The organism is Erwinia sp. V71, assembly GCF_965644245.1.
Lineage (GTDB): Bacteria > Pseudomonadota > Gammaproteobacteria > Enterobacterales > Enterobacteriaceae > Erwinia.
The window spans coordinates 1-40,666 of sequence record NZ_CBFFRK010000028.1; the positions used below are offsets into that span (position 1 = coordinate 1).

Genomic DNA, 40,666 nt, shown 5'->3' on the forward strand with positions numbered 1-40,666 from the left:
TATCGGTAGTTAACCCTTCCTCCTACACTCTCCACAATCATGTCCGAGCGTTGCACTTATTATCTGAATTCGCGAATTACACAACGGCTTTTTCTGACATTTTCATTACTCTCTGGTTCGTTGATCGTGATGGTAGTGGCCGCAGTTATGGTCACAAGTGGCTTCCAGTCGCGTTTTCAGTATGTGCAGGAAAACACTATCCCCTCATTAACTGATATCGGCAAAATGGTCGACAGCAGCAACATGCTGGTGATCTGGATGTATCGGCATCAGAGTGCCAAAGATCCGCGCAGGCAGGATGAGGTGGAGAAAGAGATCAATAAAGAAATTAATCACATCAAAGAACTTAATCAATATTATCTGGATAACAGAGTGTCTGATGAAGAGGATCGCGAGATAAGCAACAAAGCCGCGACGATACTCAGAGAGATTGACGCGAAGCTGCCCGTGTTTCTGGCGGGGTCGCGCGCGCAAAACGATGTCATCGCGCTGGGCGCATTGCAGGGGAGTACCGGGGTTGGCGAGGCCGCACGCCAGCTGATCGCGGTTTATCACCAGCAGCTGCAGCTGAATGTCAAAATGGGCAGCATGCTAAGAGACCAAAACAGCAGCATTTACAGTCTGACACTCTGGGGTCTGATTGGTGGCTCGGTGGTGATCATCCTCATCCTCGGTTTCTTCACTCTGCGCACGATACTGGCGATCCGCAATTACCTTAATGGCATGCGACAGGTTATGGAACGTGCCAGCCAGCATCTGGACCTGACACTGCGCGCGGATGATTCGCGCAATGATGAAATTGGACTGACAGCGAAAGCGTTCAATCAGCTGGTGGATAATATCGCGTCATCACTGACCGCCGTTGAGGCTTCAGCACAATCAGTCAGTTCCGCATCGTCGCAGATCTCGGTAGGCAACGAAGATTTATCCTCGCGGACAGAAGAGCAGGCAGCATCGCTGGAGCAGACCGCAGCAAGTATGGCGCAACTGACGGAAACGGTGCGCCAGACGGCGGAAAATACCCAGCTGGCCAGTCAGCTGGCGAAAAATGCTCAGGATATTTCGGATGACAGCGTGACCAGAGTCAACAACATGCTGGCGACCATGTCTGACATTCGCAACAGCTCATCGAAGATCAACGATATCATTGCGTTGATTGAAGGCATCGCTTTCCAGACCAATATTCTCGCCCTGAATGCGGCGGTGGAAGCGGCACGTGCCGGTGAACAGGGTCGGGGATTTGCGGTGGTGGCAGGAGAAGTCCGCAGCCTTGCACAGCGATCCTCCACCTCGGCGCGGGAAATCAAGGAACTGATCGAGGCGTCAATAAGCTACGTTGAAGCGGGATCAACCCTGGCTGAGGGCGTAGGGGAGAACATGGCGCAGATGAAGGACGCCGTACGTCAGGTGACACAAATCGTCGATGAAATCTCGGTTGCTGCTCAGGAACAGTCGCTTGGCATTGGTCAGGTTCATCAGGCGGTCAATCAGATGGATGATGTCACCCAGCAAAACGCAGCACTGGTAGAGGAGGCCTCTGCCGCATCACGTTCATTGATGGAGCAGGCCACAACACTGAATCAGTTAGTGGCGGCATTTTCTCTCGGCCAGGCTGATCGTCAGAAAACATTCAGCCCTGCCAGTCTGCCTTCGTTCAGTCAGAGGAAACCGGTGACGGCACTCGCCGTCGGCACGGACAATGACTGGCAGAGTTTTTGATACTCTCTGCTGAGTGTGGCTGCGGAGTCCTTGCAGGCGAAGGACTCCGTTGCCTGACGATGGCGCGACAGTGTTGTTCTGCCGCTCCACGCCGCTGCCGACTGTGACGACCAGCCGTCAGCAGGCAACGGTTTAATAATAATCGCCGTGGCGGTAGTCCCAGCTGGTGAAGATATCGGACATCATCGACATAATTTTGTCGACGTCCAGACCCTTACGGATCAGCACCGGGCATGGCGTGACTTTACGTTCGCCTTTCTGCTCTGGCACCAGTGTGCCGTCGGCATCCACCATCGAAACCATCACCCCCTGCTCGTAACGGGTTTTATTGCTGTCATTTGGCTGAATGGATTTCACATAGTCATTGGCGCCAATAATCAGGTCTGCGCGCTCTTCAATGCGACCACCAATTCCTTCGACCAGGCCACGGTTACCTTTGCCTGACGGGTTGGCGGAGCTGGCGAAGGAGAATTTACCGTGGTTTTCCCACAGTTCTTTTGCCAGTTTTTCACCCGGGATACCGAATTTAATCACGAAACAGCTGGTCTGGCGGCCATCCATCATCAGCTCTTTGGAACCGTCGTCCGGGATACGCGCCAGTGCTTCTTCTTTCCACGGCAGGATACAACCGAGCAGCACATCGGCGTCCCAGTGCTGCTGATACAGCTGCTCAATTTCCGGATTCAGCTGCGCCAGCTCTTTCAGCTGTTCCAGCGAGCCGCACAGCACCACGCCTGGCTTATTGCGGTTACGTTGTTTAGCTTCGAATTTGCGCTCCAGACCGGCTTTGTCGGAAGTCATAATGATGTAGCCCACTTTGGTCGGGCAGACGATCATGCCGCCATCGTTCTTCAGGATCTCGACCGCTTCCGGCTGTAAGCCACCATTCCACTGCACTTTTTTGCTGCTCATAACCTGTACCTCTGATTCGGGAGTGAGACATCTGGCGCGTATCAGCGCCCTCTGTGTTGAATTCATACTGGCACAGTTTTGATGCGCAACAAGCGGGGGACGGGATTGTTTCATTTTGGCAACAATCGGTGCGAGAGTATCCCTGCAAAGTCTGTCACTACAGGTTGCGGGTGATGCGGGGCGGTCAGACGGGTAACGCGAGGCCTTCCGCTTGTAATGCTGCGATCACCGCCGGGCGTTGCGCAACACGTAAGAACCAGCTTTCCAGCGCGCTCAGCTGGCTGATATCCAGCTGCACGGCTCTGGCCCAGCGGGTGACGACAAACAGATAAGCATCGGCAATGCTGAAGCGCAGTCCCATCAGCCACTGTTTCTCGCGCAGCTGCTCATCGACATAGCGAAAGCGCGCTTCCAGCTGCGCGCGCAGCTGCATCTGATATGCCGCAGGCGTGTCAGGCTGAAACAGCGGGTTAAACCCTTTATGCAGTTCAGTGGCGATATAATTCAGCCACTCCAGCGTATGGTAACGCGTCAGGCTGCCGGCAGGGGCCAGCAACATACGGTCAGCTTTACTGTCTGCCAGGTAATGCATAATCACCGCGGCTTCGGTCAGCACGCTGCCATCATCGAGTTGCAGCGCGGGCACCTTACCTTTGCTGTTAATCAGCAGATAGTCCTCGCCGCGCTCAGTCTGTTTGCTGCGCAAATCGACATTGACCAGTGTGAAATCCAGCCCGCATTCACGCAGCACAATATGCGCCGCGAGTGAGCAGGCACCGGGCTTACCGAACAGTTTCATTGCGTAATCCTTTGGCAGAGAAAGGGGATGAAATTAGCTTAGTGCCGAATGAGGAAGTTGTCTGTGCTGGAAGGTGTGATCGCTGGTGTTTCCTGCGTAGTGCCTTATTTCTGCCTTGCTAATATTTTGCATTCGACAGGTACAGGAGTGAATACCTGTACCTGCTGATTAAGACAGTAAGTGTTAGGGAAGGTGCGATTAATTCGATGGGAACCATTTTTTCGTCCTGTCATCGTATGGTAAATGAACAAAGAACCGCCCAAAACACTGAAAACGATAGATGAACGGCAATCATTGTAGTCATGAACAGAACTTTGAATGATTAAATCGCACCTTCCTTAACGTTGTAAGTTGAATGGCGTGCACCACGGATAACGTGGTTCACGCTCATGTTCTTCAGGAGATGCTCAGGTGAGCAGGCAGACGGGTTGTGCAGGAGAATCGTCGCGGGTCGAGTGAAAGCAGGTCACGCCATGGCGTGAAAGTCACATCCGTTTCCTGCCTTAAATCTCAACTTTCTCTTTGTATTCACACAGGTCTTCAATCAGGCAGGAGCCACAACGCGGTTTACGCGCCACGCAGGTATAGCGGCCATGCAGAATCAGCCAGTGGTGGCAGTCAACTTTGAACTCGGCGGGCACCACTTTAAGCAGCTTCTCTTCCACCTGTTCAACATTTTTACCCGGCGCAAAATTGGTGCGGTTGCTGACGCGGAAAATATGGGTATCCACCGCAATGGTGGGCCAGCCAAAGGCGGTATTCAGCACCACATTGGCAGTTTTGCGTCCCACACCCGGCAGGGCTTCCAGCGCCGCACGATCTTCCGGCACTTCACCGTTATGCTGTTCCAGCAGAATGCGGCAGGTCTTAATCACATTTTCCGCTTTGCTGTTAAACAGGCCGATGGTTTTGATGTACTCCTTTACGCCATCCACTCCCAGCTCCAGCATTGCTGCGGGGGTATTGGCGACCGGATAGAGTTTCGCGGTGGCTTTATTGACGCTGACATCGGTCGCCTGTGCGGACAGCAATACGGCGATCAGCAGCTCAAACGGGCTGCTGAACATCAGCTCAGTAGTGGGATGTGGATTGTTATCGCGCAGCCGGATCAGAATCTGCTCGCGTTTATCTTTATTCACAGCGCTTTCCCGGTATGGCCGTCAGGTACATCCCGCTGCTGTTGCGCAGCACGGGCAGCGGCACGCTCTTTTAGTTTCTTGTCGATAACATAGCGACCGGCTACCAGCATGCCCAGGCCAATAAACGCGCCAGGCGGCAGCATGGCCAGCAGCATCGGTGAATCAAAGTGCACCACTTCAATACGCAGCACTTTGGCCCAGGACCCCAGCAGCTGATCCGCGCCGTCGAAGATGGTGCCATTGCCAATCACTTCACGGATACAGCCCAGCACAAACATCGCACAGGTTGCGCCCATGCCGGTGGCAAAACCATCCAGTGCGGAGAGGGGAATGCTGCTTTTCGACGCTACCGCTTCGGCACGGCCGACCACAATACAGTTGGTGACAATCAGCGGGATAAAGATCCCCAGCGACTGGTACAGACCGTAGGCATAGGCGTTGATCAGCATCTCCACGCAGCTCACTACCGCGGCGATAATCAGGACATAAACCGGAATACGGATATCCTGCCGCGTCCAGTGGCGCGACAGCGAGATAGCACTGTTAGTAATGGTCAGTACCATGGTGGTCGCCAGACCCAGGCCAAGGGCGTTAGTGGCGGTGGAGGTCACCGCCAGCACCGGGCACAGACCCAGCAGCTGCACCAGTGACGAGTTATTTTTCCACAGGCCATTCACTAACAGCGTTTTGGCTTCACTCATTCGAACCTCCACATTCAGGCAGCGATGCAAGCTGATTTTTCAGCGTGGCGACATATAGCGTAGTGCGTTTTACCGCGTTAACCACGGCGCGCGGGGTAATGGTGGCGCCGGTAAACTGGTCGAAATCCCCGCCATCTTTTTTCACCGCGAAATGGCTGTCGTTCGGGCCGCTGATCTGCCTGCCATTAAAACTATTGATCCAGTCAGAGATACGCAGCTCAATTTTATCGCCGAGCCCCGGGGTTTCATGATGCTCGACCACGCGTGTCCCGTAAACTTTGCCATTGAAATCGGCGCCGACCAGCAGCTGAATCTCACCAGAATAGCCGTCCGGTGCGGTACTCTCAATAGCGGCTGCTACTGGCTGATCTTTCATACGTGCCAGATAGAGGTGGTGCGGCTTATTGTTGCCCAGCGCCTTATCAGTGACAACGTAACATTCCTGCTGAATGTGGTTATCATAAATTTCTGTCGGCACTACCTGATCGAGCAGCAGCTTCTGCTGCAATGCCGTCTGGTGGGCAATTGTTGGTTTGGTCACCGCGTTAATCACTGCGGTAACGCCAGTGGTGACCACCGCAAACAGCGCCAGGCTGACACTGTTCTTCCTGATGGAATCCAGCATGCTCACAGTGTTACTCCTTACGATGGCCGTAGACGCGCGGCTTGGTGTAGTAGTCGATCAGCGGCACGGTAATATTCGCCAGCAGGACGGCAAAGGCGACGCCATCCGGGTAGCCGCCAAAACTGCGGATCAGCCACACCAGCAGACCAATCAGCACGCCAAACAGCAGACGGCCTTTATTGGTGGTGGAGGCGGTCACCGGATCGGTGGCAATAAAGAACGCGCCCAGCATGGTCGCACCGGAGAACAGGTGCACCAGTGGTGATGCCAGTGTTTCCGGTGAAAACAGCCAGCCAAGCGTGGCACAAAACGCCAGCGACAGCAGAAAACTGACCGGAATATGCCAGCGGATGCTGTTGGTCCACAACAGGAACAGGCCGCCCAGCAGGAAACCGATATTGATCCACTGCCAGCCGAGTCCGGCAATTACGCCACTGTAAATCGGCTGTGCCAGCAGCTGTTCGGCGCTGTGACCGGCGCGCAGACCGGTTTTGAAATTATCCAGTGGCGTTGCCTGGCTGACGCCATCAATGCCGATCTGTAACTGCTGCATGGTATCGCCCGCCAGCGTGTGGTGGGTAAAGATCATGCTGAGTGTGTCCATCAAGCCTGGGGTGACTGACTGCAGTGGCGCGGGTGGCAGCCAGCTGGTCATCTGCACCGGGAAGGAGATCAGCAGCACCACATAACCAATCATCGCCGGGTTAAACGGATTATGTCCCAGCCCGCCATAAAGCTGTTTGGCGATGACGACGGCAAAGACGGTGCCGATAACGATCATCCACCACGGTGACAGGGGCGGAATACTAATGCCGAGCAGCAGGGCGGTCAGCAGTGCTGAGTTGTCCGCCAGATTCGCCATCACCGGCTGGTTACGCAGTTTCAGAATCAGGGCTTCTGTTGCCCAGGCAACAACGGCGGCCAGCGCCACCTGAATCAGATTCCCACAGCCAAACCAGTACCACTGGGCAGCCATGCCCGGAATCGCTGCCAGCAGAACCAGCAGCATAATCGTGCCGGTACTGCGGCGGTTGTGGGTGTAGGGCGAACTTGCAATACGAAAAGCCATTTATTCCTCTTGCACCGAATGCTGCTGCGCGGCTTTGCGCGCTTTTACGCGGGCGATGGCGGCCGCCACCGCCGCTTTACGGGGATCGTCAGTTTCACTGTTGCTGTCAGTATTTGCTTCCTGCGCCGCCGGTGGCTCAGACTGAGCGGCTTCTGCGGCCTGCGCGGCTTTCTTCGCTTTTGCACGGGCGATAGCGGCAGCAACAGCGGCTTTACGCGGGTCCGTTTCTTCGCTCACAGGCGGGGTGCTTTCTTCACTGCTGGCTGCATGTGTTTCAGACTGAGCGGCTTCTGCGGCCTGTGCGGCATTCTTCGCTTTCGCACGGGCGATGGCTGCGGCGACAGCGGCTTTACGCGGATCGGCTTCTTCGCTCACTGGCGGAGTGCTTCCTTCGCTGCTGGTCGCCGGTGGCTCAGACTGAGCGGCTTCTGCGGCCTGCGCGGCTTTCTTCGCTTTTGCACGGGCGATAGCCGCAGCAAGAGCGGCTTTACGCGGATCGGTTTCTTCGCTCACTGGTGGGGCACTTTCTTCACTGCTGGCTGAAGGTGGCTCAGACTGAGCGGCTTCTGCTGCCTGCGCCGCTTTCTTCGCTTTCGCACGGGCGATAGCTGCGGCGACAGCGGCTTTACGCGGATCGGCTTCTTCGCTCACTGGCGGTGTGTTTTCTTCGCTGCAGGTCGCCGGTGGTTCAGGCGGTGCTGCCTCGACAGACTGAGCGGCTTTTTTGGCCTTCGCACGGGCGATAGCCGCAGCAACAGCCGCTTTACGTGGATCGGACTCTTCGCTGGCGTCAGCCGGTTTTTCTGCGGTTAGCGCTGGCGTATCCTGTGCTGCTTTTTTCGCTTTCGCACGGGCAATGGCGGCTTCGACTGCAGCTTTGCGTGGATCGTCAGTCTGGTTACTGGCTGGTGCGGTTGCCGCCTGTTCTTCTGCCTGGCGTGCATGCGCTTCAGCTTTACGAGCCTCACGTTCTGCAGCTGCCGTCGCTAATGCAGACTCATCAACCACCGTTGTCTGTTTCGCTTTCACCCGCGCCAGTGCTGCGCTGATTTCACTCTGGTCGCTGGCGCTGACCCGACGTTTCGCCTGCTCATGACGCTGCTCGCGTGCCAGTTTTTCCCGCTCAAGGCGTTCTTTACGTGCTTCGAAACGCGCTTTTGCCTCGGCAGTGCGTTTGGCTTCCTGGTCAATGGCGCGCAGCTCAGCCTTTTCCTGGCGATAGTATTGCACCAGCGGAATATTGCTCGGGCAAACATAGGCACAGGCGCCGCACTCAATGCAGTCATCGATAAAGTGCGCGCGCGCTTTCTCGTGATCGCCGCCCTGACTGTACCAGTACAACTGCTGTGGCAGCAGACTGGCTGGGCAGGCATCGGCACAGGCGCTGCAGCGAATACAGGATTGTTCCGGCTCGTTGTTACCCATTTCGCTGGCGGAAGGGGCAAGAATACAGTTGGAGATTTTCACCACCGGCACATCCAGCGACGGCAGGGTAAAGCCCATCAGCGGACCGCCCATCACCACCATCTGTGCGGCAGTCGGGGCAAAACCGGCATAGCGCAGCAGATGGCTGACTGGCGTACCAAGACGGCCCCAGACATTGCACGGGCGGGCGACGGATTCACCAGTCAGCGTCACCACGCGTTCGGTAATCGGCTCGCCATCCACAATCGCGCGTTTCACGGCAAAGGCGGTGCCGACGTTCTGCATCAGCACACCGATATCGGATGAGCGCCCGCCGTGCGGCACTTCTTTGCCGGTCAGAATTTTGGTCAGCTGCTTTGCGCCGCCGGAAGGGTATTTGGTCGGGATCACGCGCAGCTGCAAATCACGGCTGTCGCCCAGCGCCTGTTTCAGCGCCGCGATGGCTTCCGGCTTATTGTCCTCAATGCCGATCAGCACCCGTTCTGCCTGTAACACCCAGGCGAGAATACGTGAACCTTCCAGCACTTCGGCCGCGCAGTCCTGCATCAGACGGTCATCGGCAGTGATATAGGGTTCACACTCCGCGGCGTTGATAATCAGCGTATTGACGCCCTGCAGGCCACCACGCAGTTTGGTGCCCGTCGGGAAACCCGCGCCGCCCAGACCGGCAACGCCTGCCTGATGAATACGGTTGACCACGTCTTCACGCGTCAGCTGGCGATAATCGCTGACGGTTTCACGCTCAATCCAGCGGTCTTCACCATCGGGGATGATAAACACGCACATTTCCGCCAGTCCTGACGGGTGCGCGGTAATATGCGGCGCAATTCGCTCGACCGTCCCGGAGGTTGGCGCGTGTACCGGCAGCATACGGCCACGACCAAAGGTCAGCGGCTGGCCGCGCAGCACTTTATCGCCAGGTGCAACGCAGAGTTCACCTTCGCTGCCAATATGTTGTTTCAGCGGAATAATAAACTGGCTCGGCAACGGGATCTGGCACAGCGGTGTGCCATTCGACTGGGTCTTCATCTCCGGCGGATGAATGCCGCCATCGAAGTCCCAGATACGATCTTTCTTGAGGAAATTAAACAGATTACGCATGGCTATCCACAGGAATACGCTCTTCATAAACAACATGCACCGGAATGGTATTCAAATCCCATTTCCAGTTAGCCGTCGTTGTGGCAACCGGGCGCATTTCAATACAGTCGGTCGGGCAGGGCGCGACGCACAGGTCGCAGCCCGTACACACATCGCTCAGTACAGTATGCATGGCGCGTGTCGCGCCGACGATGGCGTCGACCGGGCAGGCCTGAATGCACTTGGTACAGCCGATGCAGTTTTCTTCGTCGATCCAGGCGACGGTACGCACCGGGGCCTGCACTTCTTCGCCACCGTCCAGCGGCTGCGGTTCGACGTTTAACAACGCCGCCAGCTTCAGCATGGTTTGCTCACCGCCTGGCGCGCATTTATTAATCGCTTCACCGTTATTGCCGACCGCTTCAGCATACGGGCGGCAGCCTGGGTAGCCGCACTGGCCACACTGGCTCTGCGGCAGAATCTCATCGATTTGTTCGACGATCGGGTCCGCTTCGACTTTAAAGCGGCGTGCGGCGTAACCGAGAATGGCGCCAAACGCCAGTCCCAGTGCACTTACAGCAATAATTGCGATCCAGATTGCAGACATCAGAACTTAACCAACCCCGAGAAGCCCATAAATGCCAGCGCCATCAGTCCCGCGGTAATCAGCGCGATGGAGGAACCCTTAAACGGCGCAGGCACATTGGCCAGCACCAGCCGTTCACGCATACCGGCGAACAGCACCATCACCAGGGTGAAACCAACTGAGGCGCTGAAACCGTACATCCCCGCCTGCAGGAAGGTATGATTCAGGTTAACGCTTAACAGCGGCACCCCAAGCACGGCGCAGTTGGTGGTAATCAGCGGCAGAAAGATACCCAGCAGGCGATATAGTGATGGGCTGGTTTTGCGTACCACCATCTCGGTGAACTGTACGGTGACGGCGATCACCAGGATATAGGAGAGGGTGCGCAGATAGACGAGGTCGAGTGGCAGCAGAATAAGGTGATTCACCAGCCACGCGCAGATCGAAGCCAGGGTGATAACGAATGTGGTGGCGAGTCCCATGCCAATTGCCGTTTCCAGTTTTTTGGAAACGCCCATAAAAGGACAGAGGCCGAGAAACTTCACTAATACGAAGTTATTCACCAGCACTGTGCTGACAAAAAGTAGCAGGTATTCGGTCATTTGTTACGCCCGGGGGATCAATAAAAGCCGCTCATTATCGGTGATAAGCGGCCTCAGCTCAATATCCATAGTCTGAAGCGGGTTTACGATCGCACTCAGGATTAAATTATTGACGATTTTCCCTGCGTTTATCGGGTAATAAACGTCTCTTTTACCCGTTTTGACCGCTTAAAGTAAGGAACCAGCACGGAGGTGACCAGCAGCGCAATGAGCAACGTGCGCAGGGCGGCGTTATCGCTGACCGGGGAAAAAGCAAAGGTTTTGATCGCCAGCACGACCGTCAGCAGCAGCCAGATAATGTAGTGGCGTGGCAGGCGGCGTGACCGTTTGCAGAACAGCCATGTCACCCAGATGCTGTAAATCCACATTGCCAGCGACGTCGCCAGCGACAGCGTCCACTGCAGGGTAAAGGCCTGGGTGTTATTCAGCAGCGCCTCGCGCAGTGCCGGATTCATCAGGGCGCTGAGATACATCGCCAGCACCAGTGCGCTGGTCAGCAGAGTCATAATCAGCCACGCCAGCGGCAGCAACAGCCAGCCGCCGATACGCGGTGCAGAATGGGAATCAGTCATTATACGACGTACCGCCAGACGGATTTCGGCACGCAACCGAGGTCAAACAGGCGCCCTCCGGACACGATTTCGGCGCGACGATGATCGGCGGCACGATACATATTCAGAATCTCTTTATCGTCACTCAGCGAATAATTAAGATGATCGAATAATTTTTCCAGAGTCTCTAAAGTGCTCACTTTGCGGAATTTTAACAAGTAATCTTGCGCTGTCATAATGGCCATCAGCTCGTTGGAAATGAATCGTTTAGTATAGGGAGACGGATAAGTCTGTCCAGAGTTAGCTGAGTAAAAAAACAGCAAAAAACGAAAATTTGATGACAGGAGCGCACAAAAGGGAGGTTTTGAGAGTTTTCCGGAACAAGTCTCGCTGCTGGCGACTTTTTTTGCTAATGAAATTTCTTTTCATGGTAATGAAACTGTCGTTGCATGCCTGGACAAATAGCCGTTTTTTCTCATCAGTAAAACTTTACCCGCTGTGAACGCTAAAAAGTGTTATTCCGTGCTCAGTGTGCGAACTATCACAGATTCGATAATTTCTTGCCTTACGAATGAGCCGGGGAAAATGACAGATATTTACGTGGTGCTGTAATCGCTTTCAAACCACCGTCTGTTAACCGCTTCAGTTTACTGGAAATATTTAACCGATAAATAACCTGAGGCAGGTAAAAATTCCATATGTTGCCTGACGTAAAAGACCCAATAATAACGTAAGCTGTTTAATTCGCGGCATTTTGTGAACTGCGTCGACATTGTTCCCTGCTGAATAGTCCAGGCTTTAGGGGCTTTACCCTATACAGCAATCTCCCATCAGAGGAATAAAGATTATGTGGAAGCGTTTACTCTTAACCACCCTGGTGAGTGCGGCACTCTCGGGCTCTGCACTGGCGGCAGAGATGACGGTGGGTTTTTCGCAAGTCGGCTCAGAATCAGGCTGGCGTGCAGCAGAAACCAATGTGGCGAAAAGCGAAGCGGCCAAACGCGGTATTACACTGAAAATTGCCGATGGCCAGCAAAAACAGGAGAACCAGATTAAGGCGGTGCGCTCCTTTATTGCGCAGGGCGTGGATGCCATTTTTATTGCTCCGGTGGTGCAGACCGGCTGGGAGCCGGTACTGGAAGAAGCGAAGGATGCGAAGATCCCGGTATTTCTACTGGACCGCGCTATCGTGGTCAAAGACAAATCGCTGTATATGTCAGTCGTGACGGCAGATAACGTGCTGGAAGGCAAACTGATTGGCCAATGGCTGCTCAAACAGGTCGGCGATAAAACCTGTAATGTGGTTGAGTTACAGGGAACCGTTGGTGCGAGTGTGGCGATTGACCGCAAAAAAGGTTTTGCTGAGGCCATCGCGAACAGCAAAAATATCAAAATCATCCGTTCACAATCCGGCGACTTTACCCGCAGTAAGGGTAAAGAGGTAATGGAAAGCTTTATTAAGGCAGAAAATAACGGCAAAAATATCTGCATGGTGTACGCCCATAACGACGATATGGTGATCGGCGCGATTCAGGCAATTAAAGAAGCGGGGCTGAAACCGGGCAAAGATATTCTCACCGGCTCGATTGATGGCGTACCGGATATATTTAAAGCGATGCTGGCAGGAGAAGCGAATGCCAGTGTTGAGCTGACGCCAAATATGGCCGGACCAGCTATCGACGCGCTGGAGAAATTCAAACAAAACGGCACTATCCCTCCGAAAGTTATCCAGACTGAATCCCGGTTGTATCAGCCTGCTGATGCGCAAACCGAGTTAGATAAGAAAAAAGGTATGGGTTACTAAGACAAGCAACTGAGGCATCACGCCGCCTGAGCCACAGCCACCCCAGGCAGTCATGGGACAGGCTATGTCTCCGGCGGCTTTTTCCTGTTGAGAGGCGATGTTTATGACCACGCAGTCAGAGGAAACGCTGTTAGAGATTAACGGTGTCAGCAAAGTTTTCCCCGGTGTGAAGGCGTTGGATAATGTCTCGTTTAGCATCAGACGCGGTGAAATTATGGCGATGCTGGGGGAGAACGGCGCGGGTAAGTCGACCCTGATCAAAGTGCTGACCGGGGTATATACGCGCGATGCCGGTCACGTCACGCTGAATGGCGTGGCGATTCACCCGCATAATACCGCGCAGGCGCAGCAGATGGGGATTGGCACCGTGTATCAGGAGGTCAATCTGCTGCCCAATATGTCCGTGGCGGATAATCTGTTTATTGGCCGCGAACCGCGCCGTTTTGGCATGATTGATCGCAAGGCGCTGGTACGCAATGCCACGCAGTTATTGCTCGACTATGGTTTTGAACTGGATGTGACCCGCCCGCTGGGACAGTATTCGGTGGCGATGCAGCAGATTATTGCCATCTGCCGCGCGGTCGATCTCTCCGCCCAGGTGCTGATTCTGGATGAACCGACCGCCAGCCTGGATGCCAGTGAAGTGGAGATGCTGTTTACCCTGATGCAGCAGCTGCGGGAAAAAGGGATGGCGCTGATTTACGTCACCCATTTTCTCGACCAGGTGTATCGCATCAGCGATCGCATTACCGTGCTGCGCAACGGGCAGTTTATTGCCACCCGCGACACAGCCAGTCTGCCGCGTCTTGAACTGATCAAGCTGATGCTGGGGCGCGAGCTGCTGGAAACGGCACTGCAGCGTGCCGGCAGTACGCTGCGCAGTAATCAGCCGGTGGTGGAGTTCGAGAATTACGGTAAAAAAGGCACCATTGAACCCTTCAGCCTGCAGGTGCGGCCGGGAGAAGCGGTGGGACTGGCGGGGCTGCTGGGTTCGGGGCGCACGGAGACCGCGGAACTGCTGTTTGGCATTCGTCGCGCCGACAGCGGCACCGCGAAAGTGAAGGGCAAGCCGCGCACTATTCGCAGTCCGGCGCAGGCATCGCATCTTGGTATGGGATTTTGCCCGGAAGATCGCAAAACGGACGGCATCATCGGTGCTGCTTCGGTGCGGGAGAATATTATTCTCGCGCTGCAGGCGCAGCGTGGCTGGCTGCGGCCGATTAAACGGCGTGAGCAGCAGGAGATTGCCGACCGCTTTATTAAAAGTCTCGGCATTCGCACCCCGGATGCGGAACAACCGGTGGAGCTGTTATCTGGCGGCAATCAGCAGAAGGTGTTGCTGTCGCGCTGGCTGGTGACCCGTCCGCAGTTTCTGATCCTCGATGAGCCGACACGCGGGATTGATGTCGGTGCGCATGCGGAAATTATTCGTCTGATTGAATCGCTGTGCTCCGATGGTCTGGCGTTGCTGGTGATCTCTTCTGAGCTGGAGGAGCTGGTGGGGTATGCCGATCGCGTGCTGATCCTGCGCGATCGCCGTCAGGTGGCGGAAATTCCACTGGAACAACTCTCTGTGGCCTCGATTGTCAACGCGATTGCTGACGGAGGGGCGCAACATGCTTGAGACCGATATTAACCGGGAGAAGCCGCGCATGCCGAAACGTAAACTTCCCCCAGGGATGCCGCAGCTGGCGGCGCTGATTCTGGTGCTGCTGGTCGACAGCCTGGTGGCAAATAACTTCTTTGCCATTCATCTGCAGGATGGCCGTCTGTTTGGCAGCCCCATCGATATTCTTAACCGTGCCGCGCCGGTAGCGTTGCTTGCAATTGGTATGACGCTGGTGATTGCCACCGGCGGCATTGATCTGTCGGTCGGTGCGGTGATGGCGATTGCGGGTGCGACTGCGGCAACCATGACGGTGCAGGGTTACAGTGTCACTATTGTCGTGTTCGCCGCGCTTGGCAGCGGGCTGGCCTGCGGGCTATGGAATGGGGTGCTGGTGGCGCTGCTGCGTATCCAGCCGTTTGTCGCCACGCTGATTCTGATGGTGGCCGGGCGCGGTATCGCCCAGTTGATTACCCAGGGGCAGATTGTCACCTTTAACAGTGATGCGCTGGCGCGTATTGGCAGCGGGACGTTGTGGCTGTTGCCGGTGCCGGTATGGATTACGTTGCTGGTGGCGTTGCTGGTCTGGCTGGTGACGCGTAAAACCGCGCTGGGGGTGTTTATTGAAGCGGTGGGGATTAATCTGCGCGCGGCGCGCAATGCCGGGGTAACGGGCTGGCTGGTGGTGATGGCGACTTACGCACTGAGCGGGCTGTGTGGGGCGGTGGCCGGGCTGATTGTCGCGGCGGATATTCGTGGCGCGGATGCCAATAATGCCGGACTGTGGCTGGAGCTGGATGCGATTCTGGCGGTGGTGATTGGTGGTGCGTCGCTGATGGGCGGGCGCTTTAATCTGCTGTTGTCGTTGATTGGCGCGCTGATTATTCAGGCAATGAATACCGGCATTCTGCTGTCCGGTTTCCCGCCCGAGCTGAATCAGGTGGTCAAGGCGGTGGTGGTGATGTGTGTGCTGCTGTTGCAGTCGCCACGTTTTATCCAGTTATTTAAGCGAGGGCCACGTCGTGATTAAACGCCATTTACCCTTAATGATTACGCTGCTGGTGTTTGTTGCCGGTTATCTGTTTTGCCTGAGTCAGTTTCCCGGTTTTGCCTCGACACGGGTGATTTGCAATATTCTGACGGATAACGCGTTTCTTGGCATTATCGCGGTGGGGATGACGTTTGTGATCCTTTCCGGCGGTATCGATTTGTCGGTGGGCGCGGTGATTGCGTTTACCGGAGTATTTCTCGCGCGCGCCATTGGCGATTTTGGGCTGTCGCCGTGGCTGGCGTTCAGCATTATTCTGCTGGCGGGCTCGGCGTTTGGCGCGATGATGGGCTGGCTGATTGATGCGCTCAAGATCCCGGCATTTATTATTACCCTTGCCGGGATGTTTTTCCTGCGGGGTTGCAGTTATCTGGTGGCGGCAAGTTCGATTCCGATTGATCATCCACTGTATTCGACGCTGTCATCGCTGGCATGGCGGATACCTGGCGGCGGGCGGTTGAGTCTGCTGGCGGTGATGATGCTGGTGGTGGTGGTGGCCGGGATACTGCTGGCGCATCGCACACGTTTCGGTAATCAGGTGTACGCCATTGGCGGCAATATGACTTCGGCTCAGCTGATGGGGGTTTCTACCCGCGCCACGACGGTAAAAATTTATATGCTGTCATCCGGGCTGGCGACGCTGGCGGGGATTGTGTTTTCCCTTTACACCTCGGCGGGTTATGCGCTGGCGGGGATGGGCGTGGAGCTGGATGCGATTGCGTCGGTGGTGATTGGCGGCACGCTGCTGTCTGGCGGTGTCGGTACGGTGCTGGGAACGTTGTTTGGTGTGCTGATTCAGGGGCTGATTCAGACCTGGATTAACTTTGATGGCACGCTGAGTTCGTGGTGGACCAAGATTGCCATTGGTATTCTGTTGTTTGGTTTTATTGCACTGCAGCGCTTGCTGACGGTGATTTGGGATCGTCAGCAGAATGCGCCGGTGAAGCGTTTGCACTCTTAGACAGGTTTGCTGTAAACAAAGGTGCCTTTGCGTGTCTTCGCCTTCAGGCTACTGAAAACCAGTGGAGCTGGAAAGGTAAGCAGCAATGCATATCGTCAGGGCGCGGGGAACCCGTTCAACGGAGGATACTGCCTTGCGCTATGGACGGCGCAGTTCGGGTCGTCAGGGATGGCGATTTTTTCATTTTTGCGGCGCTGACAGGGTTCTCTGTGCAGCTGCCGATCTTGCCGCGAAAACTCTGTGCGGCATGGTGTTACAGCGACGATCCTGGGTTTCTCCTGGCTGCAAATTCTTGCGCGTTTTGTCTGTATTGGCCGGTGTTTTGTTGTCTCTGTGGGCGAGGTGTCGCTGTGGGTTCTGAGTCTGCACCGGGAATACGGTCAGATCGGAAAGTCGCTTTTCGCCATCCATGGCCGCTCGGCCCGCACCATCCCTGGCGCGGGACGCTTTCCTCTTCTGACCGTATTCCCTGTGCTTTGAGCTTTTGTGTTGCGGTGGGTATTGATGTTGAATCATTGAATCATTGAATCATTGAATCATTGAATCATTGAATCATTGAATCGTTTAATCGTTGAATCATTCAATCGCTGGATTGTTGGATTGTTGGATTGTTGGATTGTTGGATTGTTGGATTGTTGGATTGTTGGATTGTTGGATTGTTGGATTGTTGGATTGTTGGATTGTTGGATTGTTGGATTGTTGGATTGTTGGATTGTTGGATTGTTGGATTGTTGGATTGTTGGATTGTTGGATTGTTGAAGTGTTGAAGTTGTGTATTGATGAATGCTGTTCTGACAGTCACCACAGAACGGATTCCCTCCCCCATAAAATGGGGGAGGGTTAGGGTGGGGGAACTGGCGACTGAGATGCTGAGCCGTCAGCTCCCCCATCCCAGCCTTCCCCCCGCCAGCGGGGGGAAGGGGCATAACATTCCCTCCCTCATAAAATGAGGAAGGGGCGGTTCAGTGACCGTTTTTCGCGCTGGCGATCCCCGATACTGAACGCAGAGCATGCCGTTGCGAAATTACTTCTGATTCAGCCGGTAGTACGCCTCATTCCAGCGCAGCGCGTCTTTAAATGCTGGCAGGGTCGTCTCGTTATCAATCACCAGCGCTTCAATGCCATGCATCTCGGCGTACAGGCGCATATCTTCCACATCCAGTGCCTGGCTGAAGACCGTATGGTGCGCACCGCCGCCGAGAATCCACGCTTCCGCCGCTGTCGCCAGTGACGGCTGAGCACGCCAGATGGCGCGTGCCACCGGCAGTTTCGGCAGTGGCTGCGGCTGTTCAATGGCGTCGACCACATTGACCAGCAGACGGAAACGATCGCCCATATCCACCACGCTGGCATTGACGGCGCGTCCTGCAGGCGCGGAGAAGATCAGACGCGCCGGATCAGCTTTGCCGCCAATGCCGAGATACTGCACATCAATCAGCGGTTTCGCTTCGCGGGCGATTGACGGACACACTTCCAGCATATGCGAGCCAAGCACCAGATCGTCATTCGGCGCAAAGTGGTAGGTGTAATCTTCCATAAAGGAGGTGCCGCCTGGCAGGCCCTGCGCCATCACTTTGAAAATATGCAGCAGTGCCGCGGTTTTCCAGTCACCTTCACCGGCAAAACCGTAGCCCTGGCCCATCAGGCGTTGTACCGCCAGTCCCGGCAGCTGCGTCATGCCGTGCAGGGTCTGGAAATTGGTGGTAAAGGCTTTGCAGCCTTCGGCTTCGAGGAAGCGTTTGATGCCCAGTTCGATGCGCGCGGCATCCAGCACATTCTGGCGTTTCTCGCCATTAACCGCCGCCACCGCGCTGAACTGATACTGGCTTTCGTATTCATCGATCAACGCGCTGACATCGCCATGAGAAACCTGATTAATGACTTCCACCAGGTCGCCGACGCCCCAGCCATTTACCGCATAGCCAAACTGGATCTGCGCACCGACTTTATCGCCTTCGGTGACGGCCACTTCACGCATATTGTCGCCAAAGCGCGCCACTTTCAGATGCTGGCTGGCGAGTTTCGCTGCCGCAGCCCGCATCCATTTACCAATACGCTGATGGCTGACCGGGTCCTGCCAGTGTCCGGTGATCACGCTGTGCTGCAGACGCATACGTGCGCCAATAAAACCGAACTCGCGGCCGCCGTGTGCGGTCTGGTTCAGGTTCATAAAGTCCATATCCATGCTGTCCCACGGGATCGCGGCATTAAACTGGGTATGGAATTGCATCAGCGGTTTATTCAGAATCGACAGTCCGCCAATCCACATTTTCGCCGGCGAGAAGGTGTGCAGCCAGGTGATGATGCCAAGGCAACTGGTGTCATAATTGGCTTCGCGGCACAGCGCCAGTGACTCATCCGGGCTTTTTACCAGCGGTTTCAGTTGCAGTTTAAACGGCAATCCGGCGTCGCGATTCAGCCCGTCAACCACCTGTTGTGCATGCTGCTCCACCTGACGCAGCGTCTCCGCGCCATACAGATGCTGTGTGCCAATGACAAACCACACGCTAAGCGCGTTAACCTGTTCCATAAAGTTACTCCTGTGTGACGGATGAATTGCGCGAGGCATATTGCGGTTCCGCAGCCTCACACCAGTGTTGGTAGCGTTGATACAGTTGCTGATAGCGCGCCACACGCGTGGCGTCCGGCTGCAGGGTGGTATCCAGCGGGCTGGCCATATGCTGTTGTGCAGCGGCAATATCCGCATGCACTCCGGCGGCAACCGCAGCAAAGATCGCCGCACCCAGCGCGCAACATTCGTCGGAGGCGACGATATCCAGCGGACGGTTCATCACATCGCTCAGTACCTGCATGATGGCAGGGGATTTGCGCGCAATGCCGCCCAGCGCCAGCACGTTTTCCACGCTGATTTGCTGCTGTTCGAAGCACTCCATAATCGCGCGTGCGCCAAAGGCGGTGGCGGCGATAAAACCGCCAAACAGCGTCGGTGCGTCGGTGCCGAGATTAAGATCGGTAATCACGCCTTTTAAGCGCTGATTGGCGAACGGCGTGCGGCGACCGTTAAACCAGTCCAGCACTACCGGCAGATGGTCGAGCTGGGGATTCTCCACCCACGCCTGCGTCAGTTCGCGCAGCAGATCCTGTTGTAGCGCCTCCATTTGCGGCGCGAGAGCAGGTTGTTGCTGCGCCGCCCGTTGCAATGGCCAGCTCAGCAGGCGGCTGAACCAGGCATACATATCACCAAAAGCCGACTGACCCGCTTCGAAGCCGATCATGCCAGGCACCACGCTGCCATCGACCTGGCCACAGATGCCTTTAATGGCACGGTCACCCACGCGTGTGGCATCAGCGATCAGAATGTCGCAGGTAGAGGTGCCAATCACTTTCACCAGGGTGTGTGGCTGCGCGCCCGCGCCGACCGCGCCCATATGGCAGTCAAATGCACCACCAGACAGCACCACTTCTGTCGACAGGCCCAGCCGCTGCGCCCATTCGGTGCTGAGAAAGCCCACCGGCACGTCAGCGGTCCAGGTTTCGCGGAACAGCGGGAAATCGAGATCGTGAGTCAGCAGGGGATCGAGTGCATTCAGAAACTCTGCAGGCGGCAGACCCTGCCATTCAGGATGCCAGAGTGATTTATGCCCGGCGGCGCAGCGACCGCGGCGCAGGTCACGCGGGCGGGTGGTGCCACTCAGCAGTGCAGGCACCCAGTCACACAGTTCGACCCAGGAGACGGCAGCTTCACGTACCGCGGCATCTTCACGTGAGACATGAAGGATCTTCGCCCAGAACCACTCAGAGGAGTAAACGCCGCCTATATAGCGTGAGTAATCAGGATGCTCGCCACTGCGACACAGCTGGTTAATCGCCTCGGCTTCTTCGATGGCGGTATGGTCTTTCCACAGTACAAACATGGCGTTCGGGTTGTCGGCGAATTCCGGTCGCAGTGCCAGTACCCGGCCTTCGGCGTCAATCGGCGCCGGAGTGGAACCTGTGGTATCGACACCAATGCCCACCACACTGGCGCGCTGCCCGGCGCTTAATGCCGCCACCACGCCGGTGATCGCCTGTTCCAGCGCATCAATATAATCCTGCGGATGGTGACGGAAGCGGTTAACGCTCGGATCGCTGTATTTGCCCGCTTTCCAGCGCGCATAAGCGACCACCTGCTTCTGTAGTTCCGCGCCGCTGTGGCAATCCACCGCCAGCGCGCGTACCGAATCACTGCCAAAATCCAGGCCAATCGTAATGGCGCCAGCACGCATCGGGGTTCTCCTGTTAAGCCTTTAGTCACTGATAATCAGAAAGCAGAAAGGCAAAGCACAGGGAACAGGGGCCGCGCAGGAAAGCGTCCCGCGCCATGGACGGCGCGGGCCGAGTGGTCATGGACGACGAAAAGCGTCTTTCCGGAGATGACCCTGTTCCCTGTGCCTGCACTTTGCTAACCACGCTTATTAAGCTAAGAAGTTGCCCGTCAGCCGTTAGTCATCTGCGGCTGCAAATATGCACATTTCTGTCGTGCTGACCGGTTCTGTGACAGAGCGCAAAAGTTAACGGACGGTTAAATTTGCTGAATGTATGGATGTTCCTGCTGTAATTCCACGATGTGATAGCGCTCTACAATTTTTTATTTCTTTCTCGCTACAACTAGCCCAGCGGTTGTACAGCTATTGTGCGATTCATGCGCTAATTAGCTGATTTATGGTCGGTGACAGCAGCAGTAAATCGACTGGTATCGTTTACACCGTTTCGCTTACCTCATGCAAAAAACATCATTGAGCCGGAGAGCATCATGCATAAATTCACTAAAGCGTTAGCCGCCGTTGGACTGGCTGCCGTTATGTCACAATCGGCTATCGCCGAAAATTTGAAACTGGGTTTTCTGGTGAAACAGCCAGAGGAGCCCTGGTTCCAGACGGAGTGGAAATTCGCCGATAAGGCCGGTAAAGATTTAGGTTTTGATGTGATCAAAATCGCCGTGCCGGATGGCGAGAAAACCCTTAACGCCATCGACAGCCTGGCGGCCAGCGGCGCGAAAGGTTTTGTTATCTGCACACCCGATCCGAAACTCGGTTCGGCGATTGTCGCCAAAGCGCGCAGCTATAACCTGAAGGTGATCGCGGTGGACGATCAGTTTGTCAACGCGAAAGGCAAACCGATGGATACCGTGCCGCTGGTGATGATGGCGGCGACCAAAATTGGCGAACGCCAGGGGCAGGAGCTGTATAAAGAGATGCAGAAACGCGGCTGGGATGTGAAACAGACCGCGGTAATGGCGATTACCGCCAATGAGCTGGATACTGCGCGTCGTCGTACCGGCGGTTCGATGGAGGCACTGAAAGCCGCGGGTTTCCCGGAAAAACAGATCTACCAGGTTCCCACCAAATCTAATGATATCCCCGGTGCGTTCGATGCCGGCAACTCGCTGCTGGTTCAGCACCCGGAAGTGAAGCACTGGCTGATTGTCGGCATGAACGACAACACTGTGCTGGGTGGCGTGCGCGCGACTGAAGGTCAGGGCTTTAAAGCGGCGGATGTGATTGGTATCGGCATTAACGGTGTGGACGCGGTGAGTGAGCTGTCGAAAGCACAGCCTACCGGTTTTTATGGCTCATTACTGCCAAGCCCGGACGTGCATGGCTATAAGAGCAGCCAGATGCTGTATGACTGGGTGACCAAAGGCGCAGAACCGGCCAAATTTACCGAAGTCACCGATGTGGTGCTGATTAACCGTGAAAACTTTAAAACAGAACTGGCGAAAAAAGGGCTGATGTAAGCCATTGCCTGAAACGGGGCCTGCGAGTCAGGCCCCTTTGTTCTGTCAAGTCAGCAACAGGGAGACAACCATGAGCACTGAACCCGCATACCTGTCGTTTCATGGCATCAGCAAAACCTTTCCTGGCGTGAAGGCGCTGCAGGATATCAGCTTTGACTGCCATGCCGGTCAGGTTCACGCGCTGATGGGCGAAAACGGCGCGGGGAAATCGACGCTGTTAAAAATTCTCAGCGGCAGCTATCAGCCGACCAGCGGAGAAATCCATATCAAAGGCCAGCCGGTGCGTTTTAACCATACCACCGAGGCGCTGGACGCCGGGGTGGCGATCATCTACCAGGAACTGCATCTGGTGCCGGAAATGAGCATCGCCGAAAATATCTATCTGGGTCAGTTGCCGCATAAAGGTGGGCTGGTGCGTCGTTCGCTGCTGCGTTATGAAGCCGGGCTGCAGCTGAAGAATCTGGGAATGGATATCGACCCGGATACACCGCTGAAATACCTGTCGCTCGGTCAGTGGCAGATGGTGGAGATCGCCAAGGCGCTGGCGCGTAACGCCAAAATCATCGCGTTTGATGAACCGACCAGTTCGCTGTCGGCGCGTGAAATCGAGCATCTGTTCCGTGTGATCCGCAATCTGCGCGATCAGGGGCGCACCGTGTTGTATGTCTCGCACCGTATGGAGGAGATTTTTGCCCTCAGCGATGCGATTACGGTGTTTAAAGATGGCCGTTATGTGCGCACCTTTAATGATATGGCGCATACCAGCCACGACCAGCTGGTGCAGGCGATGGTGGGGCGCGAAATCGGCGATATCTATGGTTACACGCCGCGGCCAACCGGCGAGGTGCGTCTGCGCTTAAACGAGGTGCATGCCAAAGGGGTCCGTACGCCAGTGTCGCTGGAGATGCGAGCCGGGGAAATCGTCGGGCTGTTTGGTCTGGTGGGTGCCGGGCGCAGCGAACTGATGAAAGGACTGTTTGGCGGTACGCGGCTGAAGTCCGGCGAACTGTGGCTGGATGGCGAGCAGCTGAAAATCAGCGAGCCCTCTGACGCGATTCGCGCCGGGATAATGCTGTGCCCGGAAGATCGCAAAGCCGACGGGATTATTGCCGTGCACTCGGTGCGCGACAATATCAATATCAGCGCGCGGCGCAACAATGTCACGGCGGGCTGGCTGATTAATCACAACTGGGAGAACAGTAACGCCGCGCGTCATATTAGGGCGCTGAATATCAAAACCCCGTCAGCGGATCAGCTGATGATGAATCTGTCCGGCGGTAATCAGCAGAAGGCGATCCTTGGCCGCTGGCTGTCGGAAGAGATGAAAGTCATCCTCCTCGATGAGCCGACGCGCGGTATTGATGTCGGTGCCAAACACGAAATTTATAACCTGATCTATGCGCTGGCGTCACAGGGCATCGCGGTGCTGTTTGCCTCCAGCGATCTGCCGGAAGTGATGGGCCTTGCTGACCGCATTGTGGTAATGCGGGAAGGCGAGATTGCCGGTGAATTTAACCATGACGAGGCCAGCGAGCCAAAAGTGCTCGGCCTTGCCATGCCGAAAACCTCTCAAGCGGCCGCGGCAGTGGCCTGAATTCAGGAGTGATGTTATGTCTTCATCAACGACCTCAAATACGACGCCACCGCGGCCACGTTCCGGCGTTAATCTGAGTCGCATCTGGGATAACTTCGGCATGCTGGTGGTGTTTGCCGTAGTGTTTATTGGCTGCATGATTTTCGTGCCTAATTTCGGCACTTTTATCAATATGAAAGGGCTTGGGCTGGCGATGTCGATGTCAGGCATGGTGGCGTGTGGCATGCTGTTCTGCCTGGCATCGGGTGACTTTGACCTGTCTGTGGCTTCGGTGATTGCCTGTGCCGGGGTGGTCACTGCGGTAGTGATCAATATGACGGAAAGCCTGTGGATCGGCGTGGCGGCCGGGCTGTTGCTGGGCGTCGCTACTGGCCTGGTCAACGGTTTTGTTATTGCCCGGCTGAAAATCAATGCGCTGATCACCACACTGGCGACCATGCAGATCGTGCGCGGGCTGGCATATATCTTCTCCGACGGTAAAGCGGTCGGGATTGAAGATGAAACCTTCTTTACCCTCGGTTATGCCAACTGGCTCGGCTTACCCGCACCAATCTGGCTGACGATTGCCACCATGGTGATCTTTGGTTTCCTGCTGAATAAAACCACCTTTGGTCGCAATACGCTGGCGATTGGCGGTAATGAAGAAGCCGCGCGGCTGGCCGGTGTGCCGGTGGTGCGTACCCGTATCATCATCTTTATCCTCTCTGGTCTGGTTTCCGCCGCCGCCGGGATTATCCTCGCTTCGCGTATGACCAGCGGCCAGCCGATGACCTCTCTGGGGTATGAGCTGATTGTTATCTCGGCCTGTGTGCTGGGTGGCGTCTCGCTGAAAGGGGGGATCGGTAAGATCTCGTATGTGGTGGCCGGGGTGCTGATTCTGGGCACGGTTGAGAATGCGATGAATTTACTGAATATCTCGCCGTTCTCACAGTATGTGGTGCGTGGTTTGATATTGTTAGCAGCCGTCATATTTGACCGCTACAAACAGAAAGCAAAAACCAGCTGAATGATCGGTCAAGTCTGTGCACGGACGGCTCCTTCCCCCATGTCATGGGGGAAGGCTGGGATGGGGGAGAAACGACTCAGGACTGTGCCACGGGTTCCCCCTCCCTGACCCTCCCCCATTTTATGGGGGAGGGGAAAAAGCGATGCGACGCTTGAGCTGGTTCGTCTGCATGGGCTTTAAAAAAATGAACTCCTGCTTCTGAACTTACTGATTACGGAGGAAATATGTACCATCGTCCGCCTTCAGACGAGCAATCCAACCCGTTGCTGCCAGGTTATCCGTTTAATGCCTGGCTGGTGGCGGGGCTGACGCCAATTACGGCCAATGGTCCGCTGGACTTTTTTATCGACCGGCCACTGGGCATGAAAGGGTATATCCTCAACCTGACGATTAAAGGTCGCGGCCGGGTGTTTGATGGTGCGGCGGCATTTGATTGCGAACCCGGCGATCTGCTGCTGTTCCAGCCGAAAACCCCGCACTACTATGGCCGCGCCACCGACAGCGACTGCTGGTTCCATCGCTGGATCTACTTCCGCCCGCGCGCCTACTGGCATGACTGGCTGACGTGGCAGGATGAAACGCAGGGCGTGGGGCGTCTGCGCTTACCGGAGTCGCTGCGTGGTGAATTCGATCGTCTGTTTGCCAATATTGAACAGACTCACAACTCCGGACGTCGCTTTGCCGAAGAGCTGGCGATGAATCTGCTGGAACGCCTGCTGTTGCGGGCAGTAGAGGAAGATCCGCGCTCACACCAGAAAGTGCGCGATCCGCGGGTGATCGAAGCCTGCCAGTACGTCACCGGTAATCTGGCGGGGGAAGTGAAGATGGAAGAGGTGGCGAAATATGTCTGCCTGTCGCCATCACGCCTTGCTCATCTGTTCCGTGAACAGATGGGGGTGAATTTACTGCGCTGGCGCGAAGATCAGCGGGTGATCCGTGCCAAACTGCTGCTGCAGACCAGCCAGGAACCGATTGCCAGCGTGGGACGGGATGTCGGCTATGATGACCAGCTCTACTTCTCACGCGTATTCCGTAAGCGGGTGGGGGTCAGCCCCAGTGATTTCCGCCGCCGCAGCCAGGATGCCCATGATGCCCTGGTGGCGCAGGAAAGCTGGGATTTAACGCGCAGTGCCGGCTAGCGACAATTCAGCCGAATCCTCCTTGTCCTCATCGCCTGATTGGTTTTAAATCATAAGGTAATGCCTGTCCGCTACGGCCAACCGGCCACTGCGGGCAGGTGCCGAGTGAACAAGAGGAATGCTCATGAGTGATAAAATTCGCGTAGGCCTGATCGGTTATGGCTACGCCAGCAAAACCTTCCATGCGCCACTGATTGCCGGTACGGCAGAGATGGAACTGGCGGCAGTTTCCAGCAGTGATGCGGCAAAAGTTCACGCCGACTGGCCTTCTGTGCAGGTTGTTGATGACCCGCAGTTGCTGTTTAACGACCCGAGCCTGCAGCTGATTGTGATCCCCACCCCAAACGATACCCACTTCCCGCTGGCAAAAGCCGCGCTGAATGCCGGCAGCATGTGGTGGTCGATAAACCGTTTAACGTGACACTGTCACAGGCGCGTGAACTGGATGCGCTGGCACAGGCGAAAGGGCTGCTGCTTTCTGTATTCCATAATCGCCGCTGGGACAGCGATTTCCTGACGCTGAAAGCGCTGCTGGCTGACGGCTCGCTGGGTGAAGTGCGTTACCTTGAATCACACTTTGACCGTTACCGCCCACAGGTGCGCCAGCGCTGGCGTGAAATGAAAGGTGCGGGAAGCGGTATCTGGTACGATCTGGGGCCGCATGTGATTGACCAGGCACTGCAGCTGTTCGGCGCGCCAGTGGCAATCAACGTTGATATGGCTGAGCTGCGCCCGGGCGCACAAACCACCGACTATTTCCATGCCGTGCTGACCTATCCGCAACGTCGCGTGGTGCTGCATGCCAGTATGCTGGTAGCGGCGGAGTCGGCGCGCTTCCAGGTACACGGCACGCGCGGCAGCTACGTGAAATTTGGTCTGGACCCGCAGGAAGATCGTCTGAAAGCGGGTGAGCGTCCGCAACAGGAAGACTGGGGCTACGATATGCGCGACGGCCTGCTGACGCTGGCAGATGGTGAGGTGATGGTAGAGAAAGCGCTGCTCACCATCCCAGGGAATTATCCGGCGTATTATGCAGCGATCCGCGATGCGTTAAATGGCCACGGTGCTAACCCGGTAACCGCAGCAGAGTCGATTCAGGTGATGGAGCTGATCGAACTGGGTCAGCAGTCTGCCGAAAAACGCCAGACAATGTCGCTGAAGTAAATAGCAGGAGCGGCCCGCTGGCCGCTCCTTTACTGGTACTGGATGCTGGCTGCATATCTGCAGTCAGCAGACGGGCTGCTGTTTATTGCGGCTCACGCCAGACCGGGTAGAGGTCGTTAAAGCCTTCGACGTGCAGGGGGGCGCCGGAATCGTGATAGCCCCATCTTCTGATCAATGTGCGCGTGCTGTAGCGGGTGCACTCTGCATAGCAGGGGAATTTATTCTTATTCAGAATCGAATTCAGCTCATTAAACAGTGCCGTCACCACTTTACCTCCGCGTTCTGAAGGCTGCACCGCAAGCAGCGAGATATAATAATGTGGTGGCGTTTGTGGGTGATAATTGTCAAGGCCGGTAATTAATGCTGCCGCGGTTTCATAATTAACACCACAGACTTCACGTATTTTACTGTCGAATGATGCCGCGTCTTCAGGTGTCATCTCCATACCGCCCGGGCGGAAATAAACCAGTGCACCCGCATTATTTTCGGCAAGAATGATTCCGCCACGCTCCATGGCGAGTTCGACATAAAGACGGAAGAATCGCCACAGTAATTCGTAACGCGTTTGGTCATCAGGAAATATTACTACGTGAACGGGTTCATTATAAAAAGCGGTGGTCAGAATATCACATACTTTGTCTAAATCGGTATTTTTGGCATGTCTGCATTTCATTTTATGTATCCTTATAATATTTTCTGAAAGAGTGATTTGAATAATAAGAATTTTCTCTTGAATGTTTTTTAAATGCGAAAAAATCTCCGTAACCGTCTGGGGTGGTTATTACGGTATCGCATGAAAATAAGAAGGACAATACGCGGGGGTCTGAATGTGGCTAGAGAAATAACTTTAAGTCATGCTGGATTTTTTGTTTGGATATCAATTAGTTGATATCCAAACAAATGATTCGCGAGTTTTACTAAATAATATCATGCGAGTTTTTTATGTTTTTTTACGAGTGGCGTGACCATATTGAGCTCTTTCCCCAGGCTGATAGCGTGTTTGGCATTTTTTACACCCATTTTTTTTACAACATTTGCGATATGAAATTTAACAGTGCTAACGGTAATGTGCAGCGTATCGGCGACTTCGGTATAGGTCTTGCCGGTACTGCTCCAGTAGAGGATTTCAGACTCGCGGGTGGTGAGGACAAATTTTGCTTCTTCGGCTTCTTCGTGGTAGGCATTCAGCATCATTTCATGGGTGCGAATTAACAGCCCCTGAATTTCATCTTTATGACTGATGATGTTATTCTCTATCTCTTCGCGGGTCAGCTTGTTCATATACAGCGATAATATCGCCAGATTATTGTTATGATCATGGACGATAAAGGCATAGCCACTGAAGGAACTGACGGGTTCAAACACTTTCCTGACAGTCCATTGCGAGTTAATCGTCATATCCTCATTCCACGGGAAAGAGGAGATACGGTTCAGCGCATTAATAATGACAGGATCAATATTCTGACGTTTATTATCGAGGTAGTTATTCACCAGTTCGTCAGACAGGTCACTGATAATAACCATCTCATCGGTGTTCCTTTTGTTCATCACACCGTAGACATAGTTAATTTCGCCATACTTTTGCAGACTGTCGCTCAGAAATTGCCTGATGGCCTCATTTTTGTCACTGTTGGAAAAATAATTCTCACGCATTGATCGGTTTCTCTCATCTTGAGACTGCATAACAAAGGGCGCCCACTTCTGGCGCTGCAAAAATCAATGGAAGCACGTTATCGCGGGGAGTGAGTCTCCCCGCGCGAGTATCAGGCGGCGATTTTGGCCCGAATACGCTGCTTCTCGGCGTCACTTAAGAACGCAATTTTAAGACCATTTTCCTGTGCGGTACGCATCTGCTGCGCAGTCAGCCCAGCCTGCGGCGCAGCGACCTGATATTCATGGGCAATTTCAATCCCCTGTACCGCCGGATCATCGGTGTTAATAGTGGCAAGGATACCATGATCCAGGAAGGTCGCCAGCGGGTGCTGACTCAGTTGTGCGACAGTGCTGGTCTGCAGATTAGATGTCAGGCAGGATTCAATACCAATCTGCTGCGCGGCGAGGAAATCCATCAGCGCGCGATCTTCCACGGCTTTCACGCCGTGGCCGATACGCTCTGCGCCCAGTTCACGGATGGCCTGCCAGATACTTTCCGGGCCAGCGGCTTCTCCGGCATGGACGGTAATACGGAAACCGGCATCACGCGCGCGGTTAAAGTGGCTGAGGAACTGGCTGCCCGGGAAGCCCAGCTCATCACCGGCGAGGTCGATTGCGGTAATGCCGTCGCGGTGTGCGAGAAAGCCTTCCAGTTCCTGCAGGCAGGCCTGCTCACCAAAGGTGCGGCTCATGATGCCGATCAGACGCACATCAATATCATACTGCTGGCAACCGGCTTTAATACCGTCGATCACCGCTTCAACCACACCGGCAACCGGCAGCTGGTGGGTCATCGCCATATAACCCGGCGAGAAACGCAGTTCGGCATAATGGATGCCTGCCTGTGCGGCATCCGCCACATTTTCCAGTGCCACGCGGCGGCAGGCGTCAAGAGAGCCAAGCACTTTCACCCCCCAGTCGAGTTTCTGCAGAAAACTCACCAGATCCGGTTCATTGCGGGTGACCTGCACATGCGGACGCAGTGTTTCCAGTGTGCTGGCGGGCAGGGAGAGATTAAATTCGCGACCTAAATCGAGGATAGTTTGCGCACGAATATTGCCATCAAGGTGACGGTGAATATCGGTGAGGGGAAGACGGGAATCGATCATTTCGCACTCTCTTGGTTGTTTTAAGTAAAGTGCAGAGAATTATAAAAACATCTTGCGCACGGATGCCAGCGAATTGCGCAACAATGCGCGATAACTGCTGGTTTATTACGCGGCGTGGTACTGTCGTCTTGCGGGGGATTTGCGGTCAGCGTTCGCCATTTTCAGATAAATACGTCGCGGTTCTGTCAAAAAAAACGGCGCCTGTCAGGGCGCCGTGGCTGGCAGAACGCATTATTCCTGCGGGATGGCACCCATGCCGCCGAGCATATAGCGCGAGAGGAACTGGTCGAGCGGCATTTTTTCGCCGTTCATGGTCACTTCACCGTTCGTGTATTGCAGGCTGGTGACAATATTCCCCTCCTGCTGCGTGGTCAGCTTAAACATCTGGCCCATTGCTGCCAGACCTTTGACCTGCTGCTCCGCCAGTTTGCTGGCCTGATCCTGCGGATGGCCTTCCGCCAGCGCGACATGGGTCATCAGCTCGGTCGCCATCGCCATGGAGATCTGCAGCTTACTGTCGAGGCTTTTCACTACGCGGTCAGCTGCCTGATTGATATCCTGCGCCTGACCGTCAGCTGTCGCCGGGTCTTTAAACTGCACATTCAGATTAAAGCTGCTCTCGCCCTTGTCATTTTTCCAGCTGAGCGGGGCGATGCTGATAATCGGATCGCCTTTCAGCAGGGTCGGCAGATTCGCCAGCAGCACCTGATTCATCGCCTGCTGATACTGCTGCGGGTCCTGGGTGAGTTCCGGCTGGCTCAGCAGCGCCTGCGCCTGGGTATTATACTGCTCCGAGAAGGTCTTCAGCGCGGCACCGTCCAGATTTGCCAGCTTCATCACCAGCTGACCCTGACCAAACGACTGATTCTGCATCTTCACATTGGCAACGGTGTAATCAATCTGACCGGAGACCGCTTTATCATCGGAATCGAAACGTGAGCTGCCTTTCAGGCCTTCCACCGCAATCGCATCCTGACCATTTACGCTGGCGCTGAGCTTCTGCAGATCGATATCCTGGCTGCCAATGCGCACGCCCTGCGGATTAAGACGTGTATCCGCCGTCGTTTTCAGGTTGTTCAGCGTAAACAGAACGGGCAGACCGAGCTGATTTTTGGTGGTAATCGCGATGCTGTCGATATTGCCGTCAAAACTGACTTTATCGCCATTGGCATCCGCCGCAACGTCCAGCGAGCCTTCATTCCAGGCAAAACGCTGGCCGCTTTCACTGTTCTGGTAATCCAGTGGCAGCAGTTTGATCGCCGATGCGGTATCACCGCCGTAACCAATACGGGTGTCGGCCTGAATCACGGAGACGCCTTTACTGGCTTCAAACAGCGTTTTCAGCGCGTCGGTATTCTCCAGCTCGCTATGCACGGACGCCATTGCCGGGATCAGATGACCTTTTTTCAGCTGGGCGAACGGGAAGGGGCCATGGTCGATGGTTTCGTTAAACACGATACTCTGGCCGGGTTTCAGCAGGGCATTATCTTCGGTTTGTGAACTGGCCTGTACCACCAGTTTCGCATGGCTGCTGAACAGGCTGCGCTGATAGTCCTGATAGCTGACCTGCAGACGCGCTTCAGGCGCGAGTTTATTCAGCTGGCTGTTGGCGTAGTCAAGCAGGGTATCTTTGCGCGCTTCCAGCTGTTTGCCGGTATACCAGGCACCGCCGGTCCAGATAATCCCCAGTGCAACTACGACACCTAGTGCAATCTTGCTTTTGTTCATCTTGATTTGTCATCCTTTCGCTGATGTCTGTCACAGCCTGCCTGATCCTGAGATCGGCTGCGAAGAAAAACGCCCGCAGGCGTTTTTATTGTCAATCCTGTACCCCCGCTTCTGGCAGTGGCGATCTGATCGGTGATTAATAGCTTGAATAATAATAGCAATTGCCCGGGCAGCCGTCAGCCGCATTGTTACACGATGTTATACACCCGCGCGATACGCCCGTCGCCGCTCAGGCTGACCGGCGCTTCATCGGCAGCAATAAAGCAGGATTCACCAGCTTTCAGGTGCAATTGCTGGTTCTGCTGGCTGAGCAGGGCGTCACCTTCAATGCAGAACAGAATCGCGGCACTCTGTTGCGTGACGGCCTCGGGTATTGCCTGCAGGGTATGGATGGCGAACGCAAAATCCTCCACTGGGATCGGAAAATCCAGGGTATTGCCACGACTGTGCGGCTGAGTACGCAGTTGCGTATAAGGAATCGCGCGGAAGCGGACATTAGCCAGTAACTCAGGCAGGTCGATATATTTGGGGGTTAAGCCGGCGCGCAGTACGTTATCGGAGTTCGCCATCACTTCCAGCGCCACGCCCCGCAGATAGGCGTGCGGCGTTTCCGCAAACAGAAACATCGCCTCTCCGGGCTGTAACTCAATCACATTCATCAGTAACGGTGAAAACAGACCGCAGTCGTCAGGATAAAACTGAGCAATCTGTTGAATCGTCTGCCAGGGCTGACCGGACTGGCTGAGCAGGGCAGCCTGCAACACCGTCAGCGCCTGTGACTTCTGTGCCTCTTCCAGTGACAACAGACCGGCAAACAGCCGTGACAGGTTGTCTTCATCCGGCTGCTGCAGGAAATCCTCAATCAGCGGATGGGCGGCGGCCACAGGCTGCAGCAGGGTGGCGATCTCTGTGAACTCACGGAAGCCGTTAATGGCAAGGAATGGCGTTAACGCGTACACCAGTTCCGGCTTATGGTTGGCATCCTTATAGTTGCGCTCTGGGGCGGCAAGAGGGATGCCGGCGGCATTCTCTTTGGCAAAACCGATTTCGGCCGCCCGCTTATTCGGGTGCACCTGAATCGACAGCGGCTGGTCAGCACACAGCACTTTAAACAGGAACGGCAGTTCACCGAAGCGCTGCGCGACGTCTGCGCCCAGCAGGCGGTGTTTGTCACTGTCAATCAGGCTGCGCAGGCTTTGGGGCTGACCATCAATCTCAACGGCAGAGCTGCTTTTCGGATGCGCACCCATCCATAATTCGGCCATCGGCTGGTTATCAGGATTGGCGACGCCATACAGTTCGGTCAGCGCAGTCCTGCTGCCCCAGGCGTAGTTTTGCAGTGAATTACGTAATTTATGCATGGTTTTTCCCTGTTGAACTTATTCTCACTGCAATTATTAAAACAGAATCTCTGGTGAAAAAAACTGTCGAAGTTCAATAAAGACGACCACGTCGCATAATGTTAAATTATTGTGTGGCAGACTATTTCGCGCCTTTATTGCCCGTCGTGGATGAAGGGGCCGTGAATACCCTAAGTTATTGACGGGTATAAATTGATGAATGTGCTAAAGGAGACAGGAATGACAGCCAACCGCATTGAAAAAGACTCAATGGGACCCATTGATGTACCGTCTGACAAGCTGTGGGGCGCGCAGACGCAGCGCTCACTGGAACACTTCCGCATCTCAACCGAAAAAATGCCCACTGCGCTGGTGCATGCGCTGGCGCTGACCAAGCGCGCCGCCGCGAAGGTGAATAATGATCTCGGCCTGCTGCCGGCGGAACGTGCTGACGCCATCATTAAAGCGGCCGATGAAGTGCTGGCGGACAAGCACAGCAATGAATTCCCTCTCGCTATCTGGCAGACCGGTTCCGGCACCCAGACCAATATGAATATGAATGAAGTGCTGGCCAACCGGGCAAGTGAAATTCTCGGTGGCGAGCGCGGCATGTCGCGCCTGGTGCATCCTAACGATGATGTGAACAAGAGCCAGAGCTCCAATGACGTCTTCCCGACGGCCATGCATGTGGCCGCGGTGATTGCGGTACGCGAGCATCTGGTTCCGCAGCTGAATGTGCTGAAAAAGACGCTGGCGGAGAAAGCCGACGCCTATAAAGATATCGTCAAAATTGGCCGTACCCATCTGCAGGACGCCACACCGCTGACCCTCGGTCAGGAGATTTCTGGCTGGGTGGCAATGCTGGAACATAACCTGAAGCACATCGGGCAGAGCATTCCGCACGTTGCGGAACTGGCGCTGGGCGGCACTGCCGTCGGCACCGGCCTGAATACGCATCCGGAATATGCCGTGCGCGTGGCGAAAGAGCTGGCGGAACTGACGAAACAGCCGTTTGTCACTGCACCGAATAAATTCGAAGCGCTGGCGACCACCGATGCGCTGGTTCATGCTCATGGCGCGCTGAAAGGCCTGGCGGCGTCACTGATGAAGATCGCTAACGATGTGCGCTGGCTGGCATCCGGCCCGCGTTGCGGCATTGGTGAACTGTCGATCCCGGAAAACGAACCCGGCAGCTCCATTATGCCAGGTAAAGTGAACCCGACGCAGTGTGAAGCGCTGACGATGCTGTGCTGTCAGGTGATGGGTAATGATGTGGCGATCAATATTGGCGGCGCATCCGGCAACTTTGAGCTGAACGTCTACCGCCCGATGATTATTCACAACTTCCTGCAGTCAATTCGTCTGCTGGCGGACGGTATGGACAGCTTTAACCATCACTGTGCTGTGGGTATCGAACCAAACCGCGATCGTATCACGCAGCTGCTGAATGAGTCGCTGATGCTGGTGACCGCGCTGAATACCCATATTGGCTACGATAAAGCGGCGGAAATTGCCAAGAAAGCGCATAAAGAAGGGCTGACGCTGAAAGGCTCGGCGCTGAAACTGGGTTATCTCACCGAAGCAGAATTTGATGCCTGGGTGCGTCCGGAAGATATGGTTGGCAGCATGAAGTCATAATCCACGGTTAATCCGGGACTGATTAAGCGGGAGAAATCCCGCTTTTTTTATGCCCGGAGTCGCGAAGCAGCGTCATCACACTAAACGGTCAGTATATAAATGCAGGCGCGGAATAATGGCAATCAGCTTCTCCGCCTGCGGCTTATGGCGGTGTTTGACCTGGCTGGCATCGTAATTCAGTAATTCACCTAATGCTGGCACCTGATTTTTATCCGGACACAGCACCAGCAGCGGCGAAGGGCAGGCAAACTGCGTCTGTTTTTGCTGGTCAATATGCCAGCTGCGGGCAATCGGCTGGACTTTCACCGGGCGTTTTATTTTCAGCCGCGCACTGGCCGGCAGGGAGCGAATGGCCTCCATCTCTTCCTGCACTTTTTCCGCCCATTGTTCACGCGTCCACGGCGCGACGGCACGGCCAGATTTCAGGCTGCGCTCCAGTTTCTCCAGCACCGCTTTATGCGTCATATTTTTGACGATATGCTTATTCGCCCAGCCAAAACGCAGGGTGTCGGGCGCATCCAGCAGGGTAATTGCGCGGTAGGCATTGAGTGTAATCAGGCCGCGCAGCTGATTATGAACAAAGTCGAAACGTGCTTCGCTTTCAACACCGGATTCGACGGTAATAATCTGTTCCAGACGGGTTTTCTGCTGATTAATCTGCGCCACCTGCTGGTGGAGCAGGGACGACTGATGCGCATCAGCGGCAAAACAGAGCGCACCGGGCAGTCTGACCGCCGCTTTGGTGCTGATATGTTCTGACTGATGCTGCATAAACAGGCGGCAGTAGTGATCCAGCGCCAGCTGCCGGGCGTCTTTTCCCAGATGCTGAGTCACCTCGATGTGGGTAATGGCGTCATGTTCTTCGCCTTTGCGTACCGGCGGCAGGGTGAACACGCGTGCTGCCAGCAGTGGCAGTGCCTGTAATGTTTCCCGCAACTGCTGGAGTTCCGTTTCAAGCTGACTGACGCATTGATGAAGCGCCGCTACCGCATCATACTGGTTCATGACTCCGTCCTTAGTTACAACATACAATTCGAGTATAACACCTCAGGTGCGTATTTCAGCTCCTGAGTGGGGGCGTTCTGCAGAAGCGGAATTCACATGCCCGTTTTGCCCCAGGTGCCGTTTCTTCCCGGAGAGTACACATTATCAGTCGCTGTGCCAGGTGAAGACAACCGATGGCGATTCTGGATCAAATAATCTAATTAGTTACAACATACAATTCAGTGTTTTTAAATAGTGCCGGTCTGCAACATCAGTGAAAGTAAAAATTCAGGCAGGCCATGAGGCGCGGGCATCATGGCCTGAAGTGACAAAACTAGAGTTGACGTTTTTGCAGTCGCCAGCCGACCAGCAGTGCCAGCACCAGCATTGAAGCGATAAAGCAGGTCACACCGGCCCAGCCAAAGTTGTGCCAGAACACCCCGCCCAGTGTACCCGCCACGCTGGAACCGACATAGTAGCAGAACAGATACAGCGAGGATGCCTGGCCTTTTGCCCGGCGTGCACGCGGGCCAATCCAGCCACTGGCAACGGAGTGGGAGGCAAAGAAGCCTGCCGCAAACAGCATCATACCGACGAGGATGAACCACAATGAGTTAAATGCGGTCAATAACAGCCCCGTCAGCATAATCGAGGTAAAGAACAGCAGCACCGGACCTCGCCCAAACCGGGCAGTCATCGCGCCTGCTTTTGGCGAACTCCAGCTGCCGGTCAGATACACCACGGACAGCAGGCCGACCACCGCCTGGCTCAGAAACCACGGCGCACTCAGCAGGCGATAGCCAATATAGTTAAACAGGGTGACAAATGACCCCATCAACAGAAAACCTTCGACAAATAACAGCGGCAACCCGGCATCACGCCAGTGCAAACGAAAGTTAATCAGCATTGTGCGCGGTTTTAACGCCACCGGGCGGAAATGACGTGAAGGTGGCAGAATTTTCCAGAACATCAGCGCGGCGGCAAGGGAAAAACAGCCAATCGCCATCACGGCGACACGCCATGATGAAAAATCAGTGATCACCCCGGTCAGCAGGCGGCCGCTCATCCCGCCAATAGAGTTACCACTGATATACAGCCCCATCGAGAACGCCACCATACTGGGGTGAATCTCTTCGCTCAGATAGGTCATGCCGACAGCGGCCACGCCGCTTAATGCCAGGCCGGTTAACGCGCGCATTACCAGAATACCGTTCCAGCTTTCCATCGTGGTGCAAAGCAGGGTACAGAGTGCGGCGAGCAGCAGGCCTGTCACCATCACCGATTTGCGCCCCACGGCATCAGATATCGGCCCGGTAAACAGCAGCCCTAACGCCATCATACCGGTCGCCAGAGACAGTGAGATGCTGCTTTCCGCCGGGCTGACGCCAAACTGCTGCGACAGCACGGGGAGGATCGGTTGTACACAGTAGAGCAGCACAAACGTAGCCAGCCCGGCAGAGAACAGTGCCAGCGTCACACGCATAAATTGCGGCGTACCACGTTTAATATAGGGATTTTCGAGTCTTTGCGCGGGAGTGGAATCAGAGACGCGTGGTTCACTGGCATCATCCAGTGTCACGGTCCGGGATAAGCGGTTCACAACAATTCCTTAGAAGTAAAATCAGTCTGTTAACCTTAGTGAAGCTGGATTATGATGTCTAATATATTAATAATCTCAAATGATACTTTTAAAATATGAATATTGAATTGCGTCATTTGCGTTACTTTATTGCGGTTGCCGAAGAGCTGCATTTTGGTCGTGCGGCGCAACGTCTGAATATCTCTCAGCCGCCGCTGAGCCAGCAGATACAACTGCTCGAACAGCAAATCGGCGCGCGGCTGCTGTCACGCACCAACCGCAGCGTGACACTCACCGCTGCAGGCGAACAGTTTTTGCTGGATGCCCGCCAGATCCTGCTTAATGTCAGCCAGGCCGCCGATAAAGCCACACGTTTACATCATGGTGTGGCAGGGGAGTTGCGTGTCGGTTTTACCTCATCCGCGCCGTTTATTACCCGCGTCTCTGATGCGCTGTTTACCTTTCGCCTGCGCTATCCGCAGGTGCATTTACTGGTGCAGGAAATTAATACCCGCCAGCAGCTGGAGCCGTTAACAGATGGCCGCCTGGATCTGGGCATCATGCGTAATACGCAGTTGCCGGATAACTTCGAGCACCAGTTACTGCTGCGTGAACCACTTTGTGCCGTGGTGCACCGCGCGCACCCTCTGGCGCAGCATAAGAGCATTTCGCTGCAGGCACTGGCTGAAGAACCCTTCGTCTTTTTCGATCCACAGGTTGGCACCGCGCTGTACAGCGACATTCTTTCACTGCTGCAGCGGCACAATATTCAGCCATGGATTAACCAGGAAGTCGGCGAGGCGATGACCATTCTTGGTCTGGTCGCGACCGGACTGGGGGTGTCGATTTTACCGGCATCGTTCCAGCGCATACGGCTGGCGGAAGTGGTGTGGCTGCCGCTGCAGGAACAGGATGCGTTGTCAGAAATGTGGCTGGTGTGGGCGAAGCAGGCGGAACCCAGTGCACTGCTGGGCAATATGATGGCCTTACTGCTGAAGTAAAGGTGCGGCGATAAGCCGCGAGCTGACGCTTTTGCGCGCATTATTCCCGCTTTTGTGTGCAGTAAATCACATATCGAATCAAATATTTGACGATATCGTGTAAGTGTTTCACCATAGCGCAAAAGCTTTATTTTGAAGCGCGAAAATAAGCGGGAGCGGTTGTGGTGATAGCGGATAGTCAGCCTGGGCATATTGACCAGATAAAGCAGACCAATGCTGGCGTAGTGTATCGCCTGATAGATCAGTTTGGCCCGATTTCCCGCATTGAACTCTCCCGCCTGGCACAGCTGGCCCCTGCCAGTATCACCAAGATTGTGCGCGAAATGCTGGAAGCACATCTGGTGCAGGAAACCGAATTTCAGGAAGTCGGCAGCCGCGGTCGTCCTGCGGTTGGTCTGATCCTTGATACTGCAGCCTGGCACTATCTCTCGGTACGCATCAGCAAAGGTGAGATGACACTGGCGTTGCGCGATTTAAGCAGCACGCTGGTCGCTGAAGACCAACGCTCGTTACCCCCGGAAGACGATCAGCCACTGCTGGCGCGTATTACTGACGAAATCGATCAGTTTTTCACCCGCCATCAGCGCAAGCTGGAGCGTTTAACTGCCATCGCCATTACGCTGCCCGGCATTATCGATACTCAGAGCGGTATTGTGCACCGCATGCCATTTTATGATGTCACCGATATGCCGCTGGGGCCGGAACTGGAGCAGCGCACCGGACTACCGATCTTTATTCAGCCTGATATTTGCGCCTGGACCATGGCGGAATCGCTGTTTGGTGCCGCACGGGGCGCCAGTGATGTGATCCAGCTGGTGATCGATCACAATGTCGGTGCCGGGGTGATTACCGGTGGTCGTCTATTGCATAACGGCAGCAGAACGCTGGTTGAAATTGGCCATACACAAGTCGACCCGTATGGAAGGCAGTGTTACTGCGGCAATCATGGCTGCCTGGAGACAGTCGCCAGTATCAGCAGTGTGCTGGCGCTGGCGGAGCAGCGGATGGCATCGTCGCTGAGTTCATCACTGCACAATCAGCCGCTGACGGTGGCGTCACTGTGTGATGCTGCACTGGCAGGCGACCCGCTGGCGCGCGATATTATTATCGGTGTCGGCCACAGCGTGGGGCGGATGCTGGCGGTGATGGTCAACCTGTTTAACCCGCAAAAAATTCTCATCGGCTCACCGCTGAATCGCGCGGCCGGGATACTCTATCCGGCGATTACCACCTGCATTCGCCAGCAGGCATTGCCATCTTACAGTGCACATATCGATGTTGAACCGACGCAGTTTGTTAATCTCGGCACCATGCCGGGCGCGGCGCTGGTAAAAGACGCGATGTATAACGGTTCGCTGCTGATTAAACTGCTGCAGGGATAACTGCTTTGCTGCTTATCCACAAAAAATTGCGATAACGCAAACTGGCGTCCTGCGCGCTATTTTACAATTTTCCGACATTGGCCCTGCGCAAACTCAATTCATTTCAGCTGTTTGGCCTGTCGGAGAAGCTCTCATGTTTAATCGGATATTCGTAACCGGTACGGATACTGCTGTCGGTAAAACAGTGGTTTCCCGTGCGCTGTTACAAAAACTGGCCAGCCACTACCCACGCGTGGTGGGCTATAAGCCAGTCGCTAAAAGCAGTGAACAGACTGCGGAAGGACTGCGCAATAAAGACGCTCTGGTGCTGCAGGCCTCGTCCTCAGTACAACTGCCTTATCAGGCGATTAACCCGTTTACCCTGCAGGAAGATGAGATCAGCACCAGCCGCGATCAGCCGATCGACTACACCCGGCTCAGTGATGGTTTACAGGCGTTAAGCCTGCAGGCCGATGCGGTAGTGGTGGAAGGGACGGGCGGCTGGCGCAGCCTGATGAATGACTTACGGCCACTTTCAGAGTGGGCAGTGCTGGAAAAGCTGCCGGTAATTATGGTGGTGGGAATTCATACTGGCTGCATCAGTCATGCGCTGCTGACGGCAGAATCGGTACTGCACGACGGTCTGCCGCTGATGGGCTGGGTGGCAAACCGCATTAACCCCGGACTGGCGCATTATGCGGAAATTATCGATGTGCTGCGCGATAAGATCCCGGCGCCGCTGCTGGGTGAATTGCCGTATCTGCCGCGCGCCGAGCAGCGTGATTTAGCGAAATATCTGGATCTGTCTCCGCTGGACGCGCAGTAATATCACGTACAACCCGGAGCGTCAGTTCGCTGGCGCTCTGTGAATGATCCCGAAAGTGCTCGTAATCCTGTGCATCTGTTATTAATCAATTTGTTGTCACCTTTGGAAGGTGCGATTAATTCGATGGGAACCATTTTTTCGTCCTGTCATCGTATGGTAAATGAACAAAGAACCGCCCAA

The 40,666-nt window shown here is 55.0% G+C and carries 34 protein-coding genes and 1 pseudogene; 14 read left to right on the top strand and 21 right to left on the bottom strand.

Features of this window, described 5'->3' with window-relative positions:
* The first annotated feature begins 39 nt into the window (after window positions 1-39).
* Window positions 40-1,719, top strand: coding sequence for a methyl-accepting chemotaxis protein (locus ACSZO1_RS08730; RefSeq protein ID WP_437611556.1), 1,680 nt, complete (start codon window positions 40-42; stop codon window positions 1,717-1,719).
* 132 nt (window positions 1,720-1,851) lie between these two features.
* Here the strand turns inward: ACSZO1_RS08730 and ACSZO1_RS08735 are convergent, their stop codons facing one another.
* The 11 genes from ACSZO1_RS08735 to ydgT all read right to left on the bottom strand — a co-directional run bounded on the left by ACSZO1_RS08735 (window position 1,852) and on the right by ydgT (window position 11,444).
* Complete coding sequence (locus ACSZO1_RS08735) at window positions 1,852-2,631, bottom strand: L-threonylcarbamoyladenylate synthase (RefSeq protein WP_437611558.1); 780 nt, start codon at window positions 2,629-2,631, stop codon at window positions 1,852-1,854.
* 184 nt (window positions 2,632-2,815) lie between these two features.
* A complete protein-coding gene (gene gstA, locus ACSZO1_RS08740; protein ID WP_437611560.1) occupies window positions 2,816-3,430 on the bottom strand; it encodes a glutathione transferase GstA in 615 nt (204 codons plus the stop codon).
* A gap of 503 nt (window positions 3,431-3,933) precedes the next feature.
* On the bottom strand, window positions 3,934-4,569 hold the full coding sequence (gene nth / locus ACSZO1_RS08745; RefSeq protein ID WP_437611562.1) for an endonuclease III: 636 nt from the start codon (window positions 4,567-4,569) through the stop codon (window positions 3,934-3,936).
* On the bottom strand, window positions 4,566-5,270 hold the full coding sequence (locus ACSZO1_RS08750; RefSeq protein ID WP_437611564.1) for an electron transport complex subunit E: 705 nt from the start codon (window positions 5,268-5,270) through the stop codon (window positions 4,566-4,568). The genes nth and ACSZO1_RS08750 overlap by 4 nt, the downstream gene beginning before the upstream one ends.
* Window positions 5,263-5,895 (bottom strand): electron transport complex subunit RsxG, encoded by a 633-nt coding sequence (gene rsxG / locus ACSZO1_RS08755; protein WP_437611617.1) that lies wholly within the window; start codon window positions 5,893-5,895, stop codon window positions 5,263-5,265. Before rsxG ends, ACSZO1_RS08750 begins: the two co-directional genes overlap by 8 nt.
* A gap of 10 nt (window positions 5,896-5,905) precedes the next feature.
* A complete protein-coding gene (gene rsxD, locus ACSZO1_RS08760) occupies window positions 5,906-6,964 on the bottom strand; it encodes an electron transport complex subunit RsxD (protein ID WP_437611566.1) in 1,059 nt (352 codons plus the stop codon).
* Window positions 6,965-9,490, bottom strand: a complete 2,526-nt coding sequence (gene rsxC, locus ACSZO1_RS08765) for an electron transport complex subunit RsxC (protein WP_437611618.1) — start codon at window positions 9,488-9,490, stop codon at window positions 6,965-6,967. It abuts the gene before it with no gap.
* Complete coding sequence (rsxB, locus tag ACSZO1_RS08770) at window positions 9,483-10,076, bottom strand: electron transport complex subunit RsxB (RefSeq protein WP_437611568.1); 594 nt, start codon at window positions 10,074-10,076, stop codon at window positions 9,483-9,485. The genes rsxC and rsxB overlap by 8 nt, the downstream gene beginning before the upstream one ends.
* Entirely contained in the window at window positions 10,076-10,657 is a 582-nt protein-coding gene (rsxA, locus tag ACSZO1_RS08775) for an electron transport complex subunit RsxA (protein WP_437611570.1), read from the bottom strand. The genes rsxB and rsxA overlap by 1 nt, the downstream gene beginning before the upstream one ends.
* Before the next feature lie 128 nt (window positions 10,658-10,785).
* Window positions 10,786-11,229: a DUF2569 domain-containing protein gene (locus ACSZO1_RS08780; protein WP_437611572.1), complete on the bottom strand. Its 444-nt coding sequence runs from the start codon at window positions 11,227-11,229 to the stop codon at window positions 10,786-10,788.
* Entirely contained in the window at window positions 11,229-11,444 is a 216-nt protein-coding gene (ydgT, locus tag ACSZO1_RS08785) for a transcription modulator YdgT (RefSeq protein WP_437611574.1), read from the bottom strand. The genes ACSZO1_RS08780 and ydgT overlap by 1 nt, the downstream gene beginning before the upstream one ends.
* 611 nt (window positions 11,445-12,055) lie before the next feature.
* On the opposite strand from ydgT, the gene ytfQ reads away from it, so the two are divergent.
* From ytfQ to yjfF, 4 genes are all read left to right on the top strand, one after another.
* Window positions 12,056-13,012 (top strand): galactofuranose ABC transporter, galactofuranose-binding protein YtfQ, encoded by a 957-nt coding sequence (gene ytfQ / locus ACSZO1_RS08790; protein WP_437611576.1) that lies wholly within the window; start codon window positions 12,056-12,058, stop codon window positions 13,010-13,012.
* Between the two features lie 103 nt (window positions 13,013-13,115).
* Window positions 13,116-14,636, top strand: a complete 1,521-nt coding sequence (ytfR, locus tag ACSZO1_RS08795; protein WP_437611579.1) for a galactofuranose ABC transporter, ATP-binding protein YtfR — start codon at window positions 13,116-13,118, stop codon at window positions 14,634-14,636.
* A 28-nt stretch (window positions 14,637-14,664) separates the two neighbouring features.
* Window positions 14,665-15,648: a galactofuranose ABC transporter, ATP-binding protein YtfT gene (gene ytfT, locus ACSZO1_RS08800; RefSeq protein WP_437611620.1), complete on the top strand. Its 984-nt coding sequence runs from the start codon at window positions 14,665-14,667 to the stop codon at window positions 15,646-15,648.
* Window positions 15,641-16,627 (top strand): galactofuranose ABC transporter, permease protein YjfF, encoded by a 987-nt coding sequence (gene yjfF / locus ACSZO1_RS08805; RefSeq protein WP_437611581.1) that lies wholly within the window; start codon window positions 15,641-15,643, stop codon window positions 16,625-16,627. The genes ytfT and yjfF overlap by 8 nt, the downstream gene beginning before the upstream one ends.
* A gap of 536 nt (window positions 16,628-17,163) precedes the next feature.
* Here yjfF and ACSZO1_RS08810 read toward each other — a convergent pair.
* The 3 genes from ACSZO1_RS08810 to ACSZO1_RS08820 form a co-directional block, all read right to left on the bottom strand.
* The gene (locus ACSZO1_RS08810; RefSeq protein WP_437611583.1) at window positions 17,164-17,553 is read right to left on the bottom strand and encodes a hypothetical protein; all 390 of its coding nucleotides are present in this window, start codon (window positions 17,551-17,553) and stop codon (window positions 17,164-17,166) included.
* A 98-nt stretch (window positions 17,554-17,651) separates the two neighbouring features.
* Window positions 17,652-19,157, bottom strand: a complete 1,506-nt coding sequence (gene araA / locus ACSZO1_RS08815) for an L-arabinose isomerase (protein WP_437611585.1) — start codon at window positions 19,155-19,157, stop codon at window positions 17,652-17,654.
* A 4-nt stretch (window positions 19,158-19,161) separates the two neighbouring features.
* Window positions 19,162-20,853 carry a ribulokinase gene (locus ACSZO1_RS08820; protein WP_437611587.1) on the bottom strand — a complete coding sequence of 564 codons (1,692 nt, stop codon included), beginning with the start codon at window positions 20,851-20,853 and terminating at the stop codon, window positions 19,162-19,164.
* Window positions 20,854-21,380: 527 nt separating this feature from the next.
* Here ACSZO1_RS08820 and ACSZO1_RS08825 point away from each other — a divergent pair.
* From ACSZO1_RS08825 to ACSZO1_RS08845, 5 genes and pseudogenes are all read left to right on the top strand, one after another.
* Window positions 21,381-22,364, top strand: a complete 984-nt coding sequence (locus tag ACSZO1_RS08825; RefSeq protein ID WP_437611589.1) for an arabinose ABC transporter substrate-binding protein — start codon at window positions 21,381-21,383, stop codon at window positions 22,362-22,364.
* 70 nt (window positions 22,365-22,434) lie between these two features.
* Window positions 22,435-23,958 carry an L-arabinose ABC transporter ATP-binding protein AraG gene (gene araG / locus ACSZO1_RS08830; RefSeq protein ID WP_437611591.1) on the top strand — a complete coding sequence of 508 codons (1,524 nt, stop codon included), beginning with the start codon at window positions 22,435-22,437 and terminating at the stop codon, window positions 23,956-23,958.
* A 16-nt stretch (window positions 23,959-23,974) separates the two neighbouring features.
* Window positions 23,975-24,964 carry an L-arabinose ABC transporter permease AraH gene (gene araH, locus ACSZO1_RS08835; RefSeq protein WP_437611593.1) on the top strand — a complete coding sequence of 330 codons (990 nt, stop codon included), beginning with the start codon at window positions 23,975-23,977 and terminating at the stop codon, window positions 24,962-24,964.
* A 224-nt stretch (window positions 24,965-25,188) separates the two neighbouring features.
* Window positions 25,189-26,103, top strand: coding sequence for an arabinose operon transcriptional regulator AraC (araC, locus tag ACSZO1_RS08840; RefSeq protein WP_437611595.1), 915 nt, complete (start codon window positions 25,189-25,191; stop codon window positions 26,101-26,103).
* A 124-nt stretch (window positions 26,104-26,227) separates the two neighbouring features.
* Window positions 26,228-27,267: pseudogene (locus tag ACSZO1_RS08845) on the top strand (oxidoreductase).
* An 82-nt stretch (window positions 27,268-27,349) separates the two neighbouring features.
* Here ACSZO1_RS08845 and ACSZO1_RS08850 read toward each other — a convergent pair.
* From ACSZO1_RS08850 to manA, 5 genes are all read right to left on the bottom strand, one after another.
* Window positions 27,350-27,940, bottom strand: coding sequence for a hypothetical protein (locus tag ACSZO1_RS08850; RefSeq protein WP_437611597.1), 591 nt, complete (start codon window positions 27,938-27,940; stop codon window positions 27,350-27,352).
* A 254-nt stretch (window positions 27,941-28,194) separates the two neighbouring features.
* Window positions 28,195-28,920, bottom strand: coding sequence for an autoinducer binding domain-containing protein (locus tag ACSZO1_RS08855; RefSeq protein WP_437611599.1), 726 nt, complete (start codon window positions 28,918-28,920; stop codon window positions 28,195-28,197).
* 110 nt (window positions 28,921-29,030) lie between these two features.
* The gene (gene add, locus ACSZO1_RS08860) at window positions 29,031-30,029 is read right to left on the bottom strand and encodes an adenosine deaminase (RefSeq protein WP_437611601.1); all 999 of its coding nucleotides are present in this window, start codon (window positions 30,027-30,029) and stop codon (window positions 29,031-29,033) included.
* 231 nt (window positions 30,030-30,260) lie between these two features.
* A complete protein-coding gene (locus ACSZO1_RS08865; RefSeq protein ID WP_437611603.1) occupies window positions 30,261-31,757 on the bottom strand; it encodes a YdgA family protein in 1,497 nt (498 codons plus the stop codon).
* Between the two features lie 188 nt (window positions 31,758-31,945).
* Entirely contained in the window at window positions 31,946-33,118 is a 1,173-nt protein-coding gene (manA, locus tag ACSZO1_RS08870; RefSeq protein WP_437611605.1) for a mannose-6-phosphate isomerase, read from the bottom strand.
* A gap of 219 nt (window positions 33,119-33,337) precedes the next feature.
* On the opposite strand from manA, the gene fumC reads away from it, so the two are divergent.
* The gene (fumC, locus tag ACSZO1_RS08875) at window positions 33,338-34,735 is read left to right on the top strand and encodes a class II fumarate hydratase (protein WP_437611607.1); all 1,398 of its coding nucleotides are present in this window, start codon (window positions 33,338-33,340) and stop codon (window positions 34,733-34,735) included.
* A 75-nt stretch (window positions 34,736-34,810) separates the two neighbouring features.
* Here fumC and tus read toward each other — a convergent pair whose 3' ends face one another.
* Together tus and ACSZO1_RS08885 are read right to left on the bottom strand one after the other, a co-directional pair.
* Complete coding sequence (tus, locus tag ACSZO1_RS08880; protein WP_437611609.1) at window positions 34,811-35,740, bottom strand: DNA replication terminus site-binding protein; 930 nt, start codon at window positions 35,738-35,740, stop codon at window positions 34,811-34,813.
* 313 nt (window positions 35,741-36,053) lie between these two features.
* Window positions 36,054-37,319 (bottom strand): MFS transporter, encoded by a 1,266-nt coding sequence (locus ACSZO1_RS08885; RefSeq protein WP_437611611.1) that lies wholly within the window; start codon window positions 37,317-37,319, stop codon window positions 36,054-36,056.
* A gap of 95 nt (window positions 37,320-37,414) precedes the next feature.
* On the opposite strand from ACSZO1_RS08885, the gene ACSZO1_RS08890 reads away from it, so the two are divergent.
* From ACSZO1_RS08890 to bioD, 3 genes are all read left to right on the top strand, one after another.
* Window positions 37,415-38,299: a LysR substrate-binding domain-containing protein gene (locus ACSZO1_RS08890; RefSeq protein WP_437611613.1), complete on the top strand. Its 885-nt coding sequence runs from the start codon at window positions 37,415-37,417 to the stop codon at window positions 38,297-38,299.
* A gap of 164 nt (window positions 38,300-38,463) precedes the next feature.
* On the top strand, window positions 38,464-39,681 hold the full coding sequence (mlc, locus tag ACSZO1_RS08895; protein WP_437611622.1) for a sugar metabolism global transcriptional regulator Mlc: 1,218 nt from the start codon (window positions 38,464-38,466) through the stop codon (window positions 39,679-39,681).
* Window positions 39,682-39,814: 133 nt separating this feature from the next.
* Window positions 39,815-40,486: a dethiobiotin synthase gene (gene bioD, locus ACSZO1_RS08900; RefSeq protein WP_437611615.1), complete on the top strand. Its 672-nt coding sequence runs from the start codon at window positions 39,815-39,817 to the stop codon at window positions 40,484-40,486.
* Window positions 40,487-40,666 lie beyond the last annotated feature (180 nt).

What these genes read in the sequence shown, in the direction of transcription:
- ACSZO1_RS08730 (WP_437611556.1), top strand. Translation starts at nt 40, where the DNA reads ATGTCCGAGCGTTGCACTTATTATCTGAATTCGCGAATTACACAACGG.
- ACSZO1_RS08735 (WP_437611558.1), bottom strand. Translation starts at nt 2,631, where the DNA reads ATGAGCAGCAAAAAAGTGCAGTGGAATGGTGGCTTACAGCCGGAAGCG.
- gstA (WP_437611560.1), bottom strand. Translation starts at nt 3,430, where the DNA reads ATGAAACTGTTCGGTAAGCCCGGTGCCTGCTCACTCGCGGCGCATATT.
- ACSZO1_RS08750 (WP_437611564.1), bottom strand. Translation starts at nt 5,270, where the DNA reads ATGAGTGAAGCCAAAACGCTGTTAGTGAATGGCCTGTGGAAAAATAAC.
- rsxG (WP_437611617.1), bottom strand. Translation starts at nt 5,895, where the DNA reads ATGCTGGATTCCATCAGGAAGAACAGTGTCAGCCTGGCGCTGTTTGCG.
- rsxD (WP_437611566.1), bottom strand. Translation starts at nt 6,964, where the DNA reads ATGGCTTTTCGTATTGCAAGTTCGCCCTACACCCACAACCGCCGCAGT.
- rsxC (WP_437611618.1), bottom strand. Translation starts at nt 9,490, where the DNA reads ATGCGTAATCTGTTTAATTTCCTCAAGAAAGATCGTATCTGGGACTTC.
- rsxB (WP_437611568.1), bottom strand. Translation starts at nt 10,076, where the DNA reads ATGTCTGCAATCTGGATCGCAATTATTGCTGTAAGTGCACTGGGACTG.
- rsxA (WP_437611570.1), bottom strand. Translation starts at nt 10,657, where the DNA reads ATGACCGAATACCTGCTACTTTTTGTCAGCACAGTGCTGGTGAATAAC.
- ACSZO1_RS08780 (WP_437611572.1), bottom strand. Translation starts at nt 11,229, where the DNA reads ATGACTGATTCCCATTCTGCACCGCGTATCGGCGGCTGGCTGTTGCTG.
- ydgT (WP_437611574.1), bottom strand. Translation starts at nt 11,444, where the DNA reads ATGACAGCGCAAGATTACTTGTTAAAATTCCGCAAAGTGAGCACTTTA.
- ytfQ (WP_437611576.1), top strand. Translation starts at nt 12,056, where the DNA reads ATGTGGAAGCGTTTACTCTTAACCACCCTGGTGAGTGCGGCACTCTCG.
- ytfR (WP_437611579.1), top strand. Translation starts at nt 13,116, where the DNA reads ATGACCACGCAGTCAGAGGAAACGCTGTTAGAGATTAACGGTGTCAGC.
- ytfT (WP_437611620.1), top strand. Translation starts at nt 14,665, where the DNA reads ATGCCGAAACGTAAACTTCCCCCAGGGATGCCGCAGCTGGCGGCGCTG.
- ACSZO1_RS08810 (WP_437611583.1), bottom strand. Translation starts at nt 17,553, where the DNA reads ATGCCCCTTCCCCCCGCTGGCGGGGGGAAGGCTGGGATGGGGGAGCTG.
- araA (WP_437611585.1), bottom strand. Translation starts at nt 19,157, where the DNA reads ATGGAACAGGTTAACGCGCTTAGCGTGTGGTTTGTCATTGGCACACAG.
- ACSZO1_RS08820 (WP_437611587.1), bottom strand. Translation starts at nt 20,853, where the DNA reads ATGCGTGCTGGCGCCATTACGATTGGCCTGGATTTTGGCAGTGATTCG.
- ACSZO1_RS08825 (WP_437611589.1), top strand. Translation starts at nt 21,381, where the DNA reads ATGCATAAATTCACTAAAGCGTTAGCCGCCGTTGGACTGGCTGCCGTT.
- araG (WP_437611591.1), top strand. Translation starts at nt 22,435, where the DNA reads ATGAGCACTGAACCCGCATACCTGTCGTTTCATGGCATCAGCAAAACC.
- araH (WP_437611593.1), top strand. Translation starts at nt 23,975, where the DNA reads ATGTCTTCATCAACGACCTCAAATACGACGCCACCGCGGCCACGTTCC.
- araC (WP_437611595.1), top strand. Translation starts at nt 25,189, where the DNA reads ATGTACCATCGTCCGCCTTCAGACGAGCAATCCAACCCGTTGCTGCCA.
- ACSZO1_RS08850 (WP_437611597.1), bottom strand. Translation starts at nt 27,940, where the DNA reads ATGAAATGCAGACATGCCAAAAATACCGATTTAGACAAAGTATGTGAT.
- ACSZO1_RS08855 (WP_437611599.1), bottom strand. Translation starts at nt 28,920, where the DNA reads ATGCGTGAGAATTATTTTTCCAACAGTGACAAAAATGAGGCCATCAGG.
- add (WP_437611601.1), bottom strand. Translation starts at nt 30,029, where the DNA reads ATGATCGATTCCCGTCTTCCCCTCACCGATATTCACCGTCACCTTGAT.
- ACSZO1_RS08865 (WP_437611603.1), bottom strand. Translation starts at nt 31,757, where the DNA reads ATGAACAAAAGCAAGATTGCACTAGGTGTCGTAGTTGCACTGGGGATT.
- manA (WP_437611605.1), bottom strand. Translation starts at nt 33,118, where the DNA reads ATGCATAAATTACGTAATTCACTGCAAAACTACGCCTGGGGCAGCAGG.
- fumC (WP_437611607.1), top strand. Translation starts at nt 33,338, where the DNA reads ATGACAGCCAACCGCATTGAAAAAGACTCAATGGGACCCATTGATGTA.
- tus (WP_437611609.1), bottom strand. Translation starts at nt 35,740, where the DNA reads ATGAACCAGTATGATGCGGTAGCGGCGCTTCATCAATGCGTCAGTCAG.
- ACSZO1_RS08890 (WP_437611613.1), top strand. Translation starts at nt 37,415, where the DNA reads ATGAATATTGAATTGCGTCATTTGCGTTACTTTATTGCGGTTGCCGAA.
- bioD (WP_437611615.1), top strand. Translation starts at nt 39,815, where the DNA reads ATGTTTAATCGGATATTCGTAACCGGTACGGATACTGCTGTCGGTAAA.